Raw genomic sequence first — 57671 nt, 5'->3', positions numbered from 1 at the left:
TAGGTTCTCGTACCAAGGTAACTTTGTTACAGAGCAAACGCGCCAAAACAACAGCACTGTACCGGAAGTAGACTGTAAAGGAACTTATGGCAGCGCCTGTTCGGGCGACTTTGCGAGTATCTTGCAAGCTGACTACAAACACCGCGCAAGCATTGATTGGCAGTTAGACAACATGAACTTCCAACTTGGCTGGCGCAGAATCGGTGAAGTAGAGTATGCTGTAGACCGTTCAGAAACAATCTCAGCACAAAATTACTTAGACTTTGCCGCTGCATGGCAAGTTAATGAGGAACTTGCTGTTAACTTTGGTGTCGATAACTTATTAGACCGTGAACCGCCAACACCTGAGGTAGGCGCAAACCACTTTAACACCGTGAGTGATTATAGTGTGATTGGCCGCTCAGTCGGTGTTTCACTGAGATATGCTCCAAGCTTCTAATTAATCCTACTGTTTTAGCTACACAGGATTGATCCCCTCAAGCGCACCCTGCCCGGTGCGCTTTTTTATTTTAAACAGGCAATAATTATATCAACAATAAAAAAGGGACAGTGAATAGATTATTGTTTAAGATATAGGCAATAGAAGTGCAAGGAAGATGCTATGCTCAAATCAATAAAGTCAAAAATTCCATTTATTTTTCTAATTAGTATTAGCCTTTTTTGGGGTATTTATTATCAGGGAAAGCATCCTCTAAATGACTTTGGAAATGCTAACTTTGAATGGTTATACCTACTTGATGCACTGATAGTATTACCTGTGCTTTGCCTAATATTAATTAAAAGTAAGAAAGAAGCGGCTTTAAAAGCATTAATGTTGTGCTCAATCGCTATTTTAGTGGGAAGTTACATCATTCCTGAGCAAAACAAGTTTTTAATGAATTACTTAGAACAAGGTCGTTACGGGCTTTTAGCTTTGATTGTAATTTTAGAACTAAGCGCTCTTATTACTGTGTATCTAGCAATAAAATCTGCTCTAAGCCAGCAGACAGATCCAGATATAGCTATTGAGCGGCCAATAAAAAAGCTTTTTAAACAAAGTGCTATTGCAAACTTTTTATGCTTCGAAACAAGGATGTGGGCTTTCTTGTTTTACGCTAAACACCTTAAACCTAGTTATTTCACTGGTGAACAACATTTTAACTATCATAATAAAGATGGCGCACAAGCAAACTTACTTAGCTTTATTTTTATTATCTTTTTAGAACTGCCCATGATGCACTTATTTTTACACTTTGTGTGGTCATCATTAGCAGCAAACATTATCACTGGTTTAACTATTTTTAGCCTTTTATTCTTCATTGCAGAGTACCGGGCGGTCGCAAAGCGTCCTGTTTCAATTAGTAAAGCGCAACTCATTATCCGCTACGGGCTATATCCTGCTTACAATATTGCTTTAGCAAATATCAAAACTATTGATTTTAATTCCGACTTCATTGCACGCGCACGCACAATCAAACGTTACAACTACTCTGGCTACCCGAATATTAAAATCACGCTCATTGAGCCTATTGGAGATATCAACACTGTTTTTCTAGGCCTAGATAACCCTCATCATTTTATAAACGCAATGAACAAGGAACGAACAAATGCCATTTAACGAGCAAGAGCGCTGCGCCCTTTTAGCACTCAAAGGTGTGGGGCCAACGGTAATAAAACGGTTTGAAGAAATTGGTATTGAATCGTTTGAGGAGTTAGCCGGGTTTGATACCAACACCATTGCTGAGCGAGTCGCGTCGATGTTGCATTCAAGTTGTTGGCAAAATAGTCCGCAAGCAAAAGCGGCAATCACCGCCGCGATTACGCGAGCAAAGCAAGGCTAAAGCTCAATGACTTCTATTGCTCCGCGCTTTTGCATGGTGACATACACTTTGTTTTGCGTCTCGTTGAAAGCCAAATTCGTTGGATGCTGGCCTTTTAATTGATAGCTATTTAAGAGCTTGCCGGTAGGCGAGACTTCAAGCACTTTCCCTGCGCCATAACGAGTAATAAACACATGCCCTTGATTATTAACGCGCATGCCATCTAAGCCATGGTCAGCAAACTTAATCAAAGCTTTTTTATTACTAATGTTTAAGTTGTCATCTAAATCGTACTGCCAAACAATTCGCTGCACACTCTCGTTCACATAAAGCTTAGTGTTGTCGTTATTAACCGCCACCCCATTGGTAGTCCCCATGTTTTTTTCGAGTAAATGGGTGCTGCCATCCGCATTTATACGCCACAGCTGACCCGTTTCGTTCGCCCAGTTAGGGTCACTGGCAAACAGCGCCCCATTTTTGGTAATAGCAATGTCATTGGGTTGATTCATTTTACTATTATGGGCAAACACTTCTGCTTTATTGCTGCCAGCAGGTACTTTTAAAATATTGTGGTTAACATAGTCGGCAATAAACAAATTACCTTGTGGGTCAAACTGCAAGCCATTACCAACGCTGTCATTCGGCAACCGCACAAATAATGATGTTTTACCCATGTTATCAACGCGGCCAATGGTTCCTTGCTGGGCATAGTTCACCGCATATAAGGCACCGTTATACATGGTTGGCCCTTCAACGCCTTGGGTAAAAACGTTATCTTTAACAAAGTCTTGGCTATCAACTGCAAAGCTTAACGGTGAGCTTAAAAGTAATGTAATTGCCAGTGGCTTCAGTAGTTTCATAGGTCTTCCTTTTACTCATTTAAACTCGTGTATACCGCTAAAATTGGGTATTCGTTTTCACCAAAAGATAAAGTCAAAGAACGCTTTTCGCCATCATCTAACTTAATACCTTCGTCAAAACTTTGAGGATGCACACGACGCCCATCGGCAAAAAGCGCCATAATATGGTCAGCCTGAAGAATTCGTGACCCAGATGCTTTATTCTCAATCGTCACAACCGCTAAACGGCGACCACTTTCACTGCTCATTAATACACTATGGACGATGCCAAACTGGCTTTGTTTAGGGTAACGCTTGGCATCATTCTCAAATGAAAAAGCACTGCCAGAGAGCATCACAGGATCCACCGATAGTACATCTGTGTTGGCTTGTAGAGAGGTTGCAAAAACCGCTGCACATAATAGTAAAATACGCTTCATATCAATCCTTTTGATAAGCTTTAACTAGATTCAGCATACACCGTTCCTAAACGGCTGCCAATAAAGCTAAGCGGCATAAATCGTTATTAAAGGTGATTAAAAGTAACATTTTCTAGTATCCATTCTCATTCTTTGCTATCAATGACAAAACCATAAATACAACCATTTCAGGTACAGATGCAATTGTGATTTCACTTCGCGACTTTCAACAACAAGATGCAGAACAATTAATTTCAATTTTAAACGACACAAACGTCACTCAGTTTCTTTCAAGTAAAATTCCGAGTCCATATACCGAAAGCGATGCTAACTGGTGGATCACTGAAGGCAGTAAGAGTGAGCTTATAAAAGCAATCACGTTAGATGATCAATTGATTGGTTGCGTGAGCGTGCTCCAAGGTGAATTTGAATTTAATCGCTCGGCCGAGTTAGGTTACTGGTTGGCAAAAGAGTATTGGCAACAAGGGATCACTGCAAAGGCTGCGACTATGCTACTCGAAAAGGTATTTACTAAAACGAATATCGTTAGAGTGTTTGCGTATGTGTGTGAGGATAACCCCGCCTCAATGAAATTATTACAAAAGCTAGGTTTCGAGCAAGATGCCATTTTAAAAAGCGCGATGTTCAAGCAAGAGCAATTCTTTAATGCGCATCTCTTTTCATTGTTAAAACCTAAAAATTAAGCAAATTAGTCTGCTTAAATCAACCTAACAAAAGAATGCCCTATTAAGTAACTTTTAAAGTTTCTTTAAATAAAGTAAGCTAACCACTTATGTAACACTTAAAGTTACCTATTGGTTTTTTACTATGCAACAACACGAAGTCACCGCCTTATTTGATCAACAAGCTGCTAATTACGATTCACAGTGGCAAAACATGGCACCCATTAGCCAGGCCTTGTATTTTATGATGTCGCCTTTATTCAGCAAACTGCCAAGCAATGCGCATATTCTCTGCGTTGGAGCGGGTACCGGAAATGAAATTTTGCATTTAGCACAGGCATTTCCCGCATTCTGCTTCACCGCTGTCGAACCCTCGACTGAAATGATCAAAGTATGCAAACACAATCTAACGCAAGCAGGGTTTGCACATCGCTGCCAGTTTCATAATGGCTATGTAGATTCACTCAAAAACTTAATGCCCTTTGATGCGGCAACAGCCGTGTTAGTGTCGCAGTTTATAATTGAAGAACCTAAACGAGTGGCATTTTTTGCAGATATTCACAAACGTTTAAAGCCAGGTGGGTTACTTGTCAGCGCAGACTTAAGTGCCAATCAAAGTGCCAGCACTTACCCAGAGCAGCTTAGTCACTGGTTAAGTGTTATGTCATCAGCCGCAGTCAGCCTTGAACAAATAGAAAGAGTAAAACAGGCTTATGAAAATGACGTTGCTTTAAGAGAGACTCAAGTCATTGAAAACATCATTGCCGAGTCAGGCTTTACGGGCGTTTACCCGTTCTATCAAGCAGGGCTAATAAAAGCATTCACCGGTGTTAAAGCGTAATTTAAGCCACAGACACTCGATTGCGGCCTGACTTTTTAGCCTGATACATGGCTTCGTCAGCCCTTTCGATTGCCGCCTCGATGTCGTCATCGGCATTTATTAGCACAACACCAAATGAGCCTGTAACACTAATGTCTTTACCTTTGCCAATTTCAATTTTTAAAGCTTCAACACCTGCTCTTAATCGCTCAGAAAATGATTTGGCACCTTCAAACTCTGTTTGCGGTAAGCAGACTAAAAACTCTTCACCGCCATAGCGATACAATTGATCGTACTTCCTTAAGTGAGATTTAATGCATTTAACAAGTGCGATTAACACCTTATCACCCGCAGCATGACCAAACTCATCGTTCACTTGCTTAAAGTGATCAAGGTCGATCATTATCAGAGCGCAGCTCAGCGATTTACGTTTGCAAAGCTCATGCTCTTTTTGCAGGTTTTCAACTAAGTTTGTTCGGTTCGATGCCCCCGTCAAAGGATCTCTTGTGTGTAGCAGCTCAGAGAATTCATCGACAAGGGTTTCAAATAATTCATGCAAGCTATCTAAATCAGCATGAAACTGATCCAATAGATTGACCGAAATAGCTGACTTAGTTTCTTTTAACGATAACAGGACTTTGGCACCTTGATGCATCTTTTGATGCGCACAAGCGATTTCAGAAAAGTAAGGGTGAAGATTTATGCTCTGCTCGGGTAGCTTATTAAACCATTGCCCGAAACGACAAAGGTTATGAGCATTATCTGCTAAGTCTTGTTCATCTGCAGGTATGTCTGCAATTAAACACCTTAATAAATTTCTATACCATGACTGGTGCCACTCAATGGCCTGCTCTATTTCTGCAATCACATCTTCAAGCTGGGTATTCGACAGTGAACTAATGCCGTGTTCGGTATTTTGATGCATAGCCAATGAAAAGACTTCCGCTTTATTATTTTATTTCCTAAAACAGTACCTAAGCTAAGTTACAAACTCAACCTAAAGCGTTAGAAAGAGATGGCTTAATCTACTAATCGGTAACCTACAGCGGGCTCGGTTAAGATATGTTTAGGGCTTGCCGCATTTTGTTCAAGCTTTTGCCTCAACTGACCAATATGTACACGCACGTATTCAGGGCGATTAATATACTGCTCGCCCCACACTTCAGATAATATAGCGTTATGCGTTAACACCTTATCTTTTTGCTGAAATAATAACAGCAAAATAGCGTACTCTTTTTTAGTTAGTTTAACTTCTTCAGCGCCTTTAAGGACCACATGTTTATGCGGGTCGATGTGAATATCGCCACATTGCAACGTTAGACTTGATGTTGTTTGTGTGCGAAGTAGCACCCGAATACGCGCTAGTAATTCGTTTGCGCTGAATGGTTTGGTTAGATAATCGTTGGCGCCGTTATCAAGCGCGGTGACTTTTTCTGTTTCGCCATCCCGTGCAGAAAGTACTAATACAGGGAGCAGACTCCACTGCCTAAACTCCACCAGCCAATCTTGCCCATCCATATCGAGCAAGCCTAAATCAAGCAGCACTAAATCAAACTGCTGCTGGCTTAAAAGTGCAAACGCATCAAGCCCTTTGGCGCACACACTAACTTCATGATCACTGGCTTTTAATAGTGTTTTTAAAAAACTTTGCAGAGGCGGTGAGTCCTCTAAAACCAAAATATTAGCCACGGCTGTTACTCCAAATTAATTTAGCTGTTGCCTGCTTTGTCTGCTCATTGAGGGTTAATTCAAAGCGCCCTTGATGACATTTAGCAACCACATCGCAGATCACACTCCCTAAGCCAACGCCTTCATCTTGACTGGTCTCATGCTTATTCGCAAAAGGATTGCTTAACACTATTTGGTATTCATTGTGTGTTTCAATAAATTGCATGTTCGCAGAACCATCTCCGTAGCGAGCGGCGTTCTCGAGCATATTAGCAAAGGCAATTTCCAGAAGGGTTTCATCGCCAAAGCAGATGCTTTGTTGCTGAGCATCAACGTGAAGTTTAAAGTTCTGTAATTGCTGCTGACGACGAGATTTTGCCTCGCTAATTAAGGTCAAAATGGGCAATTTTTGCCATTTAATATTCTCAGCTAACTTATTAACTTTACTGAGCTCCATGACTTTATCAAAGTGCTGGTTAAGTATTTTACTTTGCTCATAAATGTTAGCAGCTTGCTCTTTGATAATCTCAGAGCTTAGTTGGATATCATCATCAGCCAACATGCTTGATGCGCCCATAATGGTCGCTAATGGCGTACGTAAGTCATGGGATAAACTGCGCAATAAGGTGTTTTTTGACCTCTCTAGCTCCGCCTGTACTTTTATCGCCGCAGATTGCTCGCGTAATAAGGTTTTTTCTTGAACCTGATACAGTAAAGAGCACGCCGTATTCGCTAAAGCCTGTTGCTCTGCATTAAGTGCTTTTGTAAACGCAATACCGCCAAATTCAGCTTGTTGTTCGTTTAAATAAATAAACTGCTTAGACGCTGTTAGCTGCCAGTCACATGCAACCTTTAAATGCGCGGTCATGGTTTGTAAAAACAGCTGCTTTTGCTCCTCAAGGCTATCGAGATCATTGAGTTTTTTTGCTAACTCATACAATAAGCGACTATTACTTGCATGGGCTTGCACATCGCGAACCTTAGTATTGAGCTCCCCGGCAAGATGGCTTATCACTAAACCCACAATCAACATCACCAAAAAAGTGACCACATATTCAATATTTTCGATATGAAAAGTAAAATACGGAACCACATAAAACCAGTCCGTGCAGGCAACACTCACTAAGGTGGTAAGCGCTGCAACACGACGATTACTGCGCACCGCAACCCATGTCACCCACAGCAGCTGTAGCATCACAATATCGGTGGTTGTAAACAGTTCTCGAAACGGAAATATCGCGAGCACCACCACAAGTGGCATCAACACACTTAAAAATGCGGCTTTTAAATACTGTATTTTGAATACTGACTGCATCATCTTTTCACTTATCGTTTGTCCCTATTAGATTAAAGGGTTTTCAATTTTGTCACTATAAAGTTTTTATAAAGTTTTTTTATCTCGGCATAAAATCTTTGTAAAGCTTTCAAGCTCTCTAAAGACTTCTGTTTTTTTGCCATTAGCATTTAGCGCGTACCCACAACAGCGAGAAAGATAATGGCTCAGTTTGCAGTAATCGGATTAGGACGTTTTGGCGTAACCGCCTGTTTAGAACTTTCAAAACAAGGTCATACAGTGTGTGCTGCCGATATTAGCGAAAGCACCGTTAATCACTATGCCGACCAACTCAGTTTTACCGTGATGGTTGATGCCAGTGATGAAACACAATTAGCACGGCTCGATTTACCCAGTTGCCAAGCCGTATTGGTGGCCATTGGCGAGAATATTGAAGCCAGTATTTTATGTGTATTGCATTTAAAAAACTTAGGCGTAAAGCAAATTTGGGTAAAGGCCTGTACCAAAAGCCACCATCAAATACTAAGTAAACTTGGCGTTGACCGCATCATTCACCCTGAAGAAGAAATGGGCGTGAGGGTTGCGCAAGCGCTTAACTACCCAATGGTTAATCAATATTTCCCGCTTAACCAATCCACGTTTATTGTTGAATTAGGCATTGATCTACAGCTTTCTGGTCGCAAAATTGGCTGGCTACTCAAAGAGCGTAATAGCGATATTAAACCGCTCACACTACGACGTGATGATTACTTCAATACAGAGTTGACTAACGACACCGAACTGCGTCACGGCGATAGTCTGGTGCTACTGGGCTCTAAGACTTACTTAACTAAATTAGCAAAACGGTTTCGTGCATTATGATTAACTGGCAAGCCAACGTTTACCCAAAACATTTTAGCGGTGTAAAGTGCCGTAAGCGGCAAAAAATAAACCCTCCTTTAGTGCTCACTATCGGCTATATTGTGTTAATTATGCTCGGCACAAGCTTGCTTATGCTACCAATGGCAAGCACCCAACCGATCAGCTGCCTCGATGCATTATTTACGGCAACCTCTGCGGTTACAGTAACAGGGCTGGTGGTCATCGACACGGGTACTGATTTGAGCGTATTTGGTCAAAGCGTGGTCATGCTGCTGATTCAAATCGGTGGCATTGGCTTTATGACCGTGGCGGTGATTTCAATATTGAGTTTAGGAAAAACTCTAGGCTTACAGCAACGCTTATTAGCCAGCCGCGCTTTCGACACCAACGATTTAACCTCAGTGATCAAGGTTGCTAAGTATGTTTTAGTGTATTCATTAGTGATTGAGTCGGTGGCATTTTGCTTACTCTTTATTAGTTGGTTCAATGACTATGGCGCACTAAAAAGCGCCTATCATAGCCTGTTTTATACGATTTCGGCGTTCAATAATGCGGGCTTTGCGTTAAGCGGCGATAGCTTATCGGCATTCAAAGGCGATATAACCGTAAACGTAGTGATCACAGGCTTATTTATCATCGGCGGCTTAGGGTTTACCGTACTGATTGATATCTACAAACAAAAGCGCTGGTCGTTACTATCAACCAACACCCGCCTGGTGTTAATTGCCACCTTAATGCTCAACTGCATCGCATTTATATTGATTTTTTTCTTTGAACACGCCAATCAGGCGACATTAGCGCCGCTATCAACGTCTGAGCAAATATTAACGGCTTGGTTTCAAGCGGTGACACCTCGTACCGCAGGATTTAATACCCTACCGATTGATGGTTTGAGTCAAGATTCAACGCTTTTGACTATGCTGCTGATGGTGATTGGCGGTGGTTCAGTCAGTACGGCTAGTGGCATAAAGCTCGGAACCTTTGTGATCCTAATTTTAGCGATGCGCAGCTATTTAAAACAGCAAACCACGGTCACCGTGTTTAACCGTCAGCTGAGCGACAAGTTGGTGATCAAGGCACTAAGCGTCATGATACTGTACTTATTTATCGCTTTTACCAGCATTATGATCATCACCAAGCTTGAACAAGGGTCATTACTTGATATCACCTTTGAGGCAATTTCGGCACTGAGTACCGTGGGCCTTTCACGGGGTATAACTGGGGATTTAAGTGCGCCTAGTCAGCTCATTATCATACTATTGATGTTGATAGGTCGGGTTGGGCCATTAACGTTTGCTTATTGTTTTGCTCGCCAGCACAGCCAACCTTTGACCTACCCTACTACCAGTATTCAAATTGGCTAAGTGTACAGTGTTGACTCTTTTCAGTGTTAAAACTTTACACATAAAGCCTTACTACAACTGCTGTAGCAAGGCTTTAATGTCACTGTATCGTTGTTGCTCGCAAAGGCCAAAACCTGAAAGCTGTCTGACTTTGTTGCGGGTAAATAAAGGCACGCTCATGCCCGCTAAAAAGCGGCACTGAGTATCGATGCTGACATCACTAATCCCTTTAGCGGCTAAGTGCTGTTTAAGCTCAGCAACTTTGCTGGCAATCACATTTTGCTCAGGCATTTGATGCACTAGTGAGTAACTAAGTTTTACCTGCTGGCCTCTACACACTGAACAATGGCCACATTGCTGGGGTGCATTCTGGTCATCAAAATAGCGAGCTAAGTTATAACTTAAGCAGCTATCAAGCTCAAAAAAGCGTACTAAAGTAGCGATACGTTTAATTTCAGCCTGCTCTTTTTCGATAAAATATTGGTGCAGTTGCTGTGCTAAATCAGCGTGATTTATTACCGAGTTATTCACCTCATACACTTGCGTAATACGTTTGGTTTCAAGGGCTATGTGGCCCTTTTCAGCCAAATAATCGAGCGCTGCAACTACGCGTTTTCTATCAACTTGGGTAGCATTGGTTAGCGCATCAAAATTAAGTGTGCCCCAAATTTTCTTAAACTCAGTGTGTTTGAATACCTGTTGTAAAAACGCTTGTCGGTCAGCATCAAACTGGCTAAGAAGCTCATTTTGATCCGTTAAAAACTTATATTTAAAATCGGCATAATAGGCATATAAAGGAGTAATAGCCCCTTGCATCTCTAACTGTACTAGTAAGGTTTTTAACGCTAAAGCACGAATATTACTTTCGCTCGATAAGCTGTACTCTTGCATTTCCCACTGGTTGTTCGTTTGCTCGTTGCGAATGTTATTAATGACATAGTCAATCCCACTTTGCTCGGGAGTGTCCGCATAAACAAAGTTCTCAACGGTATTCAAGCCATCAAGGTTTGCTAGGGTAAAACAGTTTGACGGCGCACCATCTCGCCCTGCACGGCCAATCTCTTGGCTATAGTTTTCAATCGATTTTGGCAAATCATAGTGGATCACAAAACGAATATCAGACTTATCAACACCCATCCCAAAAGCAATGGTTGCCACAACGATATTGATTTTACCCGCCATAAAATCATCTTGGATTTGCCAGCGTTTATCATCCTCAAGGCCTGCATGATAAGCCACTGCATTAAAGCCGGCTCTTGCCAAACCTTCTGCTACTTGCTCAGCGGTATGTTGTAAGGTGACGTAGACAATCCCAGCACCTTGTTGGCTGGCTATAATACTGGCTAATTGCTGAGGTTTTTCTTGGCTTACAACACTGAGCACTGATAAATCGAGGTTGCTTCGATAAAAGCCAGTTTGCACCACACATTCTGGGGCAATGGCAAATCGCTCGCACATATCACGCTTTACTTTTTTAGTGGCGGTGGCGGTAAGTAGCAATACCAACGGAATATTAAGCTCGTCTCGATAGCGCGGCAGTTTTAAGTAGTCAGGCCTAAAATTGTGACCCCATTCAGATATACAGTGCGCTTCATCAACCACCAGCATCGAAATAGGCACTTGTTTAATAAATTCACGAAAGCGCTCATTCTTAAAGCGCTCAACTGAGACCATTAAAATTTTCACCTTTCCTGCTCGCACATCACTCATTACCGTATGACTTTGCTCACTGGTTTGGCTTGAATCAAGGCTTGCCGCGTAAATACCTTTGCTATTTAAAAAGCTGATTTGATCTTTCATCAGAGCCAATAATGGCGAAACCACTAAGGTCAAATTAGGTAGGTGCATTGCAGTTAATTGATAGCACAAAGATTTACCCGAGCCAGTTGGAAAAATTGCCAACGACGATTGCTGATTTAATAACTGCTCAATGGTTTGTTGCTGACCTTGGCGAAACTCATTAAAGCCAAAGTATTGATTCAACGAAGTGTGTAGTGGTGTAGTCATCCTGATCCCTCACTTTCATTTCCCTTTTCAGGTAATGATAGGTCTCTTACTGCGAATTAGCCATGTTAACCTGTTTAACTCAATCTCCCAAGACCGTTGATATAACTAAGCGCACTATATTGTTCTTAACAGGTACTGACAAAATCAGTAAAAAGGCGCACAATGGACGCGTTGCCATGGGGTATTGATGGATGGACTTGCAATACCTAAGCGCTTTTTCGCAAGAGTGTTTAGGTATTATACTTTTGAGGGCAACGTAATGATTAACCAACCTCCTAAAATCGTGATAATCGGTGGTGGCGCTGGTGGCTTAGAGCTAGCAACACAATTAGGACACAAACTCGGGAAAAAACGCCAAGCAGAGATACTTTTAATCGATAAAAACCGCAGCCATATTTGGAAGCCGTTACTTCATGAAGTAGCGACGGGGTCGATTGATGCCGATTTAGACGGCGTTGTATACTCAGCTCATGCAGCAAAACACCACTATAATTTTCAACTCGGCAGCTTTTGCCACTTAGACCAAACCAACAAAACCATTACTTTAAGCGAATTAAAAGACGAGCTTGGCCACCGAATTTTACCTGAGCGCCAAGTTAGCTATGACTACCTAGTACTTGCCATTGGCAGTGTTAGTAACGACTTTAATACCCCTGGTGTTAACAAGCACTGTTTTTACCTTGATTCAAACCAACAAGCTGAGCGCTTTCAGCATGCTCTACTCGATAACTTCACCCGCTTACATCAAGATGACGACCCACAGCACTCCTTAACCATTGCCATAGTGGGTGGTGGTGCAACCGGGGTTGAGCTGTCGGCAGAGCTTTATCATGTATCAGACATGCTGAAAATGTATGGCCTGAATAAAATGACTGCTAAACGCTTACACATTGATTTAATTGAAGCGGGGCCTCGGATTTTGCCAGCATTACCCGAGCGAATTTCAAACTCGGCTAAGCGTGAACTGGTTAAATTAGGGGTAACGGTGCGCGAAGGCACGCAAGTAAAAGAGGCCACAGAAAACAGCTTTATCACCAAAGACGATGAACATATCAAAGCCGATATTATGGTTTGGGCTGCGGGTGTAAAAGCCCCTGATTTCATTAAAGACATTGGTATTTTTGAACTTACCCGAAATAACCAAATTAAGGTGAACCAATATCTGCAAAGTAACGTTAACGACGACATTTTTGTGATTGGTGATTGCTGTGCATTTACTCAAGAAGATGGAACACAAGTGCCACCCAGAGCGCAATCAGCCCATCAAATGGCGCAATGTGTTGAAAAAAACCTAATTGCCACACTCAGAGACCAGCCACTCAGTGCCTTTACTTACAGTGATCATGGCTCTTTAGTTAACTTGTCACGCTACAGTACGGTAGGCAGTTTAATGGGCAACCTAACCAGTAACAGCTTTTTTATTGAGGGGAAAATAGCGCGATTTATGTATATTTCGCTCTATCGTATGCATCAACGTGCCATCCATGGCAGTGCAAAAACCTTTGCACTGTGGATCAGCGAAAAAGTACTACGCGTTGTTAGACCAAAAATGAAACTGCATTAAGCTACAGCATAAAGCCGACAAATTAGTTGTTTGTCGGCTATTTGTGCACTTCGTCCCCAAGTCATTGACATCAAGCTATAAAGCCATACACTTCAGGCAAGATAAATCCATGGATTGAATATGAAAAAAGGTATTTCGCTAACCGTTTTTGCAGGGCTTTGTGCCTTTGGGGCCTACCTGATATTAGATAAACCCACTCCCATCGAAGCAATAAGCAATGAAGTCTCGACATCTACTGCTACTGTCGCTGAACAAAATGAAGCTACGAGCCTCTTTGAACCATTAAGCCTGCCAAATAGCAAAGCATCAGAGCTGGCTAAACTCAAGCTAGCCAAGCGCCAGTGTAAGCAACAAAGTGTAAAAGCCACTCAAGCAGCAGCTGATCACAGTCAAATAGAAGCGGCGATTAAACAAGCATTAAAAGACGGCGACTCTCTTGAAGATATTCTAAGTTATTCAGAGCTGGTGAAAATATCTTACCGTTCATTCAATACCTTAGTTATTAACGCAATCAAAGAGAATGCAGAACAGCAATTTCAATATGCCTCATCAGTTGACATCTTAAAAAGCTGGCAAGGACTTGATGTCATTGATTATTTTGATGCTGATACAATCAACCAACTAACGGCAGTTAATGGACCCCTTAGTCAAAATACTGGCTCAATGATGTTTAATGTTCCATTATCTGAGCAAGTAAACAAAACAGCATTGTACAAACTATTAGATAACAACGATGATTTTAATACCTATTTAAAAACGCCGTTTAAAATCGGTCCATCACGGCTCATTTCGCCATCTATTTTGTTTCTTGCTAATGCTCATACGCTTAGTTTAACTGAGTTTGAAAACGCAATATCCAGCAAAGAGTTTACTGTTAACGACATTGCTGTGGCTTTAAAAAGCAACTTACCTAATGATTATTTAACAGCCCTCATCTCTCAAACAGCACAGCTAGGCGGCTCGCCTACAGCAATGAGTGATGACTTTATGGATGAACAACTGTATTTAAACCTTGCTGATGTGGCTGTGAGTGAATTTAACGTACCAGTTTTAAAGTTGTTAAGTGAGCGAGGTATTGAGCCCACTAATCAGCCAAATGTATTTACAGCGATGGATATTGCCATTGTAAACCTAAAGGGCAGCTCAAATAGCGAAGTGCAGCCACTAGAGAACAAACACTTAGAAACACTAAGTTATCTAAAAAATAAAGGTTATCGAGCTCACGGCGAGCTTGTGCGCGACACACCAAACGATAGGCTACTGATGCTTAAATCTTCATTCTTACCGAGTAGCCTTTTATTTGTTGGCGACCAAGTTGCTAATGATGCTTTTTCTCAGTTCAAAGATTTAAAGCTAATCCCAAATAACCAAGCATTTAAACGTAAAGAAAAAGATAACTCTGCAATATCAAAAGCTCTCAGTGCCTATGAGAGACAAAAACAGCAAGCCAAAAAAATAACTCCTGAGTGTGAAACGATAGATCAGCGGATCAATTCACTAGAAGCGATAAAAACACGCTCTCAAGCACTCGAAGAATTAGAAACGCTCGAAGCGCAACAAGGCTTACTAACTCCCAATACGCTTCAAGAAATCGACCCTGTACAAGTTCATAATTGGCAATTCTTGCATTCAAATGAGTATAAATATCAAACCTCAACGCAGTATCAAGCCTTTAAAGAAGCAATTGTCGAAAAAGACCTTAATACTGTTGCAACGATTACCCAAACAGCAAAACTCAGTACCCACCAGACAAATATGTTGCTTGCAGCAACAATAGAAAACCCTCAACAATTGACGTCTATTTGGCAAAACAGAGTCGATCCAACCGCACCTGAAAATCTTTATCTATTTACTAAGTTACCATTAGTACAATGGCAATTGTTAGCTGATAACGGCTTTGATTTTTCATTAAAAGACATGCAAAACAACGATATGTATTTTTATGCAAGCATGCATTCAAATGCAGCAGTTGAGTTTTTAATGAGCCTTGCAGTTACTCATGATTTTTCTAAACCTGGGCTTGATATTCTCGACCAAGCACTGGAGCAAAGCTATAACACACAAACCCTCGCAGACTATATGCCAAGCGCATTAAAACTTGTTGAGCAATATGAGCCTAACCACTTTCGCCGTACTGAGCGTCTAAAAGTTTTTGTCCCTGATGTTTATGAAGAGCTTATTAAACTTGAGCCAAAACTTGCACCCAAAGATGGCACTGTAATGAATAATTATCAGTACAGTGCTTATTAAGCCCCTTACTTATTTGAGCCGTAAATTAACATATCTGTTTACGGCTTAGCCGCGTATAATGCCCACTTTTTGTGGGGCGCAAAAATTGAATATTATTACACTAAGCGTTTTGTCGCTTGCTATGTCGACTGATGCTTTTGCAGCTTCAATCACCAAAGGCAGTACGCTTAAAAACCCGCGCGTTCTGAGTGCAGTCAAGCTTGGTTTATTGTTTGGCTGTATCGAAGCTATCGCACCGATTGTTGGCTGGCTAATTGGCAGTGCCGGTGCAGATTACGTTGAAGCCTTTGATCACTGGGTTGCCTTTGTACTGTTAGTGGGTTTAGGTGTTCATATGTTGCTTGAGAGTCGTAAGGATAGCGATAACGAAGAGGAACTTGCCCCGAATACCAAGCGCTCTTTCATTGCCACATTACTAACGGCCGTTGGCACCAGTATCGATGCCATGACAGTCGGTATTAGCCTAGCTTTCATGAAAGTGAACATTTACTTAGCAGCCGCTATGATAGGCCTAGCAACCACAATTATGGTTACCATCGGCGCGCTACTTGGAACCGTAATGAGTGGCTGGGTTGGCAAGAAAGCCGAAGCAATCGGCGGTGTTGCACTTATTTTTATCGGTTGTGGCATCCTTTACAGCCACACCATGGCTTAACCTAATAGCTTATCAAACTCTTCTTTGGGCATGGGCTTATGAAAATAGTACCCCTGCCCAAGCTCACAGCCTAAATCGATTAAACTATTTAAGTGTTGTTTTTCTTCAATACCCTCAGCCACTATTTGTAAATTCAAGGTATGCGCTAAGCTGGTGATGGTTCTAACAATGTCCATACTTTGTGTATCACTGAGCATATCTCTAACAAAAGATTGATCTATTTTTAGTACATCAACGGGAAAGAGTTTTAAATACGACAAACTTGAATAACCCGTACCAAAGTCATCAATGGCAATGGTTAACCCCAAGTCAGAGAGTTTATTAAGCATGATTTTTATTTCTTCAAAATCATGCATCAATGCGCTTTCGGTCACTTCAAGCTCTAACAGTTCACTAGCAAGCCCCGCTTGTTCAATCGTATCTGCAACTAGATTACAAAAATTACCATCGGTAAACTGTTTTGCAGCAATGTTCACGGCAACCTTTATGTTACGCCCTTTGTCAGCCCACTCTTTAGCCGCTACACAACTTTGCTTAAGCACTGACTTACCCAAGGCATGAATAAGTCCGGTTTCTTCAGCAAGGGGTATAAAATCCAATGGTGAAATAAGCTTATTGTCGTTATCTCGAAGCCTAACTAATGCTTCAACACCTATAATTTTATGTGTTAAAAGCTCAAGCTTCGGCTGATAAAACACCTCAATCTTATCTTGCTCAATGGCATTTCTTAAGAGTTTTTCAACGCTTTGTCGCTGTTTAAACTGATGCTCTAAATCATCGGAGTAATAACAAAACCGATTACGCCCTTGCTCTTTAGCACGGTACATAGCGGCATCTGCATGGGTCATCATTTCTTCTGCTTGTATAGAGTCTGCAGGGTTAACACTCACCCCCACACTGACCGATAGAATATGCTCTTGCCCATCAATACGAAATGGCTCATTCATGGTGTTAATAATATCGCTGGCAATGGCATCTATCGCGGAGGTGCTCTGCACGTCAGGTAATAAAATTACAAATTCATCACCACCAATTCTTGCCAATGTCGTATTTAAGTCAATTAAAGACTCAAGTCGCTTTGCAACATCCTTTATGATTAAGTCACCTTGGTGATGCCCTAAAGTGTCGTTTAAGTACTTAAAGTGGTCGATATCAATCAGCATTAACGCTACATTCTTATTCATGCTGCTTGCGACCTTGCAAGCATGGGTGACCCTATCATGTAATAACACCCGATTAGGCAAATCGGTTAGTAAATCATGATTTGCTAAATGGCTCATTTTCACTGCCATCGCGATTGATTCACTCACATCGTGAAACACGATAATACCGCCGATAATGTTACCCTCTACATCACGTATTGGTGCAGCTGAATCTTCTACCCTGTATACTCGTCCATCAAGCCCGGTTAATTGACTATTTAACGCCATAGCAACTATGCGCTGCTCTTTTAGAGCGACAGATATAGGGTTAACGAGTGTTTTGTTTGATGTTGCATCAACGAGTTTCATTACCTCTTCAATATGGCGCCCTTTAGCTTCTTCAACGTGCCAACCTGTTAATCGCTCAGCAATGGGGTTCATAAAGTTAATTATTGCGTTGTTGTCCGTAGCTATTACGGCATCACCAATAGAATTAAGCATAACCCGCAAACGTTCAGACTCATTCGATAACAGTTTTTTTGTATGGGTAATTGAGGTGATGTCCGAAAGAGTAAGAATAACACCTACAACTTCTTGCTCTTTTATTCTTAAATTGATTTGCGCTCGAACATATTCAATCTTATTGCGAGGGCTAGGCAACTGAATATTTAAAACTTCTTGCTCTATGCCCTTAGTCAAGCAGCGATGAAAAGCCTCATACAATTCATCTGGTAATACATCTTTGGCGAAACAACCAAGCATTTGCTCGCTGCTTTTTGTAAACCAATGGGCGGTTTCATCATTACTAAATAGATTTTCTTCTGTTTTTGACCAGTAAGATATATACACTGGCACTTGAGCGACGAGTGTCGAAATATCATTTTTTGCAGCTAATATCTGTGCTTCTTGGTGTTTAAGCTTTAATTGGTTTTCTACTCTGAGCCGGCAGATATTCAAATCAACAGGTTTATGAATCAGATCTATTCCGCCACTTGCAAAACTTTGATACTCAAAAATTTGCTCATTGTGAGAGGTAACAAAAATCACATGGCTTTGTGCGGTTTTTGGGTTGTTTTTAAGCTTTTTACATACTTCAAAACCATTCATGCCGGGCATTTCAATATCAAGCAGGATTACATCAGGCTGAAAGAAAATCGCTTTTTCAATCGCTTGAGCACCATTATCGCAACAAGCAACCTCACCAAGGTCACTTAATGACTCGGCCATTATCATTAAACTAGTTGGCTCATCATCAACAACAAGTATTTTACTGTGTGAATTTTCATGATGAGAAAAAAGCATATCCGTCGCCCTCAGAATCTATCTTTAAAAAATTCTAGTCATATCTCACCAGACGCGCCAATATAAAAAATAATTTTTTAAGTCTTAAGTTGTAGAAAATCCCAAAATCCGGTCTATGCTTTATTCATCGCGTGGAGGGAATAGTTTGCAACCGGTAGCTAGTCGCACAGATTTAAAACTAAATGATTCTGTTATTTTGATTGTTGATGATGAACCAATTAATACAACCGTAATAGAAAGTTTGCTCTCACCCTTCTATAAAACCCACACAACAGATTGCGGTGAAAACGTACTGCACCTGTGCGAGACCGTTAAGCCTGATTTAATACTGCTTGACGTGATGCTTGGCACCATGAGCGGCCTTGATGTTTGCAAGCAATTAAAAAAACACTCCCAATACAAAGATATTCCGGTGATATTTATTACCGCCATTATGGATCAAGATGACCAAAATCGCTGTTGGCAAGCTGGCGCCGTCGATTTTGTCTCAAAACCGGTTTATGGCGTCACATTACTTAATCGCGTAAAAGCGCATTTGACCTTAAAAAAACAAGCTGATTTGCTCAAAAACCTTTGTGAACACGACAGCCTAACGGGCTTAAACAACCGACGATTTTTACAAAATACCCTAGATCAAAACATTCGTTTAGCTGTTAGAAACGATAAAGCCCTTTCGGTGTTAATGCTCGATATTGATTACTTTAAACAATACAACGACTCACTCGGTCACCAGCAAGGGGATGAATGTTTAAAACGTGTTGCTGATGAAATAAAACGAAGTGTTAATCGGCCAACAGACACCACTATTCGTTATGGTGGTGAAGAATTTTTATGTGTTTTGCCAGATACCGATATTCAAGGTGCACAATTTATTGCTCACAAGCTGTTGGCAAACATCCGTGAACTAAATATTGAACACCCACATGCAACCTCTGGAGTTCTCTCCATTAGTATTGGTAGCGCAACATTTCCTGGACATGAAGCCATCAGCACTGACGAGCTAATTCGCTGTGCCGACAAAGCGCTTTATCAAGCCAAACACCAAGGGAGAAACCGCTGTGTCTGCATTCTTACTGAAACCAGCCCATGCATTTGAGCTACCTGTAACCATACGACCAAAAAACTTTGTGGTATGGAGGGCTAAATTATGAATAGCGGAGCTTTATACCCAAAAAAGACAACTTCAACTGAAGGGCGTTTTTTACTTCCACTTGCCATATTTTTTATTACCGTTATTTTTTGTTCGGCTATTTTCTTTTTCGAGCTGCAGCTTCACAAAAACATCAACAACAATGTAGCAGAGCGGTTACATGAAGCGAGTGCCACAATCGACGTTCAAGTACATGAAAAAATTAACAAATATAAAAATGACTTACATTTTTTATACTCCACCCCACCCATAGCAGGGCTTGCAAGAGCCGCTGCGAATGGTGGCAATGACCCACTTGATAACACCACCTCAGAGCAATGGAGAAAACGTTTACAGACAATATTTGTCGCGTTTTTACAATCAAACTCAGAGTTTGAACAGTTGAGAATTATCAGTACACAACAAGCAGGACAAGAACTTATTAGGGTAGACAGAACTGCTGGAGGCATTGTAGTTAAAGCCGATAATCAATTACAAAATAAAAGTGGTCGTGATTACTATCTGCAAAGTGCGCAATTACCGCAGGGTGATATGTATTTATCAGCAATAACACTTAACCGGGAATATGGAAAGCTCGACTATCCATATAAGCCTATGCTGCGAATAGCCTTACCCATTTTTGATGAAGATATGCAGCGCTATGGGCTGATTATTGCAAACATTAATACATCTCAGTTATTTGCATCTCTTAATGCGATGGTACAAGCACCAAACTCATTGATCCTAACAGACAGCGAAGGCTACTTTTTAGTTCACCCTAATGAAGACTTTCGCTTTAGCCGTGACTTAGCACCAAACAAACGCTGGGACTCAGTGTATAAGTCTGAACCTGCCTATTTAGAAAATATACTCAGTATTAGCTCTAACTTTGCTGGTAAACAACAATACGAAGCGTTAACTAAGCGCATTCCATTTACTGGAGATTTAGAAACAGGGTTTATAGATGCCCACATTATGCTACCTCACTTTGAAATTAATGCGATGGAACGCGAGCAAAGGATCAGCACTTATGCATTTTTGTTGGGCGTATCTGCTTTTTTGGTGTTTGTACTTGGTTTTTTAAATCGAAATTTAAAACGTAATCGCGAGCTTGCCGAGGCAAGAGCAGTATCATCTGCCATCATTAGTGGCTCAAAAGATGCCATTATAGGTGTTAGTGATAAGGGCTTGATATCAAGTTGGAATAATGCAGCAACCGAATTATTTGGCTTCCAAAGGGAGCAAGTTCTAGGCGCTGATATAAACAAACTAACCCTATTTCCGAATATTGAAATTATGGATGTTTGTAACAAGGTTAAAACAGAACGAATACAGCATGAAATTGAAGTTGATTATAAGCAGATTAGCCAACACCACACTCATTTAGCACTGGCTTTTTCAGCTATTTTTGATGACCACCATCAGCATAACGGTACAGCTATAATAATCCGTGACACAACAGCTGAAAAACAAGCGAACGATAAAATAAAACAAATTAATAATGAGCTTGAAATGAAAGTCGCACAAAGAACTGCCCAGCTAGAAAAAGCCAGCCAAGTTAAAAGCGCTTTTATATCAAATATCAGTCATGAGATGCGAACACCACTAAACGGTATCATTGGCACACTCAATTTAATAAAACGAGAGTCACTAAGTAATCAACAACAGCATTATTTAGAAATGACCGAGGTAAGCGTTAATAGCTTAAATGTGTTAATTAACGACATTCTTGATTTATCAAAAATTGAGGCTGGCAAACTCGACTTAGATAAAAAAGCCTTTAACCCAATAAAGTTTTTTGAAAGCTTAAGTGGCAGTATGGCTGTTAAAGCACAAGAGAAAAACCTTGAGTTTATTCTAGATATTGCCGATGTTGAATACAGCTCAATAATGACTGACCCTCATCGATACTCGCAAGTGCTTACCAACTTAATTAATAACGCGATTAAGTTTACTAAAACAGGCTTTATAAAGTTTACTGCTGTGAGTAAACAACTTAGCGATGATAACGTTGAGCTATGCTGCACAATTCAAGATACCGGGATTGGTATTGCGCCTGAAAATCAAAATAAATTGTTTAGTGCTTTCACCCAAGCCGATAATAGTGTGGCTGCACAATACGGAGGCACAGGGCTTGGTTTATCGATATGTAAGCAGCTAGCTAGTTTGTTAAATGGACAAATTTCCTTTGAATCAACTGAAGGGAAAGGCAGTACTTTTACATTTACGATTAAATTAGAGACTCAAAATGTAGAAAAACGCCAACCAAATAGCCGCTTAAAAGGCAGTGTTTTTGCTCTGTCAGTTAAACAGCCTGAGCTTGAAAGAAGCCTAACAAAACTCATATCTCACTGCGGTGGGCAGCTCACGAATGTTGATATAGAAAGTTTTGAAATAAACGATAACATGCCTTTTGATACGCTCATTTTAGAGCCAGGTAACCCCCTACTTACTAAGTTAGATAGCTTTAGTAAAAACACTTATGATCATAACCTGCCCTTTAAATTAGTGGTGCTTATAAACCCAACCGAACCACCACCGCAAGCTAAATTCTGCACCTTTACGCGGTTGTCTAAACCTGTGCTTATCTCTGAGTTTTTACTTAAATTTGCAGATGAGCGGCTTATTCAAGAGCAACCAACTCAAGATACAATGCCAATGCGTCGCGAGACTGATTCGGAAATTCATGTCGATGTTGATATTGCAGGCGCTAAAGTTCTCATTGTTGATGATAATGATATTAATGCCGCAGTCGCCAAAGGCACATTAATGAGCTTGGCACTGCGTTTTGAAATGGCATCGAATGGTCAGCAAGCCATTGAAATATTGGCCAGTGCATCTGAAGGCGACCCATTTAACTGCGTGTTAATGGACTGCCAAATGCCTGTGTTAAATGGCTATGATGCTGCGGCACAAATACGCAAAGGGGCTGGTGGAGAGTACCATAGCGAGATCCCAATTATTGCCATGACAGCCAATGCTATGCTCGGTGAGCGTAAAAAGTGCTTAAATGCAGGTATGAGCGATTACATCACAAAACCTATCAGTGCAGATAAATTGATTACCACTACGGCGAAATGGGTTGCATCAACGTACCCTAAGCATCATACAGCGCCAAAAACGATTGCTGTGCATGAGGTAAATCAGTCGCCCGCTATACTGCAAGAAGAATTAATCGATGAAGAAAAACAGCATTGGAATCGCGAAGCAGCCCTTGGCCGCTTAATGAATAACGAAGTGCTTTTAAACAAAGTGAGTAAGATGTTTTTAGAAAGCTCACATAAAAAAATAACGATGCTAACACAAGCAATCAAAGACAAAGACTACCATGCGATTGCAACCACCAGCCATGCCCTAAAAGGGACCTGTGGCGATGTGGGTGCAGCCAAATTGCACCAGCACTTTACTGAGCTAGAGGTACTGGCCGCAAGTAAGGGCAATACGCTAAAAGATATTCAACTTAAGCTACTCGAAATCGAGAAAGACTACGAGATTTTGTTAGAAATTTTACAAAAGCATACCGTAGCCAGAGTCGGCTAATTTTCTTAAGTGCATATAAATGGGCTTTGAAAATCAAAGCCCATTTTTCATTAAAGCGCCGCATATTTGTCTTCTAATTTTCATAAAGTGGGAGTATGTTTATACAAACCACTAAAGGAATGACGCTATGACCGCTAAAACGCTGATTTTCAACTTTGATGGCACAGGCAGCGAGCCTCGTGATGCTGAACAATTCAGCGCTGCACACTTCAAAGAAGACGCCAGTATATCTAATATTCTTAAACTTCATTTACTTTTTGGTGGCGCACTCAATAGTGAACCCGAAACACCATTTCCAACTCAACTTAGCTTTTATTATCAGGGTATAGGCACCCAAGGTAGCCGCTTTCGACGTTTATTCAATCAAGCCCTTGCACCAAGAGGCGATGATGTTGCCAGCATTTTAAATCGTGCTATGAGCGACTTTAAAAGCTACTACACTGTGGGTGATAAAATACTTCTGACTGGTTTTAGCCGCGGTGCTGCTCTTGCTAGGCGCTTTGCCAAATGTTTAGAGCCACTTATTAGTGATGATGTTTACTTATGTGTATTTGATACCGTTGCATCTATTGGTTTTTCAAAAGTAACAAAAGCAACCCGCGGTGCTGAGCACGTTATTTTTGAAAACTACACACTTGCAAGCAATATAAAAGCTGCTCTTCATTGCGTGGCACTTGATGAAAAGCGCCGTGCATTTGAACCTACACTTATTAATAGTGCGCCGCATGTACAAGAGATCTGGTTTGCGGGCGCTCATTCAGATGTGGGTGGCGGCTATTATCGTGATGGTTTAGCCGACATTTGCCTACGCTATGCGATTGAGTGGCTGATTGAACAAACCGTCGCACTAAACTTACTTACCAGTGCGGATATCAATTACAACACCTTGCTCCCAGAAGAGCATCGTAACCTCATTGCTCAAGATGATGTTACCGTTACCCCAGATTCGCTGGCACTTAGTCATCAGCAAAACTATTTTTGGTTTAACCCTTTGTTTAAACTGGTAGATCGCGAATGCTGTGTATTAGTTGATAACGAACAAAGCGCGCTCGCGCCAACTATTCATTACACAGTAGCAGAGCGCATTAATCGTTTAACAAGCTATCGTCCTGAATCGTTAAAGAGCCTTCACTACGACGTCCTTTATAATGACGAAACTCGCTTAAGCTTTAAAGGTTTAAGCCCGCATATTGCGCTTGATAAACAAAATATGACGGTGCTGAGCATAGACGAAAGTAAAGATGTGTTTGTTTATGGCGCCGAAAAATACAACCACACCGGCTTAATGTTAGAGCAAGGTGGTACTTACCGATTTACACCTTATCCTGAGCAAACTTGGTATGACGACGGCATTAGTTGCGGCCCTGCGGGTTGGCACCGTGACAATATTCAACTTGGGGTTAAAGAAATCCCAATGGCCGTGCTTGAACCGTTTAGACGATTACCCCACGCACAGTGGTTTGCGTTGATTGGCGCTATCGATAACAACGACGATCATTTGTTTGAAATTGCTGAAGGTGCCGATATTCGTATTGCTAAATCAGGCGAGTTTTGCCCTTTTGCTAACGACCTAAACCGCTTTTATGGCGCGAATGCAGGGCGCATTAAACTGCGCGTAACTCGTTTAGGATAATTTAGTGTTTGGGATAGTTTATTGCTTAACATAGCGAGCGATGATCTCCGTTATCGCTTGCTGGTTGTTTAAAATTGCTGAGTTAATAGCAGCTCTTTCATTAGCATCCAAAGTTACTTTACTCAGCATCAAACACACATTGTTATTGTGTATTATATAGGGGTGAAGGGCGATACCACTGTGTTGATTATTTTGAATTAAATAAAGCCCTGCTAATTCGTCATCAATAAAAAAATCAACCCGTTTAGCCGTAAGCATAGCGACGCGCTGACGTAACGAGGGGACAGTGATCAGCTGCGATTTATATTTTTCCCCAGTGCTAAAGCTTGTAAATTCGGGACCATAATAACTACCGCTGTTGGATAAAATAATTTGTTGTTGCTCAAGCAAGCCTTGCAGATCAAGCTTTTCTAAAAATGGGTTCGGATACCAAAATAACCGCATCACTTCATTACGGTAAGGCTCTGAAAAATAGCTAAATGCATCTCGTTCTTTGCTATAACTCGCCGCAGGCAACAGATCAACATTGCCATGCTTTAGTTCAGCAAAGCCCCGTTTTGACGAAGGCATAATGACGTATTTAGCGCAAAACCCTGCTTCTTTTAGCACTAAATTAACCACATCAATATCAATGCCAGTAAGCTTGCCATTTTGCGTAAAAGCATAAGGTGCCCACTGCTGACTAATCCCCACTTTTAAGGTTTTATCGCAGCTAAAAGCCGAGTTACTCAATACAGCAACAAGTAAAAGCAGCGCTTTTAACTCCATTAAGCCACCTTAGTTTTAATACTTACAGATCATATTATTCAAGTATGGTTGATAATGTCTGAAAGACCAATGTGTGTAGAAGGAAACCGTAAGTTAGCGAGTTTCAAGGGGAAAGAGTAAAGTTACGAGGAACGAGATTCGAGGTGCGAGGTACGAGATTCGAGGTGCGAGTCTGTAGCAGCGATTTTACATCGCGTCCTAGAACCTAGCGCGTAATGCTTTCATTCGTAGGCGTGAAACTTGTTTCGCGCGTCTGATTGACAACTCTTATTTAAATTTGATTCGGCACTAAAGTACCTCCTACAAGGCTTAAATCGCTGAGAAGAAGACTCGATCTAACCACCCACACTGCTCAACTGACATCTGACGTCTAACGACTAAAAGCCAGCGATTTTACATCGCGTCCTAGAACCCAGAACCTAGCGCCTGATGTTTCCCCCGTAGGACTGGCTTTAGCCGGGAAGTGTCTTAAGTTAGCGAGTTTCAAGGGGAAAGAGTAAAGTTGCGAGGTACGAGATACGAGTCTGTAGCAGCGATTTTACATCGCGTCCTAGAACCTAGTGCCTAGCGCCTGATGTTTTCATCCGTAGGCGTGAAACTTGTTTCGCGCGTCTGAAGATAAGAAGTTTGAGAGGTTTATATGGATTGTGTTGGGTTTCACTCCGTTCTACCCAACCTACTTCCCCCCACAAAAAAGCAGCCATACGGCTGCTTTGAAGGGAAATCACATTTTAATGATGGGCATTAAATGTGGTTATTACACTTAAAGTGCTTTCCATACATCCGCGACACCTGGCTCGTCTCCTTGAGTCCACCATTTCGCTTCGTATTTATTACCTTGGTGAGTAACTTGGTCGCCACCGTTATAGATACCCGCAGCTTGCCATACAACATCACCATTACCGTCGGTTGGTTGTGAACTTGCTTCCCATGGGCCGCCTAAATCAGGGCGCTCACCTTGTGTCCACCACTTAGCAGTGTATTCTACGCCGTTATAAATCACCGTATCACCACCAACATAAGTAGCTGCTGCATCCCATGTGGTTTCACCATCTGGCGGAGTTGTTGTACCAGAATCTGTCACGGTGACATTAAAGCTCACTGCTGTTGCTGTTTGACCATCGCTTACTGAAACCGACACAACATAACTTGTATCTGCATCAACGCTGCCCGCTTGTAAACTCACATCAGCACCAGAGCCTACTAACGTTAAGCCTGCTGGCACTGTCCAGCTGTATGAAAGCGCATCGCCATCAGCATCAGATGCCGAAACAGCCACGTCCACACTCGCGTCTTCTGCCACTGTTTTATCAGCAATTGCCGCAACGACTGGTGCTTGGTTCTCACCTGTAGTTGGTGCTATAACATTCACTGTAACGTTACGGCTTACACTTGCCTCGCCATCGCTGACACTTACTGCAACCGTGTATTGCGTATCAGCAGTCACTGATGGTGCTGTAATAGCAAGGGTATTTGAATTCTCACCGGTTACTGTTAACGCGCTGTCAGCTGTCCAGCTAAAGCTTAGTGGATCGTTATCAGCATCAGTTGCTGATGCAGTCACAGATACACTTTCGCCCGCATTCACAGATACGGTACTTGATACAGATAGAACCGGCGCTCTATTGCTAGGCTCAGTGACTGTACCACCCAACCCCTCATGCATTGCATTAAGAATATCGCCATTATCAGCGTCAATTTCCCATGCAAACAGGCCGCCTAGATTATATTGATTAACATAAGCACCTTTTGCTAAAACTGAACGACGGTTATCGTATGTAATTAATTTACCGTTGCTACGGTTCCATACATAAGCGGCTTCAGCTTGTTCATCATAACCTGTTTCAAACCCATTGATGCCATTTTCTGCAGCGCCCAACATGTAGGTTTTGATGCCTTTGTAATCAATAACACCGTCTTCCCATACACCTTGCGCTGTAGTGCCTTTAAGTTTGCCATTGCCTGGTGCTGTCATAGGGTTATCAGCGATAGTCGCGTTTTCTGGATAAACACCTTCCCAGCCACGGCCATACATAGCTGCACCTACCACGATTTTCTTCGATGGTACGTTTTGCGCAAGTAGATTTTGCACTGCATTATCAGTTGTATAAGCAGGGCCTTTATATGGAACGCCTTCTTCATCAACACCCGTGCCATCACACTGACCAACGCGGAAATGCGATGAACAATAAAGCGCAGCCTGATGGCCTGTCACATTGCTCCATGCACCATAGTAGTCGTAGCTCATTAAGAAAATGTAATCCATATATTGTTGAGCTTGTGAGTAGTCGACATCTTCAATTTTGTCGTAACCTGCGCCAATCGCTGATGTTAACTCATACTTACGACCTGTCTCGGCTTCAAGCTTATCGAGCATCGCGCGCAGCTCTTGCATTAACGCAACATACGCTGGGCCATCTGCAACTGGGTCACCTAAGTTTGGATTAGCACCCTGACCACCTGGGTATTCCCAGTCAATATCAACACCGTCGTAGAATTTCCACGTTCTTAAAAACTCTTCCATTGATGCCACAAATGTGTCGCGGTTTGCTTTATCGGTAAAGTAAGCAAATGGGTCTGATAAAGTCCAACCACCCACCGATGGTAAAATTTTCAAATCAGGATAGCGCTGCTTTAACGCCATTAACTGCGAATACGTACCACGAATTGGATCATTACTATCAACACCTGGTAGCGCTTTTTGAATCGCAGCCCATGGGTCGTGGATCACCACTTCAAAGTCTTGCGAACCCGCACAGGCAGTATTTAGCGCGTTTTTAGGACCGCCTGTTAATGAATCATTAGGTCCACAAATTGGAATAAACCCATACAAGATATGACTTAGGTTTTGCGCTGGTATATTGGTTACGTCGAAATCGCGACCATAAATACCCCATTCAACAAAGTAGGCACCGGTTACAAGGCCATCTTTAGTGCCAATATCTTGGTTATTTGGATCATAATCCATCGGCAATGGCGCTAAGTGGCCGCCATCTGTATCGGCAATAACAATTGGCTTACCTTCACTGCGCGCACAGGTGGTACCGCCTTCACATAGTTCTACATATAATGTATGACGACCCGCTTTATCATACGGGAAGCTAATAACACCACTTTTAGTGCCTGCTGCCAGCGAGCCTTCATTAACTAACATATCATCGAAATACACTTTGTAGCTGTCGCCGCCATCCCCACTCCATGCGTTCCATTCAATGCTGATAGTGACTTCATCAACGCGGTTCACCAAGCTCTTATATGAACCAGTGCCTTCAAGGTCAACCTTAACAAATGAGTACTCTTGTGGTTCCCAAATAATGGTCGGTGTTGATGGTGCCGCATTCGCTGCACTTGCAAAGAGTGCAACACCAATGGCTGCGCTTAATTGTTTTATATTCATGATTCTCTCTTATCTGTTTTTATATAGCGTTACGCTGTTATTGATAAAGTTTGAACTACAAAACTTTAGATTTCTGTCCATACTTGGCTGGCACCCGGTACATCTCCTTGGGTCCACCACTGCGCTCGATAGCGCTGTCCTTGATAGGTTACTTCGTCGCCGCCTTGATAGGCTTTGCCGCTGTTCCATTCGATTGATGCACTGCCAGACTCAAGCTGCCATGCATCACTACTGTCTGGTTGTGCGCCTTGGTTCCACCATTTCGCACTGTAAACTCCGCCGTTAAAACTCACTTTATCGCCCGTGTTATATTGGCTTGTGCTATTCCAAGCAGGTACGCTCGGATCAACTGGATCAGGGTCGACCACATTGCTATTAAGCACAGTCACGGTAAAACTTACTTGGCTTGTGAGCTCGCCATCTGACACAGATACACTTACGGTGTAACTTGCATCAGCATCCACAGCAGGGGCGTTTAGCGTGATGTTGGCATCATTCCCCGTAAAGCTCAGTGGTGCAGGTACATCCCAGCTATAAGTTAAGGTACTTTGCTGATCATCAAAGGCGTGCAGGTGTATCGCTGTGCTGCTCTCTTCTTCGACTTGAAGATCATCTGGTTGATGAATTATCGGCGCGGTATTGTCAGGAGCCGCTTGTACGCTTAGTGCAAAGCTGTAGTTTGCATTCGTTGTGAAGACCTGATTAATCAACAAATCAGAAGCATCAAAGGCAATATCTCCAGCGCTATTTTGCACGCCAATATTAACTAAGTGCGCGTAATTAAGGTTTAACAGCGCTGCAAATTCAGCCTGCCAATTAGCTTGATTATCAGCTGTGATCTGCATTTGTTGAGTAAGTAACTCTTGGCCATTTTCATCAAATAACCGAGCTGACACACTACCGCCAACCTCAGCGTCTTGTCCTTGACGAACAAAGTAGCTGATTGCTGTCCAATCGCTTGGCTCTGTCGGGGTCGCATCGCCAACGATATTGATATCGCTACAGTTGTAGAAGCCTTCGCCACCGGCATCATCTCGTTGCCAACGCGTGTATAAAATGGCATCGCCACTGCGCCCTTGTGGAATCGACACGCTCATTTCATAGTAACGGTCGTTGTTAGCGTCAATGCTAAAATCAAGATTGCCGTACTCTTCAATAAGCTCTAGGTCATCCCAAGTAAGCACTTGAGTCGCACTATCAAAGCCCGGTTTTGTTAAATAAAACTGCCAAAAACTTGGGTTATGCGGTGTACTCGCTAAAAAGCGCACTAAAATATCGCCATTTGCATTAGGGATAACCTCACTGCGTTGCCAATGCGCTGAAGGTAAATCCATACCGCGTTTTTCTGGGTCGCCTGCTGCACATAATCGGCCATCAGGTACACTTTGCTTTACAGCCTCTAGGTTTGTGTAATCAATGGTATTAGCCGAAAATTCAATGTCTTGCACAAACTGTACATGCCCTGCTTCAACAAACGCTGCACGACAAGCAAGGTTAGGGATCCCCGTGCCATCTGCAGGCCACCAGTAACCGCCATCGGCATTACAAAATGCTTGGCGTGCCTTTGGGCTTTCTAAGAACCCGTGGGCATTCACATGGCTTGATGCACAGGCAAGCAGCATGCTGGTTGCCACTGCCGATAAAGACAATGCCTTTGATTTCATTACTTTCATTGTTGTTCTCGCTGTAGAAATGCGGAGCAAAGTCCTTGCTCCGCTTAGTTGGTTAAAGCGTGCAACTCACCGTCCAGTCAGCAGATGTGCCTGGCTCTGTGCTCGTCCACCACTTTGCTTCGTAAATCACATTGTTGTGATTCATTAGGTCGCCGCCAACAGCATGGCTTGGGTTACCAGCCCAGTCAGTTTGCGGCCAGTTTGGATATACAGGGATGCTTGCTACATCAACACCGTTACAGTTTTCCTCGCCACCCGTATCACCACCGGTGCCACCGCCAGTATCACCACCGCCAGTATCACCACTGCCAGCTGTGCCATCTGGTAGCATTGGGTATTCGAATTTAAAGGCGTAGGTTTTGCCATTTTTCTCAATAGTGAAGTTAGATGGGCCCGTAATTGGCATGTAGTACATAACTTGCGCCTCAACGGTTTCACCAGTGTTAAATGACTTTTCGATACCACCCCACTCATTCACTAAGGTGATTGAAAATCGATGGAACTCATTTTCAAAGCCACCGATATTATCGCCAGCGGCATTAGAGCCATTCGCTTCTACAGCCATGCCGAGTTTCTCTTGCGCATTCCAATTCGATTTAAAAATTGCAGAGGTAGAAACGGGCACATCAAAGCTGATTTTCGCGCCGCTTAAGTCGATATCTGAGTTATTGGTGAATGCGAATGTAGGTGAAATTGGATAGTTATCATCACCAATCGGGAAATCTTTCACAGTAAAGCTTACGTCAACAGCTTCGCTTGGCAGGGTGAAATCGACATTGCCTTGATGAGTGTTGTAAGCCACACCACTTTGGTTAAATTTATCGTAAGCAAGTGTGGTTAAGCTTGAGCCCATGAAGTACTCACCTTTCGCTGAGTCATAATCATAGTCACCGGCAAGCTCCCAGAACATGATGCCACCAAGGCCGTTGTTGATAACATAATCAACTTTCGTTGCCATTGATTGCTCATCTTCAATTGATAAGAAAACCTTTTTCTCTGCATTCCAAAGCCATGGAGCAACTGCTACATCATCGTAGAAACGTGTATAAGTACCCGTTAATACATCATCTGCATCGGTTTCTGGCGTTAGGCCATAGATTTCAAGGTAAGAAGGGTTAATGCCATTTTCGAGATTTTTCGCATGCCATAATGGGTTCGAACCTGCTGGCATTTCTTCACCAACATCGTTCTTATCGTGCCATAGGTTATCTATGCCAAGTGCGCCATTACCGCATTGGTTTTTCTCACCAACGCCAGTCCCTTTAGCACATTTTGATTGATCTGGCAGCGCTGCTTGGCCCCATAAACCATTAGTACCACCCGACACATCTTTAAAGCCACGAGTGTAATATGGAATACCAATATTGATTCGACCTGCAGAGACCGCGCCGCGGAAGTAACGTACAGCCCAATCCGTATTTAAGTAGCCAATACCTTCAAACTCAGCGGTGGTATAAACGCCCCATTGCGCTAATTCAGAATCAAGACCGGTATCAAACAAGGCTGCGTTGTGGCCTACATGTGAATTCCATGCACCATGTAAGTCATAAGACATAATGTTAACGTAATCGAGATACTTCACGCTTTGGAATGTTTCCATGCCACGTAATAAGTAACCTGAAGATGGCGAAGCAATCGTTAATAAGTAATGCTTACCTGCCTTTTCACCTGCAATATCAAGTTCTTCACGTAGTTTTTGCATCAATACACGATACGAGGCGTTAAGACCTGCGCGACGAGCATTAGAGATAGGAAAATCATCAGGGTGGCCTGAGTCATTCATTGACGATGGGTATTCGTAATCAATATCGACACCATCAAAACCGTAAGTTTCAATAAACTCAACGGCACTTTTCGCAAAGGCATCAATTCCCGCTTGGTTCACAGAGCCATCGGCATTGGTTGTCATCGTGTAGAAACCACCGCTATTTACGCGAGTACCGTCTTCACCAAAATAACCACCGGTTTCAGCCCAACCACCTACAGAGATTAAGGTTTTTACATCTGGGTGTTGTTTTTTGAATTTATTGAGTAAGTTAAAGTGACCTGTGTAACTAAAACTTGGATCCATTTCAGCGCCTGTAACGCCCGGCCAAGTCATGTTTGTCGCTGGGTTGCCAGCTGCATTTGGATCACCAATCGAGACCTTGTTATTGCCATCAACATGCGCAAAGGCATAGTTAATATGGGTGATCTTGTCCCAAGGAATATCGTTAACTAAGTAGCTTGGCTGACCATTGGCGCCATTTCGCCAACTCGTAAAATAACCAATAACTCGGCGTGGATGATCGGCGCCCATTTTCTCGCGGCCATTTTCATCATACACGCTACAGTATGGGGTATTCACACCCGGTGTTTGGTATAAGCCTTGTGGTTTACAATCTGTACCTGGTTCTGTTGCTTCAACAACATTAACAACTTTGCTTTGTGTATCCGTCGCGCCTTCGTTATCGGTCACCGTTAAGGTAAATGAAAATTGCCCAAGTGCTGGAGCCTGCCAAGTGTAACTTGAAGAAGCAGCACTTGCTTGATGAACTTCAGTGCTGTTTTCAGTTAACGATAACGCAGTCACTTGGCCATCGCTATCAGTGCCAGAAAGCGCAAACACCACACTGTCACCCACCGTTACTTGTGATGGCAGTGAGCTAAATTCAATGCTTGCCACTGGTGCTTTGTTAACCGGCTCAACGTCATCAGACACGCTTACTGAATGTGCAACCGCTGTAGAGGTTAGCCCTAAATCATCCGTTGCGACCGCACTGATCACATGGCTGCCTTGCGTTGCTTGCCAGTTCGCTGAGTAAGGTGTGCTTGTCACAACACCCAGCGATGTACCATCAACAAAAAACTCAACACTTGCCACGCTACCATCAGGATCAGTAGCGACAGCGCTTATGACAACGCTGTCACTGCTGGCAAATAAAGAACCCTCTGCGGGTGTTAAGCTGCTAATTTGAGGAGCTTGATTTTCATTGACAACGCTGTCACAGACACCCAATAAACGCCACTCTTGATCGACACCAGAAGTCTCCACAGGGTTGGTTTGCGTCCACCACTTGGCTTCATAAGCGCTACCTTGCGCCTGAACCTGATCACCACCAACATGTGTTTGCCCTTGTTGCCACACTTCTAAGTTGCTGCAATCAATCGCAGCCTGTGCTGTAAAGCCGTATAAACCTAGTGACAGCGCACTCAGTTTAAAGGCATTTTTTATTAATTTATGCGAGCTCATTCGCTCCCTCCGCCCAAAGTTTTAATAACATTTATTTTACAAATCCAACTTTAAAGTAACACAAAGCGCTATTACGTCAAGCTTATGTTTACCTTTAAAGGGTAAAATAAACACACTTTTTGATGTGCAATTTAGTTAAAAGCACTAAAAAAGAATTAATTATTTTTATCAAAAAGCAAAAACGAGGATGATTCTACCGAGTAAAAATGAACATATAATTAACAATAATTTAACCATGGAAAGCACGGCCCTCCTGGTTTGTACAAAAAAATAAGCAGCACTTGTGGGAGGGTAGACGATAATAATTATCGTATCGATTATGGGTATATAACGAATAAATTAGTTTTCAGGTAAAAATTTCTATAAAAATTGAGTGAAAATTATTCTTAACACGAAATTTAGTCATAAAAAAAGCAAACACTCAGTGTTTGCCTTTCACAAAAATCCTATTTGATCACAACTTAATTAAGCAGCGATTAAATAGGACTCTCGTCCTGCATGTTTTGCCTTACGTTGATATGCACCTTTACCTTTTTTAGGTTTCTCTACTTTTGCGGTGAACAGCTTAGATGTAACCATTGCGGCGTACACATTATCGTTAATTACACCACGACCAGTATCAACTTGGCCTTGTGTACGTTGTTTCTTTTTGCTCATTTTTTGCTCCTATTTAAAGTGTTGCGAGTATATACCTACCTAAGCACTACGCAAGCGATTTTTAAGAAAAAAACGATGATTTTCCCACTCATTTTGTCTTAAGTACTTTTACTAAACACCATGCCTTGTTGTCATTTTTCTGACTAAATTCGTATTTTAATTGCATTCACTACCTAACTGCTGGCAAAACTAGCGAAAACAACCATAGTTAATTAAAAACAAACAGGATTACGATGACTGACTTTCTCTTAATCGCCTATATTTTCCTTATTGCAGGCATTATTGCCGTGCCTATTGCCAGCAAGTTTGGGCTTGGCTCAGTGCTTGGCTACTTACTCGCAGGTATTGTTATAGGGCCAACACTGACATTTTTAAATGTTGATGTGATTGCTATCCAGCATTTTGCTGAGTTTGGTGTGGTAATGATGCTGTTTATTGTTGGCTTAGAGCTCGAACCCAAAGCGCTTTGGTCAATGCGAAAACAGCTTATTGGCCTAGGTGGCGGCCAAGTAGTTTTATCAGCTGCTGCCTTTACTGGTATTGGTTTAGCATTAGGTCACGCCTGGCAAACAGCACTTACAATAGGCTTAATTTTATCGCTTTCATCGACCGCGATTGTGCTGCAAACGCTTTCAGAGCGCGGGCTATTAAAATCAGATGGTGGTCAGGCCTCATTTAGCGTATTACTCACCCAAGATATAGCCGTTATTCCTATGCTTGCGTTTATTCCATTACTTGCTTTACCAGAAATAGCGCCCGTTATTGCAGATACAGCCCATGCAAGCGAAGACGGCCATGCTCGCTTAAGCTTGGTGGCGGGCCTTGAAAGCTGGCAAGCAGCGCTGGTTACTTTAGGTATGATCGCGCTCGTCGTTTTTGGTGGTAACTACTTAACCGCACCGATTTTTAGATTTGTAGCACTAGCACGGCTTCGCGAGCTATTTACCGCTACAGCCCTATTCTTTGTTATAGGTATCGCTTTAATGATGTCGTTAGTTGGCTTATCCCCTGCGCTTGGCACATTTTTAGCGGGTGTTGTGCTTGCAAACTCACCTTATAAACATGAGCTCGAAAGTAATATCGATCCCTTCAAAGGGCTATTACTTGGATTATTCTTTATCACCGTTGGCGCAAGTATCAATTTTCAATTACTCGCAGATAACCTAGCCACCATCGTGATACTAACCGGCGCACTGATTGTAACTAAAGCAGTTGTGCTATTAATTTTAGGACGTATTTTTGGCCTAAGAGGCGCCGCACTTTGGTTGCTAGTACTGGGGCTTGCACAAGCTGGTGAGTTTGGTTTTGTACTACTTGCTTACAGTGTTTCTAATAGTGTATTGACCAATGCCATTGCCGACCAGCTATTACTAGTTGTGACCTTATCCATGCTGCTTTCGCCAGGATTATTCATTCTGTATCAACGTGTAATAGCACCGCGCTTTATTTGTGAGCAAGCAGGAAAAGAAACAGAAGAGTTCCCTGATGATAGCCATGTAGTCATTGCAGGCTCAGGCAGGATGGGAGGACTGGTTGACCGTATTTTACAAGCTGGCGGCTATAAAACCACTGTGATTGATTACAACTACAAACAACTCGAAGCCCTTGAGCGTGTTGGTATTCGTAACTTTTTTGGTGATGCCACTCGGCCAGATCTACTCAGTGCTGCAGGCATTGAAGATGCAAAACTGTTGGTTGTTGCGCTTGATGATGCTGAGCAAATAACTAAATTAGTCCGTTACGCGATGCAAAATTATCCGCATTTACATGTTGTTGCCCGCGCTGTAGACCGCCATCATGTATACGATTTATGGGCTTACGGCTGTCGAGATATTATTCGCGAAACCTACGACAGCACCATGCGCATGGGCCGTTCATCATTTGAAGCACTTGGTATTGAGCGAGAAAAAGCCCAAGAAATGGTCGATATTTTCAGTGAGTTTGATAAAGAAATGCTACGAGAAGCCGCAGATGTCTACGAAATCGGCGTGCCATTCGAAGAAAACCATGCCTATATCGAACGTATCAACAAGATATTCGATGAAAAAGAACCGGAAATAAAACAACAAATGCGTGAGATATGCGAGCGAGTTAAAAGGGACTAGGTTCGAGGGGTTAGGTGCTAGGGACTAGGAGCTAGGTTCGAGGTGCGAGGTGCGAGGTGCGAGATGCGTGGTGCGAGGTGCGAGATGCGTGGTGAGAGGTTCGAGGTGCGTGGTCAGAGATACGAGAGTAAACGCGATATAAATCTGATGCGTTCGTAGGAATGGCTTTAGCCATGAACTCTCAAACACCACACCTATGTAAAACGATTAGACGTAGGCGTGAAACTTGTTTCGCGCGTCATGCAAGCATAACGCCTACGTAGCAGCGGCTTTATGCCGCGACATTGGTGAGGGATGCGAATTACGAGATTCGAGGTGTTAGGAGCTAGGTGCTAGGTGCTAGGTGCTAGGTGCTAGGAGTGAGAATAAACGCGATATAAAATCGCTGCTACGAATTTGATGTCTTCGTAGGAATGGCTTCAGCCATGAACTCTCAAACACCACACAAATGCAAAACGATTAGACGTAGGCGTGAAACTTGTTTCGCGCGCCATGCAAGCATAACGCCTACGTAGCTAGGTTCGAGAGAAACGCGATATAAAATCGCTGCTACAGGCTCGTATCTCGCACCTCGAAACTCGCGACTTTCCCCTTTATTCTCGTAACTTACCGAAATATAAAGGTATTAAATAATGTTATAAGGAGTATTACAGTATGGAAACGCTTAATAAAAAGGAAAAGCTGCTATCTATTTTGTTCGGATTGGCAGCAATTATTAATTTAACTGTCGGTATTTATTCGCTTATATTACAAGATCTAGACTGGTTTGAGTTCATTAGTTGTCTAGCAATTTCAATTATAATTTTAGCGGGTAGCTTAAACCCAAAGCTATTCTTTAAACCGCTAAAAAAATTATTTTCACCACACTTCACTTTAGAGCCAATAATAAACTCGACTATCTACTACACAATTATAATTACCAGTTTGATTTTATTATTTGGGAGCATCCTACTAGAAAAATTTTGGAGTGTTTAAATGCATATGAAAACTCAAAAAAGCGAAATAAAACGCGATATAAAATCGCTGCTACAAACTCGCATCTCATGTCTCGTTTCTCGTATCTCGCACCTCGAAACTCGCTAACTTTCCCCTTTACTCTCGCAAACTTTCCCCTTGCAACTCTCTAATTAAAGACACTGTCATTGATATAACGACAAATGTCGGATACTACAATTAAGCAAAAAAATAGCGCCGTTAGGCGCTATTTAAGTTTCATATCAACTTAGGAATTAAAAGCTAAAACTTAATTTTGCGTAGTAGGTCATACCATCAAAACCATAAGGTAGTGCACGAACAGGGTATTTGAATGCTTTATTCGTAATAAAATCAAGCGCTTCATCTTCGCCTAGCTCGTCTGGCGTTACATCAAAGATATTATCAATACCCGCCGATAGCATGAGTTCGTCAGTTAGCTGATAGCCCACGTTAACATCCACTAATACCGCTGATTCTACCGTGCTTGTGTCTTTAAACTCACCGGTAGGTGATAGCTCATCAGGTAAACCAATGTGGTCATTACCAAAGTATTTAACGTCAGTTTCACCATAGTAGTTAAAGCGTAGCATGCTGTTGAAATCGCCACGATCGTATTCAAACGTTAGCGTAGCACGCTCACCTGGTTGACCGTCAGTTAAGAAACTACGTTGTAAATCATCAAGGGCGATTGATTCAGGAATACCCTCAGGTGCATTTACATCATCAATTTCAGTTTCGTTAATGTTACCCGCAAAGGTTGCTGAGAAATTACCGTCGTACAAATCGGTGCGGTACGAAGCAATAATATCAACCCCTTTGGTGGTTGAATCAACTGAGTTTGAGAAGTAGTTAGCTTGCTGTGCTCCTGTTGCATTAAGCGCAGCCACAGCCTCAGCACTAAACGAAACATCGTCCGCCGACATTAAGCTGCCAAGGGTAATTCTGTCTTTAATAGCAACATGGTAAAAATCAACGGTTAGCGATAAATCGCTAGTTACGTTGTAAACAAAACCTGCACTTAAGTTTTCTGAGCTTTCAAGGCCAAGGCTATCAACGCCAAGTGCTGACGGAAAATCAGAGCCCGCTGTTGCTGTGAATGATTGCAATAACACGCCACCAGCACCTAAGTTTGTGGTGTAAGCTGTATAGGCACTTTGTTGCAGTGATGGTGCTCTAAAGCCAGATGAAATCGCACCACGCACGGCAAAGTCATCGGTAATTTCATAGCGTGTTGCTAGCTTACCAATGATGTCATCACCGGCATCAGAAAAGTCTTCATAACGAAGCGCTGTGCTTACTTGCCATGCATCCGTGATCAGCGTTTCGGCATTTACATAAAATGCATAGCTGTGACGGCTCTCTTTGTTTGATGCTTCTGGGCGTAAACCGTTATAAGCTTGGAAACCACACTCAGCGAATACGCTGCTGTCGTTTACCGCAGGGTATGAGCTATCTGAATTAGCTAAACCACATGCATAAGAGGCTTCTTCGCCCGGCACGATTTCATAATTTTCTTTACGGTATTCAGCCCCCACAGATACATATAAAGGCTCGCTGCGACCAATATCAACAATACCATTAAGGTCTGCATTAACGGTTGTTTGATCAAATCTAAAGCCACCTGAATATCCGCCTGAAGGGCCTGCATTAGCAGCAATATCAGCATCGCTTGCATCTGGGTTATTCGCTACATATTCAGCAGCATACGACGCATTTAGGGTGTTTTTTGAAGTGAAGTCATAGCTGTTTTCACCGTATACGGCAGATACGTCATAGCTCCAATCTGGATTTAACTCTCCGCGCAAACCTAGTGAAAACGAAATATCTTCGGCTTCATTATCGATACGAGGTAAAAAGCCATCGCCATATACTTGCACAACGTTCTTCGCTGCTTGGTCAAAGTTACGGTAAAAACCATTACCTAGCGCAGTACGGTTTGAGTACCCACCAAATGAGTAAAGCTCGGTCTCACCCATAGGTAACGCCATGTTATAAAACACAGAGGTAAATTCACTATCAGCATTACCTTGACCCCAACGAACTTCGTTAGAGAGTGTGCCTGCAGGTACATCAACTGAGCCTCCAGTATCACGCTCAGCTCGGTTGGTGCCATCAGCATCACGGTATTCTAAAGAAAAGTTAATGAAGCCACCTTCATCACCTAAATCAAAGCCACGGTTTAAACCCATTGAAATAGTGTCACCATCGCCTTCACCCGTGCTACCCGCTTGCACATAGCCCGTTGTGACACCGGTTGAATCGTTTAACGATAAGTTGATAACACCGGCTATCGCATCAGAACCATATTGCGCAGCAGCACCATCACGAAGTACTTCAACGCCTTTTAACGCAGTAAGCGGAATCGCATTCATATCGGTACCCGCAGCACCGGCACCTACAGTACCATTTAAACCAAAAATAGATTGGTTATGACGGCGTTTACCATTGATAAGCACTAACGTTTGGTCTGGCTGTAAACCACGAAGAGTTGCAGGTCTAAATAAGTCAGAGCCATCTGACACTTGCGTACGAGAAAAGTTAAATGAAGGAGCCGTCGCTTGCAGACTTTGGCCAAGCTCAGTGAATCCACCTTTGTTTAAGTCGTCAGCATCAATTAAATCAACTGGCGATGTTGATTCGGTAGCCGTACGATTGGCAACTCGTGAGCCTAATACAGAGATTTGTTCGATGTTTTTATCTGCTTTTACAGCAGGTGCTTGCTCTGCTGCCTGCACTGAAGTCGCAGAAACAGCCACACTAACCGCAACGGCCAGCATACTTAAAGAATGTGTTGTCATGTGTATCCTGTTGATATTTTGGCTTTACTTAAAACAAAAAGACGCCCCTTTTGGAGAAATTAAGAAAAGCACTAAGCACGTGTTGTTGATTTTAGAAATCACGATTTTGAAAGCTAACTCAAGCCTGCGAGTTAACTCTTGAAAAACATCCTATCAACAAATACACAAAAGGAAAGAAAAATAAGATACGACTTAGGTATAAATATTTCTATTTGTACTATTAATGGAACTTTAACGGTGGAAATTATTCGTTTTTCAGTAGAAATAAGCAAAATAATGCAACTATCAGCTTATCTCTACTGAGGAGGGAAATGTTTACTGATCTTGCTCAAGCATCGCCAGTTTTTCATCTTCAAGCATTAACGCCATGGTGGCAATTTCAGATAAACTCTCGTCTAGCGCATTAAAGAAAGTGACAAACCCTTCACCTAGTTTTTCTGGCTCAGGGTGATTTGCCCGCGCCTGATCCCACATTGCAAAGGTGGTAAGTAAATCGAGGGTAGCTTCAAAGTTATCAATAAACAGCTGACCATCTTCGCTTTCGTTTTCTTGCTGCGAATCAGCGTTGAGTAAAAATTGTAAGTCACTATGCCAAATATCTTGGTTAACAATATACGCTGCAATATAACCACTACAAAAGTCCTGTAGTGCTTGGCTTGGTTCATTGCTGTTAACTTCATTTGGGTATAATTCGGCTAAGATTTTCTTTTGTTCAACTTGAGCCTCGGTGATGTTATCAAGCAGCTCAATCATTGCATCGCGTGGCTCAGAATCTGTCATTAAGGTGTTGAATACCGTTTCATCATTATCGGCAATATAATTTGCTAATTCTGATTCCCCAAAAAACTCTGAACAGGCTAATAAGCCAGACATATAACCAAGTACTTGGTCCAAACTAACTTGATTCGTTTCACTTTGACTAGCGAGGTAGTTTTTAAATACATCCGAACTTTGTTGATTAAGCATATTGAGCCTTTGCATTTTGTTTTGCTATGGGTGTATTCCTACACTAGCGAATCCACAAATTTTTGCAACAACTGAAATATTGTCAGCTAGTTACAGTATTCCTAATCTGGCTTTGTACAGGAAACACACAACTGATACGTGTGCCCATTCCTTCTGTACTTTGAATATCAATACACCCTTGGTGTTCATGCACTATGGCGTACGCCATAGTCATGCCCATACCGGTGCCTTCACCAACAGGTTTAGTGGTGTAAAAGGGATCATATATTTTCGCAATGGTTTGTTCTGACATGCCTGAGCCATTGTCTTCTACATCAATATAAATATGTTGTTCAAACTCATACACAGCGACAGATATTTCAGCTTTTGCGCCTAAGCTACTGCAAGCTTGCTTAGCATTAATCAAAACATTAACGATTACTTGGCTTATTGCGGGTAAGTTACACCAACTTTGCGATATAGGGCTGTATTGGGTTTTTAAATTACAATCACGGAGTTGGTTTGCGAGTAGTTTAACGGCACTTTTTACCGCCTCTGTCATATCAGCAAATTGTTTGTCGTGACCCTTGGGCCGAGAAAAGTCTAGTAAATTAGCAACAATCTTGCTGATCCTTTGCAGCCCCTGCGACGTGTCGCTTATTAATTCAGGTAAATCATCAGCCATAAAGCGAAATGAGTGTACTTGATTGAGCTCAGTTAACTGCTTACAAAATGTGGCTTTATCGGTATCGTTGCAGGCAAATTCATCACATACTGCAAGTAGCTCACTAAAGTAATTACAGTAATTTTTTAAACAATCAACATTACTGATACTGTACGCGAGTGGATTATTAATTTCATGGGCAACCCCAGCGCAAAGAGTGCCTAAAGTGGCCATTTTTTCGGCTTGAATGAACATAGCTTGATGGTGCTCTAAATCAGCAATTTTTTGCTCAAGCTCACTGTTTAATGCCACTAGAATACGGCTTTTGTCTGCGAGCAATTGTTCAGCTTCTTCTCTGGCCGCTTTTTCTAACAAATAGGCTTGCTTAAAGTCATCCATATTCGTCTCAAACTCTGTTTGTCTCTTTTAAAACCTAGCACAAGGCTTGATTTAAGGCTATGTTATTGATTAACGATGACTCATAGTAAAACGGTATGGCAGAACAAGTTAGCAAACAACATATTCAGGTTTTATGCATTGATGACGACGAAATCGTCTTAAGGACTCTTTTGCGCCTGTTATCAGCGAATAACATCACCGCAAAAGCCTGCTCTGACCCTCTAGAAGGGCTAAAAGTGCTAGCCACTTACAGTTTCGATGTGATCATTTGCGACATGCGTATGCCAAACATGGATGGCGCCGACTTCTTTGCGCAAGCACTTAATATAGACCCAGAACCACAGCGGATTTTGCTAACCGGTTACTCAGATATCGACAACACCATTGCCGCTGTCAATAAAGGTAAAATCCATGCCTATATTCAAAAACCATGGCAAAACGAATTACTGCTGCGCAACATTAGTGATGGCATAGAAAAAACCTCATTAAAGCGCCAAAACAAGCAGTTAGAGCAAAAAATCAAAGCGCAAAACAGCCAGTTAAAAGAGCTAAACAACAACCTTGAGCAAATGGTAGAAAAGCGCACTCTACAAATTCGAAAAGTGCTCAAACAGCTCGAAGAAGTCAATGAGCGTGAAAAACACGAGCATCGCAGTACTTTTGAGATTTTATATAACTTTATCAATGCCAATCCGTACCTTGATGGTATGCAAGCACAAAACATTGCTGCCACCAGTAAGCAAATTGCAGAGCAACTTGGTTTAGATAAACAACATATCGAAAGAGCTGAAATGGCAGGTTATCTTGCACAAATAGGCTTGCTCGCCATGGAGCCTGAGCTTTATAAAAAGCCAACAAGGGAACTAACCGAAAACCAAAAAAAAATCTTTTACACCCACCCAAGTACCGCTCAGCTGATGCTCATGCCTGCGACCCATTTACATGATGTCTCTGAGGCGATTTATTACCAGTTTGAGCATTACAATGGCTCGGGCACACCGAAGGGCTTAAAGGGCAAAGAAATACCAATTACGGCAATGATTTTAGCGGTAGCCCGCGATTTCTGGCAGGCAATTGCACACATCACAGTGCAAGATAACAGCCGTTACGAAAGCGCACTTGATCAGCTCCGGCTATACAGCGGCACTCACTATCACCCAAAAATTTTAGACGTATTAGATAGCATTAAAATAAGCTGTGCGAGCGATCAAAAAGTCGGCACCATGAAAATTATCTCGGCTCAAGATCTTAAAAACGGCATGGTACTTGGGCACGCACTAAGAAGCTACGACGGTATTTTGTTATTACCTAAAGGGCATGTGTTTGGCGCAAAATCAATTGCAAAACTGCAGCAGCTTGAAGCAAGAAAACCGAATCCTTTCAGGATCATGATCAAAAATTAGCGAATAAAGTGATCACATAATCAGCTTACTTCGTTACAATGTGATTTATATTACGATTACTTCATACAGGAGCACTCAGTGTCGCGATTTTCCGCCATTACCGATAAGCCGCATGACGGCCGATTCAACAAAAAAACGGGCATTTTACTGACCAACTTAGGGAGCCCTGACGCCCCTACTACCGCGGCACTTAGAACTTATTTACGCGAGTTTTTATCGGACCCTCGAATTGTCGAGATCCCACGATTCATTTGGATGATTATCCTTTATTGCTTTGTACTTACGTTACGCCCAAAACGCTCAGCAGCACTTTATAAAAGCATCTGGACTGAAAACGGCTCACCGCTCACGCACATTACCCGAGAGCAAAGCAAAAAATTGGCAGCCCTTTTAAAAGACAAAGGACACCACGACACTGAAGTGGTCATGGCCATGCGCTACGGAAACCCTTCAATTGAAGCAGGCCTTGAAGAGCTGCGAGAAAAAGGCATCACTCGCGTGATTGTACTGCCAATGTACCCGCAATATTCAAGCACTACTATTGGCTCAACGTTTGATGCTGTATCAAATGTTCTTCGTAAGTGGCGCTGGGTGCCAGAGCTGCACTTTATTAATGGTTATCACGACAACCCGACATATATTGATGCCCTAGCCGCTAGCATTAGCGAAGATCTAAATGCCCATGGCACGCCGCAAAAGTTGGTGTTTTCGTACCACGGTACACCTAAACTATTTCTAGAGAACGGCGACCCTTACTATTGTTTTTGTATGCAAACCACCCGTTTAGTAGCAGAGAAACTTGGCTTTGAGAAAGACTTTGCTGTAACAACCTTCCAAAGCCGTTTTGGTAAAGCTGAATGGTTGAAACCATATACAGACGCAACCCTTGAAAGCTACCCTGCTGAAGGCATTAAAGACGTTGCAATTTTAAGCCCTGCATTTAGTGCCGACTGTTTAGAAACGTTAGAAGAACTCGAAGGCGAAAACCGCGAGAACTTTGAACATGCAGGCGGTGAGAAGTATCGCTACATACCAGCACTCAATACCCGCAGTGATCACATCAATGCGATGTTTGAAGTAATAAAACCACTACTTAAATAACGAAAGGCCCTAGTTATTATATACAGTAACTAGGGCCTTTTTTAATATAGAAACCTGACATTAATCCTTACGAGTCATTAATCCTTACGTGTCATCAGCAAGGTCACCGTACCTGCAACAATTCCCCAAAATGCAGAACCAACCGAGAACAAAGTTAGGTTTGAAGCTGTGACCAAAAAGGTCACGATAGCGGCTTCGGTATAATACGCCTCAGTTAATGCTTGCTGTAAGCTACTCGCAATGGTGGCAAATAGCGCAATACCTGCCAACGCCAAAATTAATGCCTGTGGCAAACTTGCTACCAAACCAACCAAGGTTGCCGCAAGGAGCGCCATAATAATGTAAAAAACACCACCAGCAATGCTTGCCCAATAACGTTTACTGGGGTCTTTATCTGCCTCAGGGCTCATACAAATGGCAGCCGTTATAGCCGCCAGGTTAATGGCATAACCACCAAATGGTGCAATAAATACATTTAATAGTCCGGTTACATTTAGCGCTGCCGATACAGGGGCTTTGTATTGGTGCGCTTTTAAAACAGCAATACCAGGTAAGTTTTGCGATGTCATGGTCACAATAAATAGCGGCAAACCAACACTTATCATGGCGTTTAAGTCAAACTCAGGCGCAATATAAGCAAACTCGCTCATTTTCCACTGCCAGCTAGAAGTATCAATTTGCCCTGTTACACCTGCCATTAAAAAACCCGCCACAACCACAGCAAGCATAGCAAAGCGTGGAAAATAGCGCTTGCCACATAAATAAACAGCCACCATTAAACCAATCACTAAAGGTAGCTCATTCATAAAGTTAAACACATCAATACCAAAATTCACCAGCACGCCTGCAAGCATTGCACAGGCCAGTTGGCTAGGAATTTTGTTCATCATTTTTTCGAACACGCCGGTAATACCAGACAAAAACACCAGCGCAGCAGAGAACATAAACGCACCAACAGCTTGGTTTAAGCTATACCCTTGGGCGCTTGAAATAAGGAGTGCCGCTCCGGTTGTTGACCACGCGATAAGAATGGGTACTTTGTAGTAATAAGACAACGCAATCGAGCTGACGCCCATCGCAAGACCAAGCATTAATACCCAGCTGGCAACTAAATCAGGTGTGCCACCTAACACCATAACAACCTGATAAATAAGCGCAATTGAACTGGTAAAGCCAATAATAACGGCTACTAAACCCGCGGTTGCTCGACTGATGAGCTGACTCATGTACACACACTCCTTGGCAATTAAAAATCTACCATATCCTATGATTTGCCAGATGGCACTGTACACTTTTGTAGTATTTTAAGATTTATTTACTATACAGATGACACAAAAAAGGCTCTTTGGCTACTTCAATGCCTAAAGTCCTGCTTCATAGGTTTCTTGCTTTAACAAGCCTTGGCTATCTTTATAAATGATCCACCCGCGCATAGTCGGTACCTCTAGTCTTGGAGTTTCGGTGACATAAAAACGCGGATTATGCTCAGCATTCAGAGCCGAGTAAACAAATTAATTTTATCGACACGATAATAAAAACCTCTACTTAGTGATTAACTATTGACCGAGTTGTTAACTTGAGGTAAAAACTAACAATGAATTAACATAAAAACCCGTAAGAGAAACATGTGAACAGGACGCTTGCATTAATCTTCATTCTGCCACTTACAGCATTTGCACTGAATGAGTGGCATATTCAAAGTGATGGTTTTAAAACAAAACCCAGCACACAGCAGTTTGTTGCCTCTTACAAAGCAGAAGCCGACCAAATAGCCCCACAGCCCATTGTGAACTTAACTGCGCCGCTTAATCAGCTATCTAATCATGCGCACGATTACCTATACAAACAAGGCCGTTTGCCTGACCAATTAGCAAACACCGCATTCAGCGAATTTGATTTAGACACCCTAAAAACCCTACAACCTGGCGATCACTTTATTTTAGTGATCGACGAATACCTTAGTTACACCGTAGAAATTAGTAACATCATCGAAGCCAGCAATGGCGATAGAAGTGTATTTGGCAAGGTAAATGATCAAACTAAAACAGGCCATCAAGCCGTGATGACCCTCACAGAAAACACCCTACAAGGCCAATTTGATGCCGGAAATCAAAGCTACAAGTTTCAAAGCCATGGTGAATACGGGTGGGTAACGAAGTTGTAGATTACGAGTTACGAGTTGCTAGCTTCAAGGGGAAAGGGGAAAGTTAGCAAGTTTCGAGATGCGAGATTCGAGATGCGAGGTACGAGATACGAGGAACGAGTTACGAGTCTGTAGCAGTGATTTTACATCGCGTTTGATTGATTGGTTTATCTTTTAAAATAAAAAGGTTTACATGGATTATGTTGGGTATCGCTCCGCTCGACCCAACCTCCCCTAAAAATGTGCAGTTCAAATGCAGAGAAGAGCACACGACCTAATCAACCCCACAGTTCGACTGATATCTAACATCTGACCTCTAACGACTAAAGCAGCGATTTTACATCGCGTCCTAGAACCTAGAGCCTAGAACCTAGCACCTTTCCCCTTTCTAACTTTCCCCTTTCTAACTTTCCCCTAGAGCCTTTCCCCTCACCAACTCACACCTACTCCTCAATCGCGGGCCATAAACTTTCACCGTCGCTATCGATTGGGCTTAAAATCTCAAGGCCTAGTATTTTGGCGATCAGCGGGTACACATCTAAATTACTTACTTCGTCTAAACGTAAGCCTTGTTTAAAGGCGGGGCCGGTGGCGATAAAGGTTGCAGCCATATCTTCGCTGTAAGCGTAACCATGGGTGCCTAAATAACCGGCCATTTTACTGTCGGTAAACACTCGAGGCGCGTTGGTTTGTAAAATAATATCGCCAACGCGCGGGCCTTTATCGTAGTGATAATCACGCTTTTGCTGCTCACTTAGCACGATATAGCGACCATCAGCGGCTTTAGCGAGCTTTTTACTGAATCCATTAATGTCTGCTTTGCTATCTGGTTTTGCATAATATAAAACCCGAGGGCCGGTGTTTTGCACGATGAAGTTTTCGTCTTGCGGCAAGCTATCAATTTTAATGCTAAGGCTTGGATCTACAGACGCCATTCCGTGATCAGACACAATCACTAAGTTAATGTTTTCATCAAGCGCTCTTAAACGGTTCGATAAATCAGCCATTAAACTATCTAGCTTTTGCACTGCGTCATAAGTTTCTTTAGCATCAGGGCCAAACTCGTGCCCCATGCTATCGACCAACGAAAAATAGCTTATCACTAAACGTGGGCGCTGTGCTTTTGGCAAGCTCAACCACTGAATAATTTGATCAACACGCTTTTGGTAATCGCTGTGTTTTGAATAATGATAAAAGTAATCAGGCAGCATGCCGTTAAAGCGCGCATCTGATTCAGGCCAAAAATAAGTGGCGGCTTTTAAACCTTGCATTTGTGCAAGGTTCCAAAGCGGAATGCCATTAACCCAAGTGCTATCGTCTTTCCCTTTACCCATTTTGTAGCAGTCGTTACGCTCAGTATCACAAAAGCGGTTCTCGACAATGCCATGATTAACAGGCAATAAGCCGGTAATAATCGACAAATGATTCGGGAAGGTTTTGGTCGGATAAACAGGGCGCATTTTGTTTGCTCTCACGCCCTGTTCACTGATTGCTTTTAAGTGCTTTGCATGGTGTTTTTCAATGTAATCCCAGCGAAATCCATCTATCGAAATAAGTACCACAGATTGCTCTTGCTCCGCTTTTACAAGAGAGCTGAACGCTAATAAACCCGCTAAAACCAATTGCCAAATACGCATGCGAAACCCTTTTTAGTTCAATTTGTTAATTTGCTCAGAAACTTTACCAAACTGTTTTGAAAATTTTGTGATCATGCTTTCAAGCTTTTTCACACTACGCTTTAAACGTGAGCCGTTTATTTGGCTATAAATAAAGCCCCAAACGCCTGTAACCACACTTAACACAATAAACACAGCAACTGGTAGGCCATCTAAGTGTTCAACCACTTGCGGGTAATTATTGAGTAAATCAATGCCAGCATCTGGTACAAGTGTATTTACTAATGGGTAAAAATCTTGGGCATCAAAGTACCACGCTAGCCCTACTGACGTAAGACCAAGCAGTACCATACGGTTAAATCCATGCACCATACCAAAGTTTCTGACTGAAGAATTGTTGTATTTAATGTCTTTACTCACATTAACCGCATACTCACGGTAATACTCAGAATAACGCTTAGTATCAACACTGCTGTAGGCGTAATACACCCAATCACCAATATCAACAGAGCCCAGTAAATCTTCACCCGCTTTAAAAACAAACGGTTCACCCGATGCGGTTTCGAGCATGATTTCACCTTTTAAGGTGGTGCTACGATTACGATATACCTCAACGCGCTCTTTAACATCACTACCAACATACATACCACCGCGATAAGTGGTTGTAGTTTCTGTCGTGGTCACTGTTTGGCGGCTTTCATTTGCATGTGCGCTTTGCTCTTTTTCTAATACTTTGCCAAGCACGGCACAATGACTAATGGTGCCTTTTTCGTTACGTGCCCAAACATTTTTATGCTCATAAGCGTTTTCATATGCAAGGCTATACTCATCCATAATGGCATGCTCAAGCTGGGCAATACTGGTTGGTTTTGTTTTGCTTGGCTCTAACGCTTTTTGAATGCTAATGGCTTGCTCATCATCTTTTGCAAGTGATTGTTCTTTTTCAGCAATCGCTTCAACGTGTTGCTTAGCGCCACAGCAATAACAATGCGCAGCATCTTGGCTAATACGCTGCTGGCAAGAGATACAAATAACATCTGACTTACTTGGCGTTCTTGCCAGCATGTTATAACCCAATTGATTAAGGGTGGTCGATAGCATCACATCTGTTGCTGCTAAAATCGCATCATACTTTGCTTCTTGTTTGGCTTTAGCTTTTTTATGGTAGTTGTGCTCTGCCATAAATACCCCTATTGCCACAGGCAATGACGCAAGTAGCGCAGGCAAAAACTCAAGCTTTGCAGCAAACAACATGATTAAGAATGTAATAACACTTAGCACCAGCCACAAAATGGTTCCGCCAGTGTAGTTTCGGCTAATGGTTTTGTCCCAACTGCGATATTGTTGGTCGGCAAAATGAACAATTACAACTGGCATAAAGCGGTCATTTTTAACTACCCGCCTAGCATTGCCATCAGCAATGCGATAGTTAAGCGTTAACGGTGTTTCCTGAAAAGCAGTGATCACATTACCCTTTTGTAGGTTCGCAATCACATCTTTTTCTGCATCAACACTAAACTCATGAATAATGCCGTCTTTGTCTTCAACTTCTAGCCACCAATAACCGTATAGCATGTTGTCGTTATTGGTTTTATAACGACGCTTATAGTAATACGTCGACTTCACAACACCTGTGATCGTACTCGCTTGTGGCGCATAGTTTTTCACATCAACCAGCAAGTCAGGGCTGAGTTCTTCAACCGTGTGCATTTGTCTTTTTTGCTCAAGAGCTTCTCCACAATCACAACAGTGAAGATCGGTGGCATACACCGTAGTTTGGCAATGTTGCATTTTCATTCCTTGCTTAATTAATTGCTTAAATTAATGGTTAGTGTTTGTTCGCCAGCATCTACTTGGTGCCAACGTCGATACGTTTTATACCCAGGCGCCGACACTTGAATATCATAAGCGCCAGTTTTTAATGTCATGCCGGGGCGATATTTAGGGCCGATATTCATAATGCGAATAGTGGCGTTCGCCGGGTTTGTAGTAATGGTAAGTTTAGTTTTTTGCTCAACCAGATATTGTCTACGCTGTTGCTGCTCAGCACTTAAACTGGCATCGCCGTGGCGCAAAATATCAACCTTGGCTAAAGCATGGCTCAGCGGGCTAAAGTTCTCGTAAATATGCAGTTTTTCTTCAAACTTTAACCCTAAAGGATGCAGCAGAGGCTGGGCATGCAAAGTCCAACGAATAGCATAACTAAACACCGGATTGCTCGACTCATCGACCTTGTCTAAAAAGTAGTTAACAGGGCTTTGGTCATCCTTGGTGAAGGTGTTATGCACAAACATTACTGGCACTATCAAAATCAGCGCAGGCATAATCAGCTTTTGCAAAACAGATACAACAGTGGTTGGTTGCTTTTCTTGCTTAGGTTTAACCAGTTGCCACAGTTTTAACGGCAGCTTGCTAAAGGTTAAGCAAATCAAAAACAGTGACAACGACATCGAGATAGGCGGAATAATCACCGAACGCAATGCTTGCTTACCGTACTCAGCATACTCGCCACCATCAGCAAATTTACCTTCTGAGCTATTAAGCATGGCTAGGTATTTGTCGGTCCGTTTTGCAATGTTTGGATCAAGCACCTTGTCTTTAAAGTTCTTTTTATTCCAATCGGCGCGAATGTTTTTTACGTATAAATCACCCATTCTGTCGGCAATTTTTGCTTGAATTTGCGGGTGTAGCTGAAACGCAACCCAGCTTAAGTTTGGCTTTAAGCTCATGCCGCGTTTGCGCATTTCGCTTTGCCATTGTGCATTAGCTTCGCTGGTTACTTTTGTAGCTACAGCATTAGCAAATGCTTGGCGTTGATTCACATTCCAATTGCTTTCAAGCTGTAACCCTTTGCTGGCAAAATGTGCTCTAAGCTTCTTTTGCGTTGTTTCGTGAGCACGAAATGCCATTAAGTTTTCGATTGTAAATGGGTAGCCCGTTTCACTCACAAACATCTTATGAAAGTTCGGGTGCTGTAAAAAACGCAGCTGATAATGATCTGGGTCATCGGTGTATTTGTAGCGCTTATCTTTAAAGCCGCCATCACCACCGGTTGCTAAACTAGCAGCTTGTAGTGCGGTATAAACACCACCAGTGAGCACTCCCATTAAAATAGTGCCTGCGGCATTTTCAGCAACCGAAACATCTTCTTCAATAAGCCAGTAATCAGGCTCAATGTAGCCAATACCGGCTTTTAAAATATTGCTTCGGTAGTCTGCTGCTTCGCGTTCATAACAACGATTTCGGCGGTCTTTTTCGCTGCTTTTGTCATAACGCTCACGGCATTTTGCAATGCTGTGGTGGTAATCATAAATCTTCGGGCCATACTTTTGTGCGCGTGCTGACGCTTTTGCAATATGGGCTTTTTGCGCTTGTTGGTACTTGTTCCAGCCGCTATTGATCTCTTGTTCAACTTGCTGCCAATAACCTTGCTCGCGCTCACCGATACTTGCCAAAGTGCTGTTGTACTTTTTACTACCATCAGCATAGGCTTTGTATTTAACCACCAGCTCATCATATAACTGGCTGTAGTTTTTATAATGTTTATCAAAATCTTGATACGCTTTTTTCTGTACAAACGCAGCAATAATCTTACGCTTATCTTGCTCTAAGTTATCTGAAAGCGCGGCGTCGCTATAAAGTAAGCCACCAAACAGCGCCAAAAAGGTCAGATTTTCTGAGCTATGTAATTGCTCAGGGTTGTAATCAAGGTCATTCACTTTAATTGAGTTAATCGCCAGCGCATCTCTAAGTGCAGCACTGTAGGTAGCAAACTGACGCTGCTCTGCGGTTGAAGGCTCAATTAAGGTTTTTTCAATGGCATATTTTTGGCCAAAAAACACCACAGGCCAAACTAAACACAATAAAGCGATAAACGAGATAATCCCACGGCCTACTTTGGCAACCATGGCTTTAGGTAGAAAGTCAGCTAACAGCAGCGCAACACCCACCCCAGATACAGCTCGGCCATAAATTTCGAGGTGTTCAAGGTCTTCTGCCGAAGGGGTACCTAAACCAACTAAAGAGACTAACTGGGCATTAAAAATTGCCTCGGGTAATAAATATAAAGTAGCTAAAACAAGTAGCAAACAGCGCCACCAAAACGGCTTTATTAAATCAGTCATAGTTTTATTCTTATTGTTTTTTACGCAGTTCTAGTTCAACAGCGGGATCTGTTTCTAGGCTAAAATCTTCATCGGCTTGGCGAGTCCCTATTTCTAAATTAGGCGCTGAAGGAGTCGATGTTACTTTGGGAATATAAGTTTGTGCTTGAGTTGATTTAAGCGTGCCGCCCACCGCTGGGTAAAGCTGATTACCTTTATAAGCATACAGCTCATCAAGGCGCTCTAAATCAAGGTCAGCAGGCATGCTAGCAATTAACTTAGCGTCTACTTCATCGCTAAAATACGGCTGCATTTTTGGTAATTCAAACACAGAACAAAAGCCATAAACGGTATCGTCCATAATTACAGAGTCAGGGCGAAGAGAACGTGACTGCGCTAATAGGCTGCGCTCATGGTAGTCGTGGCCGTTAATAGAATAAGTGGCAATCATAATACCGCGTGCTTTAGCAACCGGCTTTAAGCGTGCTGCACTTTGCTTGTAATGACGAATATCAAGTACATAGCCAAAGTTACGTTTTAGCTGCTTTGCTAATTTATCAAGCTTAACTGGGCTGTCGTAACGTTTTTCACGATGATAGCGATTACCAAGTGCTTGTAAGCTCTCAAGCTCTTCTTTGTTGCGCTCGTAAATTGGGTCGCTACCAGCGCCGCGTTTTAGGTCACTTGCTAACTTATTCATCGAGGCTTTTGCTGGTGACTGAATAAATGCCAAGTAAATATCTGGGTTAATATCGCGCATACGAGTCAGGTTGCGCATTTCTAAACTGCTAAAAAAGTAGTTACCACCGCCAACAAATTCATATGCTAAATAATCCAGCATTTTTAAATCGTTAACTGAGGCCTTTGATTTTATCTCAATATTCAGTTTTTGATGAGACTTACGATAGCGCGCAAACGTGGCAGCAAGCTCTCTAAATGAAGGTGGCATATCATCGGTAAGTAACCCGGTATCTTGGTTACGATGACGTAAATAGCCCCACTCTTTTTTATAGCTCATCGACTCAATTTTGCGGCGCTTATTGTCAACAGTGCCTGTTTCGCGACCTGTACGGGCATCATGATGTACAACCCACACATCGTCACGGGTAATTCGCACATCAATCTCAACAACGTCAAAATTGTTGTCGATGGCATCAATTACCGCGTTAAGCGAGTTTTCTGCATAACGAATTGAGCCACGGTGGCTCTGCAAATTAAAGTTACTGCATTGCCTAGCAGAGGCGTAGTTAATATTACCAAGTTGGCTTTCATAAAACCCTCGTGCATACAGTGCACCCTGCTTGGCCTTAATGGCATTTTTTTCGGCCACCGTTAAGGTGCTTTCAGCGCTTGGCTCAGGGGTGCTTTTACAAGCTGTTAAACCAATACAACACAGGAAAATACTGGCTAGTAGCCATGGTTTTTGAGACAGAGTTTGCATCATTGCTTTATAGCCAAAAGGCTTTCCTTTCTAATACAAGATAATGAAGAAGTGCGTAAAACTGAATAATATATGAATAAAGGCCACGATTTAAAGTAATAACTTTAATAAAAATGAATATTTTAATTTAAGATACAAGCTGTTAGATTTAATTTAATAAATGGCAAAATGTTGCTAACAAAACGCAAAAGCCCGACTTTACCGCTTTGTGGGAATGAAAAATGATCGATTTTGGTAAAAAAATTACTCCAGCGCGCGAAATGCGTTCTACCAATAATTTACACACTGCGCTTGAAAGTGATCGGGGCCGCATTATTAACAGTGCTGCAATTCGCCGTTTACAGCAAAAAACCCAAGTTTTTCCACTCGAGCGTAATGCTGCAGTACGCTCAAGGCTGACCCATTCGCTTGAAGTACAACAAGTGGGCCGGTTTATTGTGCAAACCATTTTTAATAAGCTTAGTGATGCCAAACAAAAAGAATATGGCCTAGCTGGGCTTGAGCGTCCGCTAGAAAGCCTAGTAGAAATGGCGTGCCTAATGCACGACATAGGCAACCCACCGTTTGGTCACTTTGGCGAAGCAGCCATCAACCAATGGTTTGATAAACACTTAGATTCACTAACCCCTGAGCGCTGTAAAGGCATTGGTATTAGTGTGATCTTTAAACACCTAGCCCAAGATATAAAAAGCTTTGAAGGTAATGCCCAAGGTATTCGCATAATTCATTCATTACTTTCTCTAAACTTAACCTACAGCCAAAGTGCCGGCATTTTAAAATATACACGCCCGGCCAGCATGGCGAAAATAGACAACCCGCAAGATAAAAACTACTTAATGAAAAAAGTGGGTTACTACTTCAGCGAAAAGCCGTTTATTGAAGCGCTGCAAACTGAACTCGAAATTGAGCAATACTGCCGCCATCCGGCCAGCTATATTATGGAGGCCGCTGACGATATTTCGTATTGTTTAGCCGATATTGAAGATGCCGTAGAAAAAGGCATTATTAGTGTTGAGTCGCTTTGCGCAAAGCTAAAAGAGCAATACACCCGCACACTCACAAACCTAACCATAGACGATACCAAACACAGCGACTTTGCCGAAAAAGCCATTGATTATGCGTTAAGTAAAGCACAAGAGCAGCCGTACAATTTTAACAGCGAATTTTTTATCTACCTGCGCGTGACCTTGCTACACCCATTAGTAAGCTACGCAGCAGAGCGGTTTATAAATAATATTGAAGCCATTTACCATGGTGATTTTAATCAGGCTTTATTAGAAGACCGAAGTCACTTGCATGCCGTCACGCTCACCTTAAAACAAGTGGCATTAAAGCATGTATTTTGCCACAAAGAAGTAGAGCGATTAGAGCTACAGGGTTACCGTATAATTAGCGGTTTACTTGACTGCTATAAACCTTTACTAGCCCTTGATGCTGATGCTTTTAAACGCGTGTTAAAAGGCGATCAAAACTATTTAATTGAAACTCGCCTTGTTAAAAAACTTTCTAATAAACATTTAAATAGCTACCAAAAAGCCATTGATGCCTTAAAAGCCGAACCGGATCATTTTGCCGCCTACGAGTTTTATTATCGCTGCCGCTTAATTCAAGATTACATAAGCGGAATGACCGACCAATTTGCTTACGACGAATACCGTGCGCTCATGGTAATTGATTAACCACTACAAATACGCTTAATTTGTTAACCAAATGTGGATAAATTACTCGTCTCAGCTTAGAATTAATTAACTGTTAGGTCATCGACTAAACCTTACTGGTCCGGAACTTATGCCAATTATAAAAACAACTTTTCTCTTATTACTCCTAAGCTTAAGCTTTACGAGTAAAGCGCAGTACAACGAAGCCATGTGTATTTTGTTAAAACAGCAAATGCATGAGTACCGCTTTAACACCAGCAATAAAAACTATCGCTCAGCTGCCAGAAACTATGAGAAAAACTGCAAAAATCCAACGCCAGTAAACAATGCAGCTGCTTTCGAAAAACTAGAACAACAAACGAAAGAAACAGCCCCAGTTAATTCAACTGCAGCGGCTAACCCTAGGGTGCACTCAGGCGCTATTCAAGCTGAACCTGAAGAAACTACGGCACCTATTGCAGAGCAAACCGTTGAACCTATCGAACAGCAAATGCCAGCAATTGAGCCAGAAGTTCAAGAACCAGAGCCTGTCGAACAAACAAGTGCCTCTGCAGAACAAACCGAAATACCAGCAAAAGTTGACCGTATTACGATTTCTGATGCTCCTGAAGAACCTGTAGTAGAATCAACTACTAGCCCTGCTATTCAAGATCAAGCCGCTGAAGTTAAAACCCAAAGTGCTGAGACTGCAACTGCTGAAAAACCAGCTGAACCTGAAGTAAAAGCAGAACCGGCACCAAAACCTGCGCCAACACCTGCACCAACACCTGCACCTATGCCAGAACCTATTCCTGCAAACAGCGATAGCTCTTCAAGCTCATTATTAATGCCAAGCTTAATTGTGTTGTTGGTATTACTTGTTGCAGGTTTAGTGATTGTGCGTATTCGTCAAAGCAAAAAAGCTGACGCCGATTCAGAACTTGAACAAAGCTTAATGCAAGCTAAAGCTCTTAAAGCAGCTGCAGAAGCACAAGCAGCTGCTGAAAAAGAAGCTGAGGAACTAAAAGTAGCAACAGCCGCAGTGCTGGCCGAAGAACAAGAGCACCCTCATGAAGACAGCTACCCGCTTGCCAACGATACATTTACAGCAACCGAAACTGAAAATAATGACGAGCTTTCTGAGCTTATGCACTTTAGTGCTCAGCGTGATAAAGAAGAACAAGAGTCTGAAACTTCACCTGAACAACCACCAGAAGAAGACTTTGCTGATGCCCATCAATTCGAAGATCTTGAACTTGGTTACGACGAAAAAAATACAAACGACGCTAATGACGACTTTTTGGATGAGCAGCGCGGCCTAGAGCAAGAGCTAAAGTTAGCAAGCCTAGAAGATTCATCATATAGCCTCAACGAGGAAGCTGAGCCGCAAGCTGATGACGTTCAGCAAGACGAGCCTGAAACACAACCTGAATCTGCAGAACCGAGTTATACCGCTTCGTCATCATTTGGCTTTGACGAGTACACAACCCAAGAGCCTATTGAAGATGAGCCTCTTACACCTGAGCCATTTGCAGATACTGATAACAATGAACCAGAGAAGCCAGAATTAGAAGAGCCAAGCTTTACGAGTTCGTCATCGTTTGGCTTTGATGAATACTCAACTAAAGAGCCGGTTGCCGACGATGAACCCGTGTTAGCCGAGATA

General features: G+C 42.3%; 40 protein-coding genes (2 of these 40 cut by a window edge). 20 read left to right on the top strand and 20 right to left on the bottom strand.

The features are described 5' to 3' along the window. The 3 genes from AUR67_RS05585 to AUR67_RS05575 all read left to right on the top strand — a co-directional run. Nucleotides 1–439: the end of a TonB-dependent receptor domain-containing protein gene (locus AUR67_RS05585; RefSeq protein WP_058584483.1), read on the top strand. 2297 nt of this gene lie to the left of the window's left edge; the window shows 439 of its 2736 coding nt (coding positions 2298–2736); its start codon lies beyond the left edge, outside the window; the stop codon is at nucleotides 437–439. 162 nt (nucleotides 440–601) lie between these two features. Then, complete coding sequence (locus AUR67_RS05580; protein ID WP_058584482.1) at nucleotides 602–1597, top strand: hypothetical protein; 996 nt, start codon at nucleotides 602–604, stop codon at nucleotides 1595–1597. Beyond that, nucleotides 1587–1820 carry a helix-hairpin-helix domain-containing protein gene (locus AUR67_RS05575; RefSeq protein WP_058584481.1) on the top strand — a complete coding sequence of 78 codons (234 nt, stop codon included), beginning with the start codon at nucleotides 1587–1589 and terminating at the stop codon, nucleotides 1818–1820. Before AUR67_RS05580 ends, AUR67_RS05575 begins: the two co-directional genes overlap by 11 nt. On the opposite strand, the gene AUR67_RS05570 is transcribed toward AUR67_RS05575, so the two are convergent. Both AUR67_RS05570 and AUR67_RS05565 read right to left on the bottom strand, forming a co-directional pair. Further along, a complete protein-coding gene (locus AUR67_RS05570; protein ID WP_058584480.1) occupies nucleotides 1817–2659 on the bottom strand; it encodes an SMP-30/gluconolactonase/LRE family protein in 843 nt (280 codons plus the stop codon). The genes AUR67_RS05575 and AUR67_RS05570 overlap by 4 nt on opposite strands. An 11-nt stretch (nucleotides 2660–2670) precedes the next feature. Next, nucleotides 2671–3078 (bottom strand): hypothetical protein, encoded by a 408-nt coding sequence (locus AUR67_RS05565; RefSeq protein WP_058584479.1) that lies wholly within the window; start codon nucleotides 3076–3078, stop codon nucleotides 2671–2673. 185 nt (nucleotides 3079–3263) lie between these two features. On the opposite strand from AUR67_RS05565, the gene AUR67_RS05560 reads away from it, so the two are divergent. Then, a complete protein-coding gene (locus AUR67_RS05560) occupies nucleotides 3264–3761 on the top strand; it encodes a GNAT family N-acetyltransferase (protein ID WP_058584478.1) in 498 nt (165 codons plus the stop codon). 124 nt (nucleotides 3762–3885) lie between these two features. Continuing rightward, nucleotides 3886–4581, top strand: coding sequence for a class I SAM-dependent methyltransferase (locus AUR67_RS05555; protein WP_058584477.1), 696 nt, complete (start codon nucleotides 3886–3888; stop codon nucleotides 4579–4581). 1 nt (nucleotide 4582) lies between these two features. On the opposite strand, the gene AUR67_RS05550 is transcribed toward AUR67_RS05555, so the two are convergent. From AUR67_RS05550 to AUR67_RS05540, 3 genes are all read right to left on the bottom strand, one after another. Continuing rightward, on the bottom strand, nucleotides 4583–5485 hold the full coding sequence (locus AUR67_RS05550; RefSeq protein WP_082665576.1) for a diguanylate cyclase: 903 nt from the start codon (nucleotides 5483–5485) through the stop codon (nucleotides 4583–4585). 95 nt (nucleotides 5486–5580) lie between these two features. Beyond that, nucleotides 5581–6249, bottom strand: coding sequence for a response regulator (locus AUR67_RS05545; RefSeq protein WP_058584476.1), 669 nt, complete (start codon nucleotides 6247–6249; stop codon nucleotides 5581–5583). Next, nucleotides 6242–7546 carry a DUF4118 domain-containing protein gene (locus AUR67_RS05540; RefSeq protein ID WP_058584475.1) on the bottom strand — a complete coding sequence of 435 codons (1305 nt, stop codon included), beginning with the start codon at nucleotides 7544–7546 and terminating at the stop codon, nucleotides 6242–6244. Before AUR67_RS05540 ends, AUR67_RS05545 begins: the two co-directional genes overlap by 8 nt. A 177-nt stretch (nucleotides 7547–7723) precedes the next feature. Between AUR67_RS05540 and AUR67_RS05535 the strand changes: the two genes are divergently transcribed. Continuing rightward, nucleotides 7724–8383, top strand: coding sequence for a potassium channel family protein (locus tag AUR67_RS05535; protein ID WP_058584474.1), 660 nt, complete (start codon nucleotides 7724–7726; stop codon nucleotides 8381–8383). Further along, nucleotides 8380–9747, top strand: a complete 1368-nt coding sequence (locus AUR67_RS05530; RefSeq protein ID WP_058584473.1) for a TrkH family potassium uptake protein — start codon at nucleotides 8380–8382, stop codon at nucleotides 9745–9747. The genes AUR67_RS05535 and AUR67_RS05530 overlap by 4 nt, the downstream gene beginning before the upstream one ends. Nucleotides 9748–9798: 51 nt before the next feature. Here AUR67_RS05530 and AUR67_RS05525 read toward each other — a convergent pair whose 3' ends face one another. After that, the gene (locus tag AUR67_RS05525; RefSeq protein ID WP_058584472.1) at nucleotides 9799–11733 is read right to left on the bottom strand and encodes an ATP-dependent DNA helicase RecQ; all 1935 of its coding nucleotides are present in this window, start codon (nucleotides 11731–11733) and stop codon (nucleotides 9799–9801) included. Nucleotides 11734–11992: 259 nt separating this feature from the next. Between AUR67_RS05525 and AUR67_RS05520 the strand changes: the two genes are divergently transcribed. The 3 genes from AUR67_RS05520 to AUR67_RS05510 all read left to right on the top strand — a co-directional run bounded on the left by AUR67_RS05520 (nucleotide 11993) and on the right by AUR67_RS05510 (nucleotide 16202). Further along, nucleotides 11993–13297, top strand: coding sequence for an NAD(P)/FAD-dependent oxidoreductase (locus tag AUR67_RS05520; RefSeq protein WP_058584567.1), 1305 nt, complete (start codon nucleotides 11993–11995; stop codon nucleotides 13295–13297). 120 nt (nucleotides 13298–13417) lie between these two features. Beyond that, nucleotides 13418–15547: a hypothetical protein gene (locus AUR67_RS05515; RefSeq protein WP_058584471.1), complete on the top strand. Its 2130-nt coding sequence runs from the start codon at nucleotides 13418–13420 to the stop codon at nucleotides 15545–15547. Nucleotides 15548–15632: 85 nt separating this feature from the next. Beyond that, entirely contained in the window at nucleotides 15633–16202 is a 570-nt protein-coding gene (locus AUR67_RS05510; RefSeq protein ID WP_058584566.1) for a manganese efflux pump MntP family protein, read from the top strand. Here AUR67_RS05510 and AUR67_RS05505 read toward each other — a convergent pair. Beyond that, nucleotides 16199–18646: an EAL domain-containing protein gene (locus AUR67_RS05505; RefSeq protein ID WP_058584470.1), complete on the bottom strand. Its 2448-nt coding sequence runs from the start codon at nucleotides 18644–18646 to the stop codon at nucleotides 16199–16201. The two genes, AUR67_RS05510 and AUR67_RS05505, sit on opposite strands and share 4 nt — an antisense overlap. A gap of 145 nt (nucleotides 18647–18791) precedes the next feature. On the opposite strand from AUR67_RS05505, the gene AUR67_RS05500 reads away from it, so the two are divergent. The 3 genes from AUR67_RS05500 to AUR67_RS05490 all read left to right on the top strand — a co-directional run bounded on the left by AUR67_RS05500 (nucleotide 18792) and on the right by AUR67_RS05490 (nucleotide 24948). Beyond that, the gene (locus AUR67_RS05500) at nucleotides 18792–19742 is read left to right on the top strand and encodes a diguanylate cyclase (protein ID WP_235591792.1); all 951 of its coding nucleotides are present in this window, start codon (nucleotides 18792–18794) and stop codon (nucleotides 19740–19742) included. A gap of 51 nt (nucleotides 19743–19793) precedes the next feature. Then, nucleotides 19794–23315: an ATP-binding protein gene (locus tag AUR67_RS05495; protein ID WP_058584468.1), complete on the top strand. Its 3522-nt coding sequence runs from the start codon at nucleotides 19794–19796 to the stop codon at nucleotides 23313–23315. Between the two features lie 127 nt (nucleotides 23316–23442). Then, nucleotides 23443–24948, top strand: a complete 1506-nt coding sequence (locus AUR67_RS05490; protein ID WP_058584467.1) for a T6SS phospholipase effector Tle1-like catalytic domain-containing protein — start codon at nucleotides 23443–23445, stop codon at nucleotides 24946–24948. Nucleotides 24949–24966: 18 nt separating this feature from the next. Here the strand turns inward: AUR67_RS05490 and AUR67_RS05485 are convergent, their stop codons facing one another. The 5 genes from AUR67_RS05485 to arfA all read right to left on the bottom strand — a co-directional run bounded on the left by AUR67_RS05485 (nucleotide 24967) and on the right by arfA (nucleotide 34675). Next, nucleotides 24967–25716: a substrate-binding periplasmic protein gene (locus tag AUR67_RS05485; protein WP_058584466.1), complete on the bottom strand. Its 750-nt coding sequence runs from the start codon at nucleotides 25714–25716 to the stop codon at nucleotides 24967–24969. A 763-nt stretch (nucleotides 25717–26479) separates the two neighbouring features. Next, entirely contained in the window at nucleotides 26480–29113 is a 2634-nt protein-coding gene (locus AUR67_RS05480) for a glycosyl hydrolase family 18 protein (RefSeq protein ID WP_058584465.1), read from the bottom strand. 65 nt (nucleotides 29114–29178) lie between these two features. After that, nucleotides 29179–30786 (bottom strand): lytic polysaccharide monooxygenase, encoded by a 1608-nt coding sequence (locus AUR67_RS05475; RefSeq protein WP_058584464.1) that lies wholly within the window; start codon nucleotides 30784–30786, stop codon nucleotides 29179–29181. Nucleotides 30787–30838: 52 nt separating this feature from the next. Continuing rightward, nucleotides 30839–34018 carry a glycosyl hydrolase family 18 protein gene (locus AUR67_RS05470; protein WP_058584463.1) on the bottom strand — a complete coding sequence of 1060 codons (3180 nt, stop codon included), beginning with the start codon at nucleotides 34016–34018 and terminating at the stop codon, nucleotides 30839–30841. A gap of 465 nt (nucleotides 34019–34483) precedes the next feature. Next, nucleotides 34484–34675, bottom strand: a complete 192-nt coding sequence (gene arfA, locus AUR67_RS05465) for an alternative ribosome rescue factor ArfA (protein WP_054563243.1) — start codon at nucleotides 34673–34675, stop codon at nucleotides 34484–34486. 233 nt (nucleotides 34676–34908) lie between these two features. Here arfA and AUR67_RS05460 point away from each other — a divergent pair, with 233 nt between their 5' ends. Together AUR67_RS05460 and AUR67_RS05455 are read left to right on the top strand one after the other, a co-directional pair. Next, the gene (locus AUR67_RS05460) at nucleotides 34909–36780 is read left to right on the top strand and encodes a monovalent cation:proton antiporter-2 (CPA2) family protein (RefSeq protein ID WP_058584462.1); all 1872 of its coding nucleotides are present in this window, start codon (nucleotides 34909–34911) and stop codon (nucleotides 36778–36780) included. Nucleotides 36781–37434: 654 nt separating this feature from the next. Continuing rightward, the gene (locus tag AUR67_RS05455) at nucleotides 37435–37755 is read left to right on the top strand and encodes a hypothetical protein (RefSeq protein ID WP_058584461.1); all 321 of its coding nucleotides are present in this window, start codon (nucleotides 37435–37437) and stop codon (nucleotides 37753–37755) included. A gap of 254 nt (nucleotides 37756–38009) precedes the next feature. On the opposite strand, the gene AUR67_RS05450 is transcribed toward AUR67_RS05455, so the two are convergent. The 3 genes from AUR67_RS05450 to AUR67_RS05440 form a co-directional block, all read right to left on the bottom strand. Then, nucleotides 38010–40553, bottom strand: coding sequence for a TonB-dependent receptor plug domain-containing protein (locus AUR67_RS05450; protein ID WP_058584460.1), 2544 nt, complete (start codon nucleotides 40551–40553; stop codon nucleotides 38010–38012). Nucleotides 40554–40868: 315 nt separating this feature from the next. Then, complete coding sequence (locus AUR67_RS05445; RefSeq protein WP_058584459.1) at nucleotides 40869–41534, bottom strand: UPF0149 family protein; 666 nt, start codon at nucleotides 41532–41534, stop codon at nucleotides 40869–40871. A gap of 67 nt (nucleotides 41535–41601) precedes the next feature. Next, nucleotides 41602–42561 (bottom strand): sensor histidine kinase, encoded by a 960-nt coding sequence (locus AUR67_RS05440; RefSeq protein ID WP_058584458.1) that lies wholly within the window; start codon nucleotides 42559–42561, stop codon nucleotides 41602–41604. Nucleotides 42562–42656: 95 nt separating this feature from the next. On the opposite strand from AUR67_RS05440, the gene AUR67_RS05435 reads away from it, so the two are divergent. Further along, complete coding sequence (locus AUR67_RS05435; RefSeq protein ID WP_058584457.1) at nucleotides 42657–43964, top strand: HD domain-containing phosphohydrolase; 1308 nt, start codon at nucleotides 42657–42659, stop codon at nucleotides 43962–43964. Between the two features lie 78 nt (nucleotides 43965–44042). Further along, nucleotides 44043–45065 carry a ferrochelatase gene (gene hemH, locus AUR67_RS05430; RefSeq protein WP_058584456.1) on the top strand — a complete coding sequence of 341 codons (1023 nt, stop codon included), beginning with the start codon at nucleotides 44043–44045 and terminating at the stop codon, nucleotides 45063–45065. A 77-nt stretch (nucleotides 45066–45142) separates the two neighbouring features. On the opposite strand, the gene AUR67_RS05425 is transcribed toward hemH, so the two are convergent. Beyond that, nucleotides 45143–46291, bottom strand: coding sequence for a benzoate/H(+) symporter BenE family transporter (locus tag AUR67_RS05425; RefSeq protein ID WP_058584455.1), 1149 nt, complete (start codon nucleotides 46289–46291; stop codon nucleotides 45143–45145). A 401-nt stretch (nucleotides 46292–46692) separates the two neighbouring features. On the opposite strand from AUR67_RS05425, the gene AUR67_RS05420 reads away from it, so the two are divergent. Then, a complete protein-coding gene (locus tag AUR67_RS05420) occupies nucleotides 46693–47229 on the top strand; it encodes a hypothetical protein (RefSeq protein ID WP_058584454.1) in 537 nt (178 codons plus the stop codon). Between the two features lie 422 nt (nucleotides 47230–47651). Here AUR67_RS05420 and AUR67_RS05415 read toward each other — a convergent pair whose 3' ends face one another. The 4 genes from AUR67_RS05415 to AUR67_RS05400 are packed head-to-tail and all read right to left on the bottom strand — an operon-like array spanning nucleotide 47652 to nucleotide 54371. Further along, entirely contained in the window at nucleotides 47652–48845 is a 1194-nt protein-coding gene (locus tag AUR67_RS05415) for an alkaline phosphatase family protein (protein WP_058584453.1), read from the bottom strand. Nucleotides 48846–48857: 12 nt separating this feature from the next. After that, nucleotides 48858–50615, bottom strand: a complete 1758-nt coding sequence (locus AUR67_RS05410) for a hypothetical protein (protein WP_058584452.1) — start codon at nucleotides 50613–50615, stop codon at nucleotides 48858–48860. 17 nt (nucleotides 50616–50632) lie between these two features. Then, on the bottom strand, nucleotides 50633–52948 hold the full coding sequence (locus tag AUR67_RS05405) for a PEGA domain-containing protein (RefSeq protein ID WP_058584451.1): 2316 nt from the start codon (nucleotides 52946–52948) through the stop codon (nucleotides 50633–50635). 10 nt (nucleotides 52949–52958) lie between these two features. Further along, a complete protein-coding gene (locus tag AUR67_RS05400; RefSeq protein WP_058584450.1) occupies nucleotides 52959–54371 on the bottom strand; it encodes a glycerophosphodiester phosphodiesterase in 1413 nt (470 codons plus the stop codon). A 218-nt stretch (nucleotides 54372–54589) separates the two neighbouring features. Between AUR67_RS05400 and dgt the strand changes: the two genes are divergently transcribed. Next, a complete protein-coding gene (gene dgt, locus AUR67_RS05395; RefSeq protein WP_058584449.1) occupies nucleotides 54590–56047 on the top strand; it encodes a dGTPase in 1458 nt (485 codons plus the stop codon). Nucleotides 56048–56156: 109 nt separating this feature from the next. Then, on the top strand, nucleotides 56157–57671 hold the 5' portion of the coding sequence (locus AUR67_RS05390; protein ID WP_058584448.1) for a hypothetical protein. Its footprint extends 906 nt past the window's final position; the window shows 1515 of its 2421 coding nt (coding positions 1–1515); it begins with the start codon at nucleotides 56157–56159; the stop codon falls past the right edge of the window.

The organism is Pseudoalteromonas sp. XI10, from assembly GCF_001469895.1.
In the GTDB taxonomy this organism is placed as follows: domain Bacteria; phylum Pseudomonadota; class Gammaproteobacteria; order Enterobacterales; family Alteromonadaceae; genus Pseudoalteromonas.
The sequence above is the reverse complement of the archived record's forward strand: the minus strand, read 5'-3'. Positions and strand labels throughout refer to the sequence as shown.

Bases quoted from the DNA above. Each gene is read 5' to 3' on its own strand.
- AUR67_RS05580 (WP_058584482.1), top strand. From the start codon at position 602: ATGCTCAAATCAATAAAGTCAAAAATTCCATTTATTTTTCTAATTAGT.
- AUR67_RS05575 (WP_058584481.1), top strand. From the start codon at position 1,587: ATGCCATTTAACGAGCAAGAGCGCTGCGCCCTTTTAGCACTCAAAGGT.
- AUR67_RS05570 (WP_058584480.1), bottom strand. From the start codon at position 2,659: ATGAAACTACTGAAGCCACTGGCAATTACATTACTTTTAAGCTCACCG.
- AUR67_RS05565 (WP_058584479.1), bottom strand. From the start codon at position 3,078: ATGAAGCGTATTTTACTATTATGTGCAGCGGTTTTTGCAACCTCTCTA.
- AUR67_RS05555 (WP_058584477.1), top strand. From the start codon at position 3,886: ATGCAACAACACGAAGTCACCGCCTTATTTGATCAACAAGCTGCTAAT.
- AUR67_RS05550 (WP_082665576.1), bottom strand. From the start codon at position 5,485: ATGCATCAAAATACCGAACACGGCATTAGTTCACTGTCGAATACCCAG.
- AUR67_RS05540 (WP_058584475.1), bottom strand. From the start codon at position 7,546: ATGATGCAGTCAGTATTCAAAATACAGTATTTAAAAGCCGCATTTTTA.
- AUR67_RS05535 (WP_058584474.1), top strand. From the start codon at position 7,724: ATGGCTCAGTTTGCAGTAATCGGATTAGGACGTTTTGGCGTAACCGCC.
- AUR67_RS05530 (WP_058584473.1), top strand. From the start codon at position 8,380: ATGATTAACTGGCAAGCCAACGTTTACCCAAAACATTTTAGCGGTGTA.
- AUR67_RS05525 (WP_058584472.1), bottom strand. From the start codon at position 11,733: ATGACTACACCACTACACACTTCGTTGAATCAATACTTTGGCTTTAAT.
- AUR67_RS05520 (WP_058584567.1), top strand. From the start codon at position 11,993: ATGATTAACCAACCTCCTAAAATCGTGATAATCGGTGGTGGCGCTGGT.
- AUR67_RS05515 (WP_058584471.1), top strand. From the start codon at position 13,418: ATGAAAAAAGGTATTTCGCTAACCGTTTTTGCAGGGCTTTGTGCCTTT.
- AUR67_RS05505 (WP_058584470.1), bottom strand. From the start codon at position 18,646: ATGCTTTTTTCTCATCATGAAAATTCACACAGTAAAATACTTGTTGTT.
- AUR67_RS05495 (WP_058584468.1), top strand. From the start codon at position 19,794: ATGAATAGCGGAGCTTTATACCCAAAAAAGACAACTTCAACTGAAGGG.
- AUR67_RS05490 (WP_058584467.1), top strand. From the start codon at position 23,443: ATGACCGCTAAAACGCTGATTTTCAACTTTGATGGCACAGGCAGCGAG.
- AUR67_RS05485 (WP_058584466.1), bottom strand. From the start codon at position 25,716: ATGGAGTTAAAAGCGCTGCTTTTACTTGTTGCTGTATTGAGTAACTCG.
- AUR67_RS05480 (WP_058584465.1), bottom strand. From the start codon at position 29,113: ATGAATATAAAACAATTAAGCGCAGCCATTGGTGTTGCACTCTTTGCA.
- AUR67_RS05475 (WP_058584464.1), bottom strand. From the start codon at position 30,786: ATGAAAGTAATGAAATCAAAGGCATTGTCTTTATCGGCAGTGGCAACC.
- AUR67_RS05470 (WP_058584463.1), bottom strand. From the start codon at position 34,018: ATGAGCTCGCATAAATTAATAAAAAATGCCTTTAAACTGAGTGCGCTG.
- arfA (WP_054563243.1), bottom strand. From the start codon at position 34,675: ATGAGCAAAAAGAAACAACGTACACAAGGCCAAGTTGATACTGGTCGT.
- AUR67_RS05460 (WP_058584462.1), top strand. From the start codon at position 34,909: ATGACTGACTTTCTCTTAATCGCCTATATTTTCCTTATTGCAGGCATT.
- AUR67_RS05455 (WP_058584461.1), top strand. From the start codon at position 37,435: ATGGAAACGCTTAATAAAAAGGAAAAGCTGCTATCTATTTTGTTCGGA.
- AUR67_RS05450 (WP_058584460.1), bottom strand. From the start codon at position 40,553: ATGACAACACATTCTTTAAGTATGCTGGCCGTTGCGGTTAGTGTGGCT.
- AUR67_RS05445 (WP_058584459.1), bottom strand. From the start codon at position 41,534: ATGCAAAGGCTCAATATGCTTAATCAACAAAGTTCGGATGTATTTAAA.
- AUR67_RS05440 (WP_058584458.1), bottom strand. From the start codon at position 42,561: ATGGATGACTTTAAGCAAGCCTATTTGTTAGAAAAAGCGGCCAGAGAA.
- AUR67_RS05435 (WP_058584457.1), top strand. From the start codon at position 42,657: ATGGCAGAACAAGTTAGCAAACAACATATTCAGGTTTTATGCATTGAT.
- AUR67_RS05425 (WP_058584455.1), bottom strand. From the start codon at position 46,291: ATGAGTCAGCTCATCAGTCGAGCAACCGCGGGTTTAGTAGCCGTTATT.
- AUR67_RS05415 (WP_058584453.1), bottom strand. From the start codon at position 48,845: ATGCGTATTTGGCAATTGGTTTTAGCGGGTTTATTAGCGTTCAGCTCT.
- AUR67_RS05410 (WP_058584452.1), bottom strand. From the start codon at position 50,615: ATGCAACATTGCCAAACTACGGTGTATGCCACCGATCTTCACTGTTGT.
- AUR67_RS05405 (WP_058584451.1), bottom strand. From the start codon at position 52,948: ATGACTGATTTAATAAAGCCGTTTTGGTGGCGCTGTTTGCTACTTGTT.
- AUR67_RS05400 (WP_058584450.1), bottom strand. From the start codon at position 54,371: ATGATGCAAACTCTGTCTCAAAAACCATGGCTACTAGCCAGTATTTTC.
- dgt (WP_058584449.1), top strand. From the start codon at position 54,590: ATGATCGATTTTGGTAAAAAAATTACTCCAGCGCGCGAAATGCGTTCT.